A 52,500-nucleotide genomic window follows, 5' to 3' on the forward strand; every position below is an offset into this window, starting at 1 on the left:
ATACGTTCCCGGGTCTTGTACACACCGCCCGTCACACCACGAGAGTTTACAACACCCGAAGTCGGTGGGGTAACCGCAAGGAGCCAGCCGCCGAAGGTGGGGTAGATGATTGGGGTGAAGTCGTAACAAGGTAGCCGTATCGGAAGGTGCGGCTGGATCACCTCCTTTCTATGGAGAATCGTCTTCTGCGATGAAGACATTCAAATAAGCAGCTCAGCTGCACACTTACTCACTCGTTGCTCAGTTTTGAGAGTTCAAACTCTCAAACACATGCTCGTAACTTTCGACCGACACATTCCGTGAACGGCCCGAAAGCAAACGAGATTGTTCCTTGAAAACTGGATATCGAAACGAAAAATGCGAATTAGAACATTCCTTTTAGCTGAACTTGTGTCAAACAAGTTTCAATAAAACGGTAGATTGCATCTTACTCTTTATGAGTAACATGGTTAAGCTACTAAGAGCACACGGAGGATGCCTAGGCGCTAGGAGCCGATGAAGGACGTGGCGAACAACGATACTGCCTCGGGGAGCTGTAAGCAAGCTTTGATCCGGGGATGTCCGAATGGGGAAACCCAGCTGGCGTAATACCCAGTTACTCTTGTCTGAATACATAGGGCAGGAGAGGCATACCAGGGGAACTGAAACATCTAAGTACCCTGAGGAAGAGAAAACAATAGTGATTCCGTCAGTAGCGGCGAGCGAACGCGGAACAGCCCAAACCAGGGAGCTTGCTCTCTGGGGTTGTGGGACGTCTCACATGGAGTTACAAAGGAGCCGGTTAAACGAAGAGGTCTGGAAAGGCCCGCCATAGAAGGTAAAAGCCCTGTAATTGAAAGTCTGCTCCCTCCGAGACGGATCCCGAGTAGTGCGGGGCACGTGAAACCCCGTATGAATCCGGCAGGACCATCTGCCAAGGCTAAATACTTCCTAGCGACCGATAGTGAAGCAGTACCGTGAGGGAAAGGTGAAAAGCACCCCGGAAGGGGAGTGAAATAGAACCTGAAACCGTGTGCTTACAAGAAGTCAGAGCCCGATCTATGGGTGATGGCGTGCCTTTTGTAGAATGAACCGGCGAGTTACGTTCCCGTGCAAGGTTAAGGTGAGAAGCCGGAGCCGCAGCGAAAGCGAGTCTGAATAGGGCGACATAGTACGTGGACGTAGACCCGAAACCGGGTGATCTACCCCTGTCCAGGGTGAAGGTGCGGTAACACGCACTGGAGGCCCGAACCCACGCACGTTGAAAAGTGCGGGGATGAGGTGGGGGTAGCGGAGAAATTCCAATCGAACTCGGAGATAGCTGGTTCTCCCCGAAATAGCTTTAGGGCTAGCCTCGGAAAACAGAGTCGTGGAGGTAGAGCACTGATTGGGTGCGGGGCCCGCAAGGGTTACCAAGCTCAGTCAAACTCCGAATGCCATAGACTTACTTCCGGGAGTCAGACAGTGAGTGCTAAGATCCATTGTCAAAAGGGAAACAGCCCAGACCATCAGCTAAGGTCCCCAAGTGTGTGTTAAGTGGGAAAGGATGTGGAGTTGCACAGACAACCAGGATGTTGGCTTAGAAGCAGCCATCATTTAAAGAGTGCGTAATAGCTCACTGGTCGAGTGACTCTGCGCCGAAAATGTAACGGGGCTAAACACACCACCGAAGCTATGGCTTGATCTTATGATCAGGGGTAGGGGAGCGTTGTATAAGGGTTGAAGGTGTACCGTAAGGAGCGCTGGACATTATACAAGTGAGAATGCCGGTATGAGTAACGAAAAGATCAGTGAGAATCTGATCCGCCGAAAGCCTAAGGGTTCCTGAGGAAGGTTCGTCCGCTCAGGGTAAGTCGGGACCTAAGGCGAGGCCGAAAGGCGTAGTCGAAGGACAACAGGTCGAAATTCCTGTACCACCGTAAATCGTTACGAGCGATGGGGGGACGCAGTAGGGTAGTGACGCAGGCTGATGGATGCCTGTCCAAGCAGTGAGGCTGGTTAGTAGGCAAATCCGCTAACCGCAAGGCTGAGCTGTGATGGGGAGTGAAAATTACAGTAGCGAAGGTCATGATCTCACACTGCCAAGAAAAGCCTCTAGCCAGATGAAGGTGCCCGTACCGCAAACCGACACAGGTAGGCGAGAAGAGAATTCTAAGGCGCGCGGAAGAACTCTCGTTAAGGAACTCGGCAAAATGACCCCGTAACTTCGGGAGAAGGGGTGCCCCGGTAGTGTGAATAGCACGAGGGGGCCGCAGTGAAAAGGCCCAAGCGACTGTTTAGCAAAAACACAGGTCTGTGCGAAGCCGTAAGGCGAAGTATACGGGCTGACGCCTGCCCGGTGCTGGAAGGTTAAGGGGAGCGGTTAGGGAGTAATCCCGAAGCTGTGAACCGAAGCCCCAGTAAACGGCGGCCGTAACTATAACGGTCCTAAGGTAGCGAAATTCCTTGTCAGGTAAATTCTGACCCGCACGAATGGCGTAACGACTTGGGCGCTGTCTCAACGAGAGATCCGGTGAAATTTTAATACCTGTGAAGATGCAGGTTACCCGCGACAAGACGGAAAGACCCCATGGAGCTTTACTGCAGCTTGATATTGAATTTGGGTACGATCTGTACAGGATAGGTGGGAGCCTGAGAAGCATGAGCGCCAGCTTGTGTGGAGGCACCGTTGGGATACCACCCTGATCGTATCTAGGTTCTAACCTGGTGCCCTGATCGGGTACGGGGACAGTGTCAGGTGGGCAGTTTGACTGGGGCGGTCGCCTCCTAAAGAGTAACGGAGGCGCCCAAAGGTTCCCTCAGAATGGTTGGAAATCATTCGAAGAGTGCAAAGGCATAAGGGAGCTTGACTGCGAGACCTACAAGTCGAGCAGGGACGAAAGTCGGGCTTAGTGATCCGGTGGTACCGCATGGAAGGGCCATCGCTCAACGGATAAAAGCTACCCTGGGGATAACAGGCTTATCTCCCCCAAGAGTCCACATCGACGGGGAGGTTTGGCACCTCGATGTCGGCTCATCGCATCCTGGGGCTGAAGTAGGTCCCAAGGGTTGGGCTGTTCGCCCATTAAAGCGGTACGCGAGCTGGGTTCAGAACGTCGTGAGACAGTTCGGTCCCTATCTGTCGTGGGCGTAGGAAATTTGAGAGGAGCTGTCCTTAGTACGAGAGGACCGGGATGGACGTACCGCTGGTGTACCAGTTGTTCCGCCAGGAGCACCGCTGGGTAGCTATGTACGGACGGGATAAGCGCTGAAAGCATCTAAGCGTGAAGCCCCCCTCAAGATGAGATTTCCCAGTATGTAAGACCCCTTGAAGACGACGAGGTAGATAGGCTGGGGGTGGAAGTGCAGCAATGCATGGAGCTGACCAGTACTAATCGGTCGAGGGCTTATCCAAGAAATGCAGGTTCTAAGATCGCAAGTTTCGTTTCGAACCCAGTTTTCAGAGAGCAATCTCTGAGTGAAAAACGGGTACATCACTTGATGTACGGATCGTTTTTCAATCCAAAGCAAAATCGTTTGGTGGCGATGGCGGAGGGGTTCCACACGTTCCCATCCCGAACACGACCGTTAAGCCCTCTAGCGCCGATGGTACTTGGACCGCAGGGTCCTGGGAGAGTAGGAAGCCGCCAAGCGAAGAACCACTGCCGATGTAATCGGCGGTGGTTTTTATTTTTTTATAGATATATTTAGTGAATTTATGCATCAAAAAAAGGCCTTATTATATAGTACATTTTGACAAGCAAACCATTTCAAACGGAAAGAGTGATTTGTCTTATCTTTCCATTTGTCCTCAGTGTACATACATATGTGTTCAACAGACGGTACACCCTATAGAAGAGGGCGGTTTTCCTTGACAGTCTAAATAGCGCTTTGCTATCATGGCAATAATAAATTTTTAAGTAACGTACTTTTTAGGAACATACAGCCTGGAATCAACAGATTTTGGACCGTAAAGCAGAGCACATATTAAGGAGGAACACCCGCGTGTGGGAAGACAAATTTGGTAAGGAAGGCTTGACCTTCGACGATGTTTTGCTGGTGCCACGGAAATCCGAGACACTGCCTAAGGAAGTAGACGTATCCGTTCGTTTGAGCGATAACGTGAAATTGAACATCCCTTTGATCAGTGCCGGGATGGATACCGTTACAGAAGCAACAATGGCAATTGCCATCGCTCGGGAAGGCGGCATTGGTATCATCCATAAAAACATGTCCGTCGAACAACAGGCTGAAGAAGTGGACCGTGTTAAACGTTCCGAGAGTGGCGTCATCACCAATCCGTTCTCTCTCACTGCCGATCACCTGGTATCCGATGCCGAAGCGGTTATGGCTAAATACCGGATTTCCGGTGTGCCGATCGTGGATGCCGATCAAAAGCTGGTCGGTATTTTGACAAATCGCGATTTGCGTTTCATTCACGATTACGGAATCAAAATCAATGATGTAATGACTCGTGAAAACCTGGTAACTGCTCCTGTCGGCACAACGCTGCAAGAAGCCGAGGGGATTCTGCAGAAGCATAAGATCGAGAAGCTTCCTTTGGTGGACGAGACGAACACCCTTAAAGGGCTCATCACCATTAAAGATATCGAAAAAGCAATTCAATTCCCGAACGCAGCCAAAGATGCTCAAGGACGCCTGCTCGTCGGCGCAGCGATCGGCATTTCCAAAGATACGTTCGAACGTGCCGAAGCATTGGTACAAGCCGGCGTGGACCTGATTACGGTTGATTCCGCTCATGGCCATCACATTAATATCCTAGATGCGGTTCGCCAACTGCGTGAACGTTTCCCGAACCTGACCATTGTTGCAGGCAACGTTGCAACGGGTGATGCAACACGCGACTTGATCGAGGCAGGTGCTTCGGTAGTCAAAGTGGGTATCGGCCCGGGTTCGATCTGTACAACCCGTGTTATCGCTGGAATCGGCGTTCCGCAAGTAACGGCCGTATACGATTGCGCAACGGTTGCACGCGAATACGGTGTACCGATCATCGCCGACGGCGGGATCAAATATTCCGGCGAGATTACAAAAGCTCTTGCTGCCGGGGCTCATGCAGTTATGCTGGGAAGCCTGTTTGCAGGTACGGAAGAAAGCCCGGGCGAGTCGGAGATTTATCAAGGACGCCGCTTTAAAGTATATCGCGGAATGGGTTCCCTCGCTGCCATGAAACAAGGCAGTAAGGACCGTTACTTCCAAGATGACGACAAAAAGCTCGTTCCTGAAGGGATCGAAGGCCGCGTTGCTTACAAAGGGCCGATCTCGGATACGATTCACCAGTTGATCGGAGGTCTGCGTTCCGGTATGGGATACTGCGGGACAAGCAACCTGGAGCAGCTGCGCAACGATACGGCGTTTATCCGCATTACCGGAGCAGGGCTTCGCGAAAGCCATCCGCATGATGTACAAATTACAAAAGAGGCACCTAACTACTCCTTGTAATCAGAAGGGTGTCATTTATTCCCAAGGCAGGCTCGGCGATTTTCGCCGGGCTTGTCTTTTTTTGCGGATACCCCTGTGATAGAATAGTAAGGGTGGTTACGGACCATGGGCAAACGAGGGCGAAGCGACATTGTTGTTAAAATTGCCCGGACAAGCCTGTGGCGTTTTTATGAAGGGTTTCTCGTTTATTGAAGTCCTTCCTGCATGGGCCTTATCAAGAGGCACCGATGCAGTTTCTGTTTTATCATTATGAAGCGCATATGTCCTTCTACATAAGCATGTAGATATGCTGATTAAGTGACGATCGATCTTGTACTTTCAGAGCGACGGCATCGCTCTTTCGATACAGCGCATATACAAAGAAAAAGATTCACACCAACATCTGCACGGTTCAGGGCAAAAAAATATCACAGTTCAAGCTGTTCCACAGCTTCGGATGTGAAGGGAGAATTCACTACATTGAAAGCTAAACGAACGAATAAAAATAAACGCCAATTGCTCAAAAAAAGCGTAGCGTCGATGATGCTGGTCAACATGCTCTGCATGTCCGCGGTCATGCCGGTCATGGCGGCAGCGAATAATTCGGGTCAGGTTCTTACTGCGGCAGCTACCAAAACACAAACGGCAAAAGCAGCACAGATTCCATCCGTGGATTCCCTCGGGCTGAAGGTTAAATCGGCGATTCTCATGGAGGCCTCCACAGGGGAAGTTCTTCTGAATGTGAATGCGAATGAAGCTATGCCACCTGCGAGCATGACCAAAATGATGACGGAATATATCGTGGCTGAACAGGTCAAGCAAGGAAAATTCAGCTGGGATGACGTCGTTGAGGTTAAGGATAACGCAGCAAAAAGTATCGGTTCCCGCATTTTTCTGGCCAAAGGGGACAAGCATACAGTTAAGGAGCTGTACATCGCGATGGCTGTAGGCTCGGCAAATGATGCTACGGTTGCGCTGGCGGAATATGTCGCTGGCTCTGAAGCCGAGTTCGTAAAAATGATGAACGAAGAAGCACAGCGTATGGGCATGAAAGATACGTATTTTATTAACTCTACAGGTCTTGACCGTGCTGACATGCCGGAGGATTACCGTCCTGCCGAAGACAAGGAAACGGTGATGTCGGCGTATGATGCGGCGATCCTATGCAGATACATCATTAAAGACCATCCGGACTATAAGGATTTTACGACGATTCAATCCTACAAATTCCGTCCAAACGACAAGGCGCCAATCATTAACTACAACTGGATGCTGGAAGCAAATAAAGATATCACCAACTTCAAAAGCTTTGCTTACGAAGGTTTGGACGGCATGAAGACAGGTCACACTACGAAAGCAGGCAACAATTTCACGGGAACTGCTGAGCGTAATGGATTGCGTTACATCAGCGTAGTAATGGGCACCACTTCTGAAGCAGCACGCTTTACGGAAACACGGAAGGTACTGGATTATGGATTTAACAATTTTGAGGTCAAGCAGGCAGTTGCTGCAAAAACAAAGGTAACCGGTCTGGAATCCGTTCCTCTTAAAAAGGGGAGTGAAACAACAGTTCCTGTCGTGACCGATAATGCGGTAAGCTTTGTCGTTCCGAAGGGTACGCAGAACCTGGATGTTACGTTCAAGACGAACGTATCGAACGATAACGAACTGGTGGCCCCAATCAAAGCAGGAACCAAGGTTGGAACGGTAACCTACACCTATAAAGCGGACGGCATGGAGCCTCAGGAGAAAACGGTAAACCTGATCACGGCAGAAGACGCGGAAAAAGGCGGATGGTTCCGGTTGTTCTTCCGTGCCATTAAAGATTTCTTCGTTGATCTGTTCGACGGAATCAAGAACCTCTTCTAACGAGCAGGGCCGATCCGAACCATCCATGAATATTACGCAAAGGTGGCAGCAGAGGATAAGCCTTCAGCCGTTTGCGTGTTATTCGATCGGATGGATTGTAACTTGGTTGGTTTTCCGGTAAAATATCAAGTTAGGATTCTACGTATAATCTGATGATTTTCCAGCTTAAACACAGTAATGAAATCTCCAAACTTGCCCCTTCCGAGCGCATGCAGGATCGTGGCATGTAAGGGAAGGAAAATGCGAAAATGAAGATTGGCGTTTTGGCACTTCAAGGTGCGGTAACCGAACATATACGCAGCATCGAACTTGCCGGGGCAGAGGGCGTACCTGTCAAGCAGGTTGAACAATTGGCTGAATTGGACGGCCTGATCCTTCCTGGCGGAGAGAGTACGACGATAGGCAAGCTTATGCGCAAATACGGCTTTATGGAGGCCATTCGTTCTTTTGCAGCTGAAGGAAAGCCTGTTTTCGGCACATGCGCGGGATTGATTGTTATGGCAGAGCGTATAGCTGGACAGGAAGAGGCTCACCTGGGCCTTATGGACATGACGGTATCCCGGAATGCGTTTGGTCGTCAGAGGGAGAGCTTTGAAACGGATCTGCCTGTCAAAGGCATTGAAGGACCGGTAAGGGCCGTATTTATACGCGCGCCTTTGATCGAAAGCGTAGGGGAAGGGGTAAATGTGCTTTCCACCTATAACGACGAAATCGTCACAGCTCGTCAGGGGAACTTGCTGGCATGTTCCTATCATCCGGAGCTTACGGACGATTATCGTCTGCATGCTTATTTTGTAGACATGGCTCGTTCCGCTAAGAATGCTGTACCTAACCATGAATAAATAATGCACAACCTATGATCTCCCGATATCGATCACCCCTGTGATGGTTATGCCATTGCTCAGGAATTGTATGTGATCAGATGCCTGATGTTGCCCGTATCTGCTTGATGAGACAAAGCGGGGATCGCAGCGTGGGGTATCTTGTCACCGGGAGATAAAGGTTGTTTTTTTGGTTCCATGAAAAGCGAAGTTATAAGGGCTCCCTAATAATGCCGATAAAAGAGTAAGGGGCTTATTACGCGGAGGATTTAGGAGGGGTAGTAGTGCTTGATGTAAGAATTTTGCGAAATGAATTGAATCGAGTGGAAGAAGCGCTTAACAACCGCGGCAAGTCGTTGGACCTGATCTCGGGGTTCACCGAGTTGGATACCAAGCGCCGCGAGCTTCTGCAGGAGAGCGAAGCGTTGAAAAACCAGCGAAACACCGTTTCCGCCGAGGTGGCCAAACGCAAAAAAAACCGTGAGAATGCGGATGAACTCATCGTTGAAATGCGTGAGGTTTCTGATCGGATCAAAGCAATGGATGAAGAGGTTCGCGAACTGGAAGCCCAAATCAATGACCTGACCATGGCTATTCCCAACATTCCAAACGAGAGCGTGCCGGTGGGCGCATCCGAAGAGGATAATGTGGAAATTCGCCGCTGGTCCGAACCGAAAAGCTTTTCTTTTACACCAAAAGCACATTGGGAAATTGCGCAGGAGCTGAACATCCTTGATTTTGAAGCGGCTGCGAAAGTTACAGGTTCCCGGTTTACTTTCTACAAAGGGCTTGGAGCACGTTTGGAGCGTGCACTGATCAATTTCATGATGGATCTGCACAGCGATCAGCATGGATACGAAGAAATCTTGCCTCCTTATATCGTCAACCGAGATAGCTTGTTTGGTACAGGCCAGTTGCCAAAGTTCGAAGAAGATTTGTTCAAACTGAAGGATACCGAATATTATCTGATTCCGACAGCGGAAGTTCCCGTCACGAACTATCATCGCGAAGAAATTTTGAACGTGGAAGATCTGCCGAAGCATTTCGTGGCGTACAGCTCTTGCTTCCGTTCCGAGGCCGGCTCCGCCGGTCGAGATACACGCGGTTTGATTCGCCAGCACCAGTTCAACAAGGTGGAGCTGCTCAAACTCGCGACGCCAGAAACCTCGTATGAGGAATTGGAGAAAATGACCCAAAATGCGGAGCGCGTGCTTCAATTGCTTGAGCTCCCTTACCGTGTTTTGACGTTGTGCACAGGGGATATGGGCTTTACATCTGCCAAAACGTACGATCTAGAGGTATGGTTGCCGGAGAGCAATACGTACCGTGAAATTTCTTCTTGCTCCAATTGCGAGGATTTTCAGGCACGCCGTGCCAACATCCGCTTCCGCAGGGAGGCTAAAGCGAAGCCGGAATTCGTACATACCTTGAATGGTTCCGGTCTGGCGGTTGGCCGTACCCTTGCAGCAATCCTGGAAAACTACCAGCAAGAGGATGGTTCGGTTGTGATCCCTGAGGTTCTTCGCCCTTATATGGGAGGCATTAGCGTAATCACCCGCCGTTCGTAGGCAATAAAAACCAAGTGGGGATCCGGCGTAACATTTCGTAATAAAACGCCGGATTTTAATCCCACATGGAGCAAAGTAAAAGGGTTGCTTCCGCATATAATGATGTGGTATGATAAGTTTCGTGGCAACTTTATAGTTCTTTATAACCTGGAGAGATACCGAAGCGGTCATAACGGGGCGGTCTTGAAAACCGTTAGAGTGCAAGCTCACGTGGGTTCGAATCCCACTCTCTCCGCCAACTTATAATAATGACAAGGATTTGGGCGTATATGCCTGAATCCTTTTTTGATTTTCTTGGCTTTATAACGCTAACGGCAGCCTTCCATTCGCGTTCGAAGCAGATGCATAAAAACATGCTCAACGCCGCAACTTATAGGGGTGGAGGTGGTCAATAATGAACCGCGAGTTGAACATGGATCAAAATGAGCTTGTGGACGCTTGGCAGGAAGTGCTGCCCCAGGTCTTGAATGTAGGCGATCAGGCACAGGTAATGGCCGATGAAGCCGATCAGCAAGCGATACGCATACACATCGAGACGGCAGGGCATCAGATGTATTCCTTCGACTTTAAATGTGCTTACGTGGACTCGCGTGAAGTCGAGGTCCAGCTCGTGGACGTTGAACGGGATGGCAGAACTACCGATGAGCGCACCGAATCCATACAAGAACTAGCTTACGACTATAAACGTCACATCCATGAATGTGCCCAGTCTTTGCAGTCGAAAACGAACCGATAACTTGTGATCCAAAGGAGTGAGGAACTTGAGCAAAGCCAAAGCAGGCGTGGACAAAAATTTGCAAAACGTTGCCGCCGATCTGGAGCAGACTGTCGTCAATAGCCATCATGCCCAACAGATACAGCAGGATACCAACGACCGTCGCCATCAGGATTCCTTGAATCATGATAAAACGGAAGACATGGACCCATCCCATTCCTAATCTCTTGTACTGGAGGTAACCATATGAGCAAACCAAAGGCTGTGCCCGTACCCGAAGCTCAAGATTCCGGACAAAATCATCGGGATTCACGCAAGGATTCGACCATGCAAGAGCCATTGTCCGGGTCGAAAAAAGTAAAAAACCGGAACCATGTGGGTCACTTGAATCCTGAAGGCTAGGCAGAATAGCAGAATCAAAATATAACGGATTTTATATATTTAGCAAGACATAAAACTCTGGTTACCTAACCAGAGTTTTTGCGTATTAATACATATACCTTGGGATGGTAACGGTGCGCGCCTAAACCTAACATAGGTCTTTCTAGCTATTTTTCCGTGTTGGGACACAAATTTCCCAAAATGTGTTTCCGTTTTTCAATTTATGGTTTATCATTGAACTTGAATTGCTTTTTTGGGGGCAGACACACGAGAGGAGAGAAACAAATCAATGACAAAACGTATGGGGGCGCTTCTTCTTACATTGCTGTTGACGGTATCTTTGGCATTAACCGCATGCAGCAGCAAACAAGAACCGAAAGAAGCGTTAAAAACAGCAGCAGCGAACGCATCTAAACTGACTTCGTATGAGATGAAATCCAACTTTACCATTAACGAACTGAGCTATAAACCACAGGACCAATCGACGCAGGATCCGACCGTAACTCAATTCATGAGCATGCTGAAGGATGCCCAGCTGAATATTACGGGTGTATACCAAGCTGAGCCAATGCAAACCGAAATGACTTTAGGCATCGAGCTTAAAGGCGACATGGGCATGACGTTCAACATCCCGATGGTCTTAACTGCGGAGAAAATGTATGTTAAGGTTCCAAGCATTCCGTTCTTGCCGATTCCGGAAACGTTGGTAAACAAATTTGTCGAGATTGACCTGAAACAGCTTGCTGAACAGGAAGGTACCGAATGGAACCCAAGCGCGATGGATGCGGCCAAAACGCAAAAGCTGAGCAACGAATTGATGGATGCCGTACTTAGCGAGTATGACCAAAACAAGTTTTTCAAAAACCTCGACACCAAGGATGCAAAACTGCCTGAAGGCGTAGATGCAAAACAAGTGGTTCAATTCACGGTAAACAATGACAACGTGAAGGAAGCCGTTACCGTATTGGTAACCAAAGCTTTGCCTAAAGTGATCGACATTATTTCCAAAGACGAATATCGCGAAGTGCTGCAACTGACGCAAGAAGATATCGATCAAGCTAAATCGGATTTGAAACTGACCGAGGAAGATAAAGCGGAGATGGAAAAGGATCTGGATAAACTGAAAGATGTACTGACCATCAATGCGTTCAACATCGATTTTGCCCTGGATAAACAAGACTTCCCGGTATACCAAAAAATGAATGCAGACGTTCTGATCAAAGATCCGGATACGAAGGATGAAATCAAACTTGCATTTACCGCATCGAATACGTATACGAAAATCAATGAAAAACCAGCATTCCAAATTAACATCCCTTCTGGCGATGACGTCATCAAAATGGATGAGTTGGAAGAACTGATGAATAGTTCTTACGGCTACTAAGCCTATCTGAAATAAAAACAAACCGTCTTTTCGTAAAATGAAGGAGTGCTCCTTCATTTGAACGGAGGCGGTTTTTTTCTATACAAATGGGAAAGGCGAGAGATAAACTAAATAAAAACAATATTACGCAACGAAACAGGAAGGAGAAGGCAAGCATGACCCTTGGAGATGAACAGCTTGCGCTGGAATTCGCCCGGCATCCTGTTCGTGTTTACGGTGTTTATCGCACGTTACTGGAAGCAGAAAAATACTATGATGGCCACAAAGAAAAGCGAACCGAGAAATGCGCATTGCTCTTGGTGCTTAATGGTCGGGCGGAATTTCGTTTTACGGATATTCAGGGCCAACTGTGCAGGCTTTCACTACAGCCCGGGAATTCCTTTATTGGTGGTTTGAATATGAATTTGGAAATTCAGGTTGGGGAAGAAGACTTCGAATATGTACTAATTCATTATATGCCAGTATCCTTAATGGAGGGAGGGGGTTATCCGGCCCATACGCATATGATCCAGGAAATCAATATGGATCAGAACGACTCTGAGGTGAGACTGCAGGCAGAGCTGATGCTGGCCCTTCTTGAAGTAGCTGCGAAGCCGGGGCATATGGAACAGTTGGAGAAACAGACATTGTTCTATCGTTTGCTCGAATCGGTGCTGCGCGCATCAAGGAACACCCGGAATCGGGAGAGCGGCAGAATAATGAATGCGGCGCAGGAGTTTATTCATCGTCAATACATGGAGCCGTTGACACTGGAAGGCTTGGCGGCGAGGTTCGGGATGAGATCCAAATATTTTTCTCACAGATTTCAACAGTATTCGGGAATGGGTCCGATGCGCTACCTTTCTAAATATCGCTTGAATCGGGCACGGGAACTACTTGAAGTAGGCAACTATAGCGTAAAGGAGGTTGCGGCCAAGGTAGGTTATGCAGACCCGTATTACTTCAGCAGGGTTTTCAAATTGCATATGGGCTTGGCGCCTTCTGAGATAAAAAAGAAGGGTAGGGAAGGGAAAAATCCATCCTGAATCGGACGATATCCATTGTATAAACAAGCTTCATCCGTATAATTGATAATGATAATTGTTATCATATTCGAGTGCGATACACACTGGAGGAATAATACGGATGTACAGAAAAAAGTATAAAAATAGAGGATTATTAGCTGCTCTCATCGTTTTGGTCTTCATGCTGGCGGCTTGCTCGGGACAATCGGAATCGGGTCAAACGCAAACAGATACACGACAGAGCGCTAACGAGAAGGCCGAAAACTCGAAAACCTCGGTGGATCCGGAATCGACGGAAGAGGCAAACGTAACTTATCCACGTACGATTCAGGATGCTCGTGGAAGCGTAACGTTGGAACAGCAGCCGAAAAGGGTAGCTCTCGCTCATTGGGGATTGAGTGATGATCTGTTGGTTTTTGAGCTGGATTCGATCGCCATCACGCTTCCATTTACGAAGAACCAATCTTTGTTGGATAGCGATTTTTATAAACCATATGTCGAAGGAAAGAAACAGATCGAAGTGGTAGGTGAAAATACGCAGGTTAACCTGGAAGCACTGCTCGCCTATGATCCCGATTTGATCATTGCCGGAAGCGAGACCAACAAGGATATTATCGAGCAGCTTGACCAGATCGCTCCGACCATTGTTATAGATGAGACCAAAAGCGATGTTTTCAAGGAGTGGCGTGCCACCATTAACGAGTTCGGTAACATTTTGGGACAAGAAGAGACAGCGCAGAAATACATCAGTGATTTTGACGGCAAGCTGGCCGAGGGCAAGAACAAGTTGGCATCGATGGATGGCACGGTTGCCTTTCTGCAAATTCGGGAGAAACAAGCTTACCTGCAAGGGAAAGACTATATTACCGAGTATTATGAAGGTCTGGGATTGACACCGCCATCGACCGAGGCTGGAGAGTTAACGCTGGAGGGGCTGGCTGAGCTCGATCCGGATTATCTCTTCCTGGGATACTTCAATATGGAAGACCCGTCATTGCCGGCAGTTTCCGATGAGTGGGAAAAAAGTGCTGTCTGGAAGGGGCTCAAAGCCGTCCGAAATGGACATGTGTATAAAATAAACGGACAGATTGCATTCGGATTTGGTCCTATTAGCAAAAATTACGGAGTAGAAGCGATCGTCCATGCGGCTCAGGCCGAATAACGTCATAAAAAAACTGCACTGCCAACATTTCTGTGTTGAGGGTGCAGTTTTTTATGTCCTCACCAGATCATTCGTGTTCTTCGGGCAGATCCTCAGCAACAATGGCATAAATCCGGTGATCCTGATATTTGCCGTTGATTTTGAGATATTTACGGGCGATGCCTTCGGCCTGAAAGCCGTTCTTCTCCAGTACGCGCTGCGACCCCATGTTGGAAGGCAAAATGGCAGCCTGAACACGATTCAGCTTTAATGCCCGGAAGGCATACGCTACAGCCAGCTTGACAGCCGCAGTCATTCGTCCGCCGCCTTGATAGTCGGGGTGAATAAAGTAACCCAAATCCGCATAGTTGGCAACGCCATGAACGACGTTGTTAAGACTCACCTGACCGATGAGGGCATCGTCGCCCAATGAAAAAATCCCGAATTGATACCCCGTTCCTTGTTCGGCCGCGTTCATTCGATCTGCAAGACGCCTGGTCTGGGCATCCAATGTGTAAAACTCGTCGTCTCGGATCGGTTCCACAGCTTGGTAGGGGACACGAGTAACCCGGATCATGTTCAAATAGGGCTCAGCATCCAAAGTGGTAAGCAAACGCATGCGGATCCCGTTAGGGGTATCATAAAGGGTCAAAGGCATATACAGCACGTCCTTTCATAAATAAACCAGAGTTATTTTTTTCGTAATCGCCTGAAAAACTCAGTTAAAAGCGAGGCACATTCCGGCTGCAAAATGTTCGCGATGACTTCGGTTTGATGGTTAAAACGAGGCTCCTGCAACAAATTCATCAACGTTCCAGCGCAACCGGCCTTGGGATCGGCAGTACCGAAAATTACGCGCGGCACCCGTGATTGCACAATAGCTCCCGCACACATTGGACAAGGCTCCAGCGTAACGTACAGGCTGCAGTCCAATAGGCGCCAAGCACCAATCGTTTCGCTGGCTTGCCGAATGGCTACCATCTCTGCATGAGCGGTTGAATCGAGAGTGGTTTCCCGCAGGTTGTAACCGCGTCCAACAATACGATCGTTTTGAACGATGACGGCACCGATCGGAACTTCCCCCAGCGATTCGGCTTGGCGTGCTTCGGCAATGGCTTCCCGCATCCAGAATTGATGCCGCTCCTCCTCGGAATAGGATGAGAAGTCAGTAGGGATAGAATGATCAAACATGCTTTAGTCAAACTCCTTCCAGAAGAGAACAATGTAAGAGAACAAACATTCGTTTGTTAACATGTTGTGTATAAGTCTGTGGATAACATAGTAGTTGCTCACATAGTTATAAACAGGATATCCACAAGCCTGTGGATTTGTGTATAAAATCATGATTGATTTTATTGTAGATGCGAAAATGACAAAAAACAATGAATTTCGACCTGATGACCCAAACGGTAACTTTTGGACTGTGGTCAATTCTCCTTTTCAAATACCCATTCAACCGTTATGATGGATATAGTATTTGCCATATATCGCCAAAGGTACAAGCCAAGAGGTGAACAAAAAATTTGTCTATCAAAACGAAGTTATCCATAATCATGTCGTGCTCGGTGTTTGTCATACTCGTTTTGAACATCGCGCTAAATTATTATACTACGGAAGAAAACCTGCGACAGGACAGTGAAATGAAAATGGTGCTCACGGCCAAGCAGATTGCAATCGCTGTCGAACAGAACCAGTACAGTTCGAATTATGTCACACGGCAAATCGGCAACAATTTGTGGCTTGCATCCATCATAGCTGCCGAAGAGCTGGACCCGGATATTAATAATATCACAAATGAAGAACTGGTTCGCCTGAGCCAAAAGGTCGGCGTTTCCCATATTTCGCTGTTGGAGCAAACCCCGGACGATATTGTCGTCACCCGTTCCTCTGATCCAAGGGAGATTGGATTGTCCACCAAATCAATGAGTTATTGGTATGAAGCATTCAAGCAGTTGTTCGATAAACATCAAGTTACGATTCCGCAAGGTCAAACGAAGGACCATTTCTGGTCAGACGGTTTCGAGTACTCCACTTCAAGCCCGTCGGATGTAGATATATGGGGCTATTATCATGATGGCAAGAGAAACTACATAATCAATCCCTTCTATAATAACGCCGAAGTTGATGACTATGTGAAGATCTCTAGCCCGAATGAGATACTGAACAAAATCAGAGAGGTCAATCCTTCCATTCTTGAAATTACCGGAATCAACCCTCTGACCTTCGGGAGTCCAACCATGAACGTGGACGGGAGAGACGAGAAGTTCAACAAGCTCAATAATAAACCCATCCGTTTCGGCACGTACCAGTACGGCACTGCTGAAGAAGATCATCGAGCCGTAGTCAAAGCCGTACGCACAGGCCAGAACGTCACCTTCGTGAGCCAAGCGCGTGGTCAAAAAGTGCTCAAAAGCTTTATTCCGATCTTTGCGCCGAATCAGTCCTCATACGTTATCAGCATCGTCACGGACTATAGGCAGATCTCTTCCATGATTTCCGAACAGTTGGTCAGCCATGCCTCAATCTCCCTGGTTCTGCTGGAGATTGTGATCTTTGGCAGTTATTTGCTGGCAGGGTATATTACGCGTCCGATTCAATCCATTCTGGACAAGGTGAACGATGTTGCCGACGGGCATTTCGACTTCCGCCTCAAAATTCGAAGGAGAGACGAACTGGGACAGTTGGCCAACCGGATCAATGCCATGATTCGCAATCTCGGACATTACACGAATCGCCTCAAGCAGATGTATGAGGAAAACAGGGCCGTAAAGGAACACCTCGAATCCGTCATCAATCAGACGGCGGATGCCATACACATTACCGATCTGGAAGGTAATGTGCTTAGGGTCAATCGGGCCTTCGAACAGTTATACGGATGGAAGAGCCGGGAGGTAGAGGGACGTAAGCTCAGAATCATTCCTCCGGATGCGGAGGAAGAGATGTTGGAGCAGCATGCCCAACTCGTTGAGGGATTATCCATTACGTCCAATGAGACGGTGTGGATGAAGAAGGATGGAAGCCGGGTTGAAGTTAGCGTCAGTACAGCTCCGGTGAGAGACGAGGAAGGGGAAATTACGGCGCTCATCAGTGTATCGCGAGATATTACCAACCGAAATCGCATGGAAGAGCTCCTAAGACGCTCGGAGAAGCTGACGACCGTTGGCCAGCTCGCCGCAGGTGTGGCGCATGAAATTCGCAACCCGTTAACAACGCTGCGCGGATTTTTGCAGCTCCAACAACAGACGAACAAGTTGAACCATCGCCATTTGGACCTGATGTTATCCGAATTGGACCGAATCAACTTGATTGTGGGCGAGTTCTTGATTCTTGCCAAACCCCAGGCTGTGCATTTTCAGGACCGCGATATTCGCTTCATTCTGGGAGACGTGATCTCGTTGCTCGACAGCCAGGCGCATTTGCACGGCGTTGAATTTATATTGAATGCCTCGTCCGAATCGGCTATGGTACACTGTGAAGAGAACCAACTGAAGCAGGTATTTATTAACGTGCTCAAAAATGGCATGGAGGCCATGCCTGAAGGTGGGGCGATTCGGATCAAGCTGAAGTATATGGAGGAACAGCAGCGGGTGCGAATCGAAATCAAGGATGAGGGCATCGGTATTCCTGAAGAGATTATGCCCAAGCTGGGTGAGCCGTTCTTTACGAACAAGGAGACCGGCACGGGTCTTGGTCTAATGGTCAGCCAGCGCATCATTCAATCCCATAAGGGCATGATGGATATTAAAAGCGTCATGAACAAAGGGACTACCGTAATCATTGAGCTTCCTTCTTCCGGGCTGCAACAGCAAGAGGAGAAACATCAGGAAGAAGATGAGGAAGAGCAGCCTCCTTTGGCAGACAAAGAGAATTAGATGGGGTGAGATGAGCTTTTGCGTATTAACAAGTTTATTAGTGAAACCGGCTATTGCTCCAGACGTGAAGCCGATAAGTTGGTGGAAAGCGGAAAAGTGACCATCAATGGAGTGAAGGCGGAGCTCGGAAGTCAGGCAGAAGAGGGCGATGATGTCCGGATTAATGGCCAGCCCATTCGGGAGAAACGGAAGCATGTGTACATTGCCCTGAACAAACCGGTAGGCATTACGAGTACGACCGAGCGGCATATACGCGGCAACATTGTTGATTTCGTGGGTCATAAAGAGCGCATTTTTCCGATCGGCCGCTTGGACAAGGATTCGGAGGGTCTGATTCTAATGACCAACGATGGGGATATCGTTAACCGGATCCTGAGATCGGAGGGCCGCCATGAAAAGGAGTATATCGTGACGGTCGATCGTCCAGTGACGACGAGTTTTTTGAAAGGTATGAGCACGGGCGTGCGCATTTTGGGAGAAATGACGTTGCCCTGCAAAGTAACCCGAATATCGGAGCGAGTATTCCGCATTATTTTAACCGAAGGGAAGAATCGCCAAATACGCCGGATGTGCAGTGCCTTTGGTTATGAGGTTAAACGCCTTAAACGCGTCCGCATCATGAACATTCATTTGGGCGAACAAGCTACAGGGGTATGGAGAGAGCTGAGTGCCGATGAGAAAGAGGAACTGGGCCGCATGCTCGACTATCACCTGGAGTGACGTAGCCGGAAATCCGTACGAGCCCTGTTGTCTAAAGATGACAGGGTTTTTTATAAACGGCGAATGTATGCGCTCCCATGGATGCGGGGCAATAAAAAAACCGTCCTCCGCTAGGGAGGACGGTCCAAAAATCAATGGGTCAGCGACCTTAGTTGTTATTCTGATTCACAGACTGCGTGGCGGTGTTTCCGCTCTGGTATTTACGAATAATCGAGACCTCTACACGCCGGTTTTGGGCTCTTCCAGCCGAAGTATCGTTACTGGCAACCGGATGATATTCTCCATACCCGCTAGGCGTGAATTTGCTGGGGTCGAGAGACGCATTCAACAACAATATTTTGAGGAAATTCAGGGCACGATCCGCACTTAAGTCCCAGTTATCCTTATATTGGCTGTTGGAAATGGGAACATTATCAGTATGGCCGGATACAACCACCTCGTACTCAGGGAATTCAACCAGCATGCTGGCAATGGCTTTGGCCAATGCGCGCGATTCCGGTTTGACAGTGGCTTGTCCCGAGGCGAACAGCGCGTTGTCGCTGATCGTGATTTTGAGCTCGGATTGGTTCAGCTTGGTGTTTAACTGGTCCGAAAGACCGTTTTGTTTAATATACTGATCCAACCGTTTTTTGAGCTTCTCCAGATCTTCCTGCTCTTTCTGGGCCATCTGCGCATCGGTGATCTGATTGGTTTTATTTTTAGTCACTTCCTGAGGTTCCTGTTTCATTTTGCCCAGATCCGTGCTGGAGTCTGTCGGGTTCATGGACGTGTGGTCCAAAACCCCTGATCCTCCATTCAATGCGCTGCTTAGCGCACTGGCCATCTGCTCGAATTTGGCTGCATCGAGCGAGCTCATGGAGAACAGTGTAATAAACAGGGCCAGGAGCAAGGTCATCAAGTCAGAATACGGAAGCAGCCAGCTCTCGTCGATATGCTCTTCGTGCGCCTCGTGTTTCTTAGCCTTTTTCACCTGAAGCTCCCTCCTTCTCCTCCAGCTGTTTACGTTCGGAAGGCGTCAGGAATACAGACAATTTTTGATTAATGGCGATGGTGGACACACCGGATTGAATGGATAACAATCCTTCAACCATCATAAGCTTGATTTCGATCTCCTGCTTGGATAACCGCTTCAGCTTATTGGACATCGGGTGCCATAACACGTAACCGGTAAAAATACCGAGCAATGTGGCAATAAATGCAGCCGCGATCGCATGGGACAATTTTTCCATGTCACTGAGATCGGCAAGCGCCGCGATCAAACCGACGACCGCCCCGAGTACCCCGAGCGTAGGAGCGTACATACCCGCCTGGGAGAAAATCAATGCACCGGCGCGGTGACGCTCTTCCGTTGCGTGAATATCCTCCATCAGGACATCGCTGACGAATTCCTGATCGTTGCCGTCAATAATCATGCGCATGCCGCCGCGCAGAAACTGGTCGTCGATCTCTTCGACTTTCGATTCAAGCGCCAGCAGACCTTCCCGACGGGTGGTGGAAGCCCAGTCCATAAACGTGCCAATCAGGGAAACGCGGTCGATCAGCTGTTGCTTTTTGAACAAAATTCCGAATAACTTGGGAATCTTTTTGACATCCGACATGGGAAATGCCATAAAAATACTTGCTGCCGTACCTACAAAAATGATCATGTAAGCTGCCGGGTTGTTTACCAGGTTGATGATGGGAGCACCCTTTAGTATCATGCCGACTACAAGGGAAACAAGTCCCAAAACGAGTCCGATAATCGTTGAAATTTCCATTATACACCTCATCCATGAGATAAAATTGAATCCTTTCGAGCGGCTTCATTCGGGCTTCCGGACGAACGTAACGCCGCATTCCGCCTAACCGGGAGGTCTCGGGAACTACCCAATAGTTAAAACGGTCATGTATAGTATTTATCGACCAAGGGGCCTTTTTTTTTAAGGTTTATTTTCAGGTATAATAGGATTAAATCCGCTCCGCAGGGGCCGAACAGGAGTGAAAAGCCAATGGGCGTAAAGCATGGACGGGATTATGAAGGAATATTGACAGATTTGACAGGGGCGATCGGCCGGATACCGGACCGGTATGTTTTTTTCGAAATGGACGAAGAGGACTGGACCCGTTTGGGTGCTCCAGAGCAACTGGAGGTCGATGAAGCTTTGGCGGAGGATCTGTTCTATGCGCTCGGCACACAGCCCGTCATACCGGTGGGGAGCGGCGTCGTCATGCACGACAAGGACCTGCACCGAATTAACGTGTTGATCGGAGAAGAGGAACTGACCTTTGTTCCGTTGATCTGACCATGGGATATTTATCTTTGTTGTGGTGAACACAAAAGGTGATGCTTTCGAATCCGAGCCGGCATCGCTGCGAAACCGCGTCCTGGTTGGATTAAAGGCTTCGCCGTGGTAAGATAATAGTCATGGAAATGCGAGCGGGAGTACGGAAGGATGCCTATAATTTCCGTCCAAAGGGGAGGAAGATGACACATGGTTTTTTCGCAAGAGGAGATCGAAGCGTATTTGGAAAGGCTGGAAGGCTGGGAGCTGGAAGAGGGACGCTGGATTGTACGCAAGTTCGTTTTTTCCAGTTACATGAAGGGGATTGCGTTTGTGGATGAAGTAGCCGCGATCTCGGAGGCGTTCAATCACCATCCTTTCATTACGATCGACTATACGACCGTGACACTGCGATTGACGTCATGGGACGAAGGCGGCATTACTTCGGTCGATATCAAGGAAGCGGAACAGTATAATGAAGCTTTCGAGAAAATGAGCTCGGAATAACTGAAACGGTTATTGCATAACGGCTGGAAATGAGTGAAGCATACATGTCAGAACAGAATCAGATGAGGCCTCTTATTGCTGTCGTGGGCAGTTTGAACATGGATCTGGTCGTGAAATCGGATATCATTCCGGAAGAAGGCGAGACCGTGACCGGAGAGGAGCTCCATTACCTGGCCGGGGGCAAAGGAGCGAACCAGGCTGTGGCAGCCGCGCGTCTTGGCGCCGAGACAACGATCATCGGCGCCATCGGCGACGACAGTTTCGGCCAGAGATTGATGGACAGCTTGACCGAAAGCGGGGTAGACGTTGCTCAGGTACGCATACTGGATGAAATCGGGACCGGTACAGCCTCGATCTGGCTGTCAGGTGGAGATAACCGAATTATCGTCGTTCCTGGGGCGAACGGGAGCGTTGTGCCGGAAATGATGGATGAGGCTGATGCGGCAAAAAGCCTGAAGGAAGCGGCAGCCGTGCTGCTTCAGCTGGAGATTCCGCTGCCTGCGGTGACCCGCGCGGCTCAGCTCGCGGCCGAAGGCAGCGCTCTGGTGGTGCTCAACCCGGCTCCCGCAGTGCCGGGTCTGCCTGAGGAGCTCCTGCGGTGCGTCGACGTGATTACGCCGAACCGCAGCGAGCTCGCCGTGCTTACCGGCCGGGACCACCTCCGGCCGGAAGACGTCGATGCGGCAGTCGCAGAGCTCGCCGCATCCCTCGGGGCCGCCGTCGTCACGACGCTCGGCCCCGAGGGGGCTGCCTACGCGGCTGCGCCAGGCGGCCGCGTACAGGCAGGGCAAGCCGGCGCATGCCGTGCGCCCGGCTATGCCGTGAGCGCCGTCGACACGACCGGCGCCGGCGATTGCTTCAACGGCGCGCTGGCGGTAGCCCTGGCGCGCGGCGAAACGCTGGACGCGGCCGTAGGCTTCGCCATGGGCGCGGCAGCGTTGTCGGTGACCAAGCTCGGCGCCCAGTCCGGGATGCCGACGGCACGCGAGGTAGAGGCATTCCTCGCGGAGCGAACGTCCAAATAGCCTTCTACAAGGCTTGGCGCTGCAGCAGCCGTGCTGCCTATGGTTTGCAATGGAAAAAGGCTCACGATCCTTCAATAGAGGGCCGTGAGCCTTTCTGCATGTGCACCCCATGCGAAGGGCCATGCTTGCGTATTATTTCTTCTCCGACAACCACATCGCAATGTTGGCGATTTCCTCTTCTTTCAGCTTGCCTTTGAAGGAAGGCATGCCGCCTTTGCCCTTGAGAATGACGGAGTAGATTTTGTCCACGTCGTCCTGGCTTCCGATCTTTTGCAGATTGGGGCCAACGGCGCCTTGAAGCTGATCTCCATGACAGGAGATACAGTTGGCTTTGACGGTCGCCTCCGCTTGGGCAGCGTCCATCGTGACTTCCGGCATGGTGGGTTTGGCCTCCTCAGCCACCTCCTCTTTCCCTGGAAGCGTAAACATTAACACGATTGCCAACGCGCATGCTGCAAAAAATATTCCGCTCATGATCCATTTGTGCATCCCTTAAGTCCCCCTCCAGAATGAAAGATCATCTTACTCCAACTGTCCATCTCATTATACCGGAACCGGGTGGGACAGCATAGCATTTTGTGGAAATTATCATAACCAATTACACCTTTGCAGGATTTGCGATGCTGGTTCACATATCATCAATTCAACCGACTAATAGAGAGGCGGCCGTCCGGTAGAATTAAAAGCCTTCATAAACCATGCAGTGAAAAAGCTTCATTCCTTCCGGCGTCATTCGTTCATAGGTGTCGTGAATCGCAAATCCTGCCCTTTGATACACCCGAATGGCCCGATGATTCCAGGTCAGCACCTCCAGATCGATTTCATTTTCAGGATTGCGGCGCCGGGCCTCCTGGACGATGGCTGCCACGAACTCCATGCCCTGGCCCTGTCCGCAGCGCTCCGGCCTCATCCCGAGACCAATGCGCGTTACGCCTTCCAGCGGAAAGTATTGCGCGAATCCCGCTAATTCGCCATGCTCCGTGAGGACGGCGACATATTGTTCTCGTCTTAGCCGATCATCCCCAAATTCGATCTCAAGCGCCTTCATCTGTTCCCAAGGAAGGAACCCATAGATGTTGTACGGGGGATCATATGCCCAACTGCAGATCTGTTCGCCGTGTTCTTCCTGCATCGGAATAACGTTGAATGTGGTTGAACCTTCGTACACCACCGTGCCTCCTTTCCTGATGCGAAACAGGACAAGCTTTGAAAAAAGTGAAACAAAAGTCCTGTCTATTCCGTTATATATATTCATAATACGCCATTCGCCGTTTATATTATAACAGGATGGGTAAAATCATCATAAGGGCACGGACGCATGCAAAAAACCGCTGGGATCATTCCTGCGGAGAATGATGCCAACGGTTTTTGTTCAAGCTTCGTTACAGTATGACGTTGCCTAGCTTGTCCTTAGTCGAGTGCAAGCGTCTCATATGCGTCCGTGCTCATAATGCGTTTGGCGCCGATATAACGGTCAGCCCAATAGTTTTCGCTCAGGGAACTGATAGTTACACCTTTTGATGAAGAAGAATGTGCGAATTTGCCTTCGCCGACAAAGATGCCAACGTGGGAAACGCCTTTACCTGTCGTGTTAAAGAATACCAGATCGCCTGGTCTCATTTCCATGCGGGATACCGAATCGCCCATTTCGTATTGAGCGCTTGATTGACGTGCCAAATCAATGCCCAGCTTGTCGAATACATAACGCGTGAACCCTGAGCAATCGAAACCGCTAAGGGTTGTTCCACCGCTTTTATATGTAGTTCCCATTGCCGAATCAATGACTTCATCCATTTTAGAATCTGCGAATGCGCTTCCTGCCCCAAGCGATAGTGCGAATGTTAGGCTGAGTACAGCTGCGGTGATTTTCTTCTTAAACAAAAGATTTTTCCCCTTCCAACGCCTGCGAGGTTAGCTTAAGGATTCGGTTGAAGGTCCCCTATGATCCCTCTGTAGCAAGATCAATTCACCCATAACTGGTTCCCCCGCTTCCCAGGTGCCAGGAATTTGGCTTATCATGATGTGCACCTGTGAAATCAATATGACAATTTTAAGTAGTTACAATTATGAAGTTAAAGATTACAAAGTTGTTACTAAAAGATCACTGGGAATATTGTAACAGAGGTGTACCTGTTTGGCAACGTTTAACAGCAAATTTAGCAAAAAAATCCCCGACCTTAGACGGGGAAAGGTCGGGGATTGCTGATTTTAAAGCGTTTTTATAAATAAAAGTTAACATGGAGATGGTAACAAATTTGCTCGCCAACCCCTGACTTAATGTTTGGCGAGCTTGGATTGCCAAAGACGAAAATGAGCGCATATTTTCCACAGGCTGAGGATGCAGCGTGCAAGCGGATAGGTTTGCTGCAGGATCAGTCCGGCAAGACCGGTCAACCACCAGGAGAACGAGGTGAATGCGCCGAAGAGGAGCAGGTGGAAAACACCGAGAATAAGGGCAATTCCCGTCACGGTCATAATGCTCCGGAGCGCGATCCACAGCGCGTGGAACGCGCTTTTTATCGGTTCATGGCTTTCTGGAGCCGAGACCCCGAACTGCATGTACAACAAGGCATGATGCACGATCCAGCCATAGACGATCCAGCCGGCGATATAAGGAATCCCGGGCATCAGCAGGGCGAGTGAATGGAACCCGTCCATCAGAATGGCATACAGCTTTGGCAGAAGCCAGTAGCCGGGCAACAAGATGAGCAAGGTTCGGATCGTTTGCAGGAGCAGGATCGGCTTCCAAAGCTGGCGAATGCCTTTCACAAACGGGATACGTTCATCCGTTTGCTCGAAATGCTGCAGCGAGTACATCAGGCCGGCATGGATCAGGGGGCTGATTAGCATCCGCAAGAGCAGCATGGCCCCCAGAATCCAAAGGTATCGATGTACTTCCGGATGGGCAGACAGGCTGAGCTGGCTTTCCATTTTGAACAATAATGTGCTGAGTTCGCCCGCTTCAGGCTCGGGATAGCGCCGCAGGAGCGGCACGACTGCCGACTGTACCATCCGGAACAGGAAGTAACCCCAGACCAATTGATACAAGAATAAAAGCGCGGCAATGAACATGTGCTGGCGGACGAGAAACCAGCCTTCGCGTATTTTAGCTTTCACTGTTTCCACCTCACCATGTCAGACCTCCGAAAATGGCTTCTATTAGTTTGGTTGCGCCCAGGCTCCAGCGGAATTGGACGGGCTCATCCAGGCCGGCTTTTAAAAAATTGTTCATATGCCGGTTCTCCAGCACCATGCTGTACAGCGGGTCGGTCATGGCCCAGGAGACGGGAGAAGAATAAGTGAGACGGTAAGTAATCCGCTCTTCCCGTCCATCCCATTGCTTGTTCACGACGTGGCCGTCTTCAAACACGATCCGAACGGGCACGCCCTTGTAATCACTGCCTTTTTTCTGGACCGTGATAGACGATTCATACCAGGTGTTACCTTCCTTTTGCACGGGTTTCACCGAGATTTTTTCAACCGCGAAGTCGGCCATGCCGCTGCCGTATACGTACTGGTTGAAATATTCGGACCACGAGGCTCGCGTGACCTGTTCCACCACCCTCTGAAAATCCGTGGAGGAAGGATGTTTGAACCGGTACTTTTTGACGTAGGTCGAAAGAATGCGTTCCATCGTTTTGGCGCCGACCTGCTGTTCGATGCCGAGAAGCACGAGTTTGCCGCGCGTATACACGTTGGAGGCGTAGTCATTCTGCGAATCGAACTTCCACGACTCTTGCGTAAGCGGTGCAGGGGAGGTAATGAGACCAGCTTGTACAGGCAGGTTGGGAATAAGGCCGTATTCCAGTTCCATCACCTTATCCTCGGCATAGGAGGTGAAGCCCTCATCCAACCAAGCCTCCTCGAATTCGTTGCTTGCGACCATACCGTAAAAATACTGATGCCCAATCTCGTGCACAACGGTGCGTTCCAGATCATAACCCGGGGACGTATCGTCCGCGCCAAACGCTGTAACGAGCGTTGGATACTCCATGCCGCCGGCACCGTTACCGGCTTTCGGAGGAACCACGATGGATAATGTGGAGTAAGGGTAACGCCCGAACCATTTGCTGTAATTAGTCAATGCGGCTTTGGCTGCATAGAAATAACGTTCTTTCAAGTCCTCATGGGCAGGATCCAAATATAGCTTGATGCGCACGCCAGGCACGTTGGGTGCGGAGAAGGGCTCTTCGGCATAGACGAAGTCCGGTGAGGCGGCCCAGGCAAAATCATGCACGTCGTCGGCATAGAATTGATAGATTTTTTCTCCGTTTTTTACGACAGAGGGTCTGGTTGGGAAACCTGTGGCTGCCACCTTGTATTTCTCCGGTACCCGAATGCGTACGCTATAGATGCCAAAATCCGAATAAAATTCCGAGTTGCCGTGGTACTGGTGCAGGTTCCACCCTTCAACGGCACGGTCTCTACGGCCTGCAGGCTCGTAGACGCTCAGTTTGGGAAACCACTGGCCTGCCATGACGAAATTGCCCGCGGTGCCCATTCGGGTAAAGATTTGGGGGAGCTTGACCTCAAATCGGGTATGCAGCGTGATGGTTTCTCCGCCTTTGACCGGTTTAGGCAAACGAACCTTGATTAATGTACGATCCTTGATATTACCGTCGTCCGGTTGGACATACTGCATGCGATGCATTAGGGAGAGCCCGTCCTCCGTTTTCATCTCAGTGATCGTCATGGAACCGTAACCGTTCGCCGGCATGACGTCACCTCGCAGTTTTCCGCCCGATTCTTGCATGAATGTTGTGTTTTGGGAGGAAAAGGCGTTGGGGTACAGATGAAAGTAAAGCTCGTTGACCGTCTTTTTGCCCGGATGGGTCCAAGTGAGGGTCTGCGTTCCTTGAAGGACGTTATCATCCGCCAGCTTCACGTCGATGTGATATTCCACCACGCGATCACTGAGCACTTCTGCAGTGGGTGTCTGCACGCTCTCAGGGGAGTTCGGGAGCTGTGCGGGTGCCACAGGCTTGCCCGATTCCGGAGCGAACGCGGGCAATTCGGATATTGTGGCTTGGGGTTTACCCAGAATGAACCATGCCGCTCCGGCTAGAAGAAAAAGGACAAGACATGCAGTGAGCCGGATCTTGGCGCGTCGTGAAATCATCATTCAATACCTCCCGTTGACAAGCATCTAAAGCATGTATATGTTTGCAACCGGACGATTATTAGTTAAAATATTGGTATCAACCCTTGGAGGCTAGAACATGGATCAGAACGAGCAAAACGGCAAGAAACAGATTGCCTTGAATATCGTAAGTTCAAAAAGCAAACATAAAGGTTTTGGAGCAGGATCCATCGACCTGAACAACCTTTCCCCAGTCATCATCGACCAAGGGGAGGCCAAAATCGATATTGGTGCAATGCATGCCAAAAGCAAGGTGGAGCGAGGCATCAAATTTTCAACAAATCGGGAAGACGTACCGAACGGACGCCAGGTTTGGCTGGTATGGGTAGCCGTGGATCGCAACGAGAACGGGCAGCTGTATGGTGGAGCTACCGCGTGCGAGATGTGGATCGATACAGAGGCAAAACGAGGCTGGAAATTGCTTGCAGATCACGTCAATCGTATGGACTACGCACTGAAACGCCGCATTATGCTGGATGAGCTTGGACCCGCGGAACGTGCGGCGCTCAAGAATTTGCTGATTTCCCACAATGAAGATTGGTGGAACGCTTCCCCGGATGAGTTGAAAGAAGCGTTGGCATAACAACGAAGCATTGGCGTAACTGCCGCTTGCATCATCAGGGTTTAACCTGATTGAACGAACGTCAAAAGAGCCCTGCAGCCTGATTCATTCGGCTTGCAGGGCTTTTGCGTTATGCCGCATTGGCTGCAGCGGTATTATTCGTCATTTGGATAATTCGGAAAGGGTGGGGTCAATAGCGCTATTCCACCCACCAGCGTTTAAAGTCCTTCCACCAGGAATGCTTTTCCTCCTGCAGCGCTTGTTCGCTCTGTTGATCAGGCTTACTGTGGTCTGCAGCATCTTTAGGATCCGAATCGGCACCCCGGCATACATCGGTTGGTTCCGTTCCCGCCATAAACACTTCGAGCCGCTTCTCTGCGCAACCGTTGCCTGCCAATTGTCCGGTTTCCGGATTGATGTACACGCTCACGACGTTATCCGGTACCGGGAATATTTTGGGCGGCACGCTCGCCAGCGCCTGTTCGGTAAATTGGGCAAAGATGGGGGCAGCCCGTCTTCCGTCCGAGGTGGTTATGGATTTTCCTTGATCATAACCCACCCATACGGCAGTGGACAGCTCGGGCGTGAAGCCGACAAGCCAGGCATCGGTGTTGGTTGTGCCGGTTTTGCCTGCCACGGGGCGCTTCATCGTTGCCGATACCCGGTTGCCGGTTCCGCCACTCTCGAACACACTCTCCATTAAACGTGTCAGAACATACGCTGCAGAGGGCTCAACGACCGTTTCTGCCTTGGTTTGCGGCGCTTCATACAGCACTCTTCCGGCTGCATCCGTTATCTGGAGAATTGCGACGGGCGGGGTACGCTGCCCGCCTGCGGCGATAACGGAAAACGCCGAGGCCATCTCGAGCGGGCTGACTGGCGAAGTCCCGAGCGCAAGGGAAGGCACCGGGCTGAGGTTGCTTGTAATCCCCAACGTATGAGCCATGTCCACGACCTTTTCCGGTCCGATCTTCATGATCGTATTGACCGCATAGATATTGTCCGAAGCTGCTATGGCTTGCCTCAAATCAATTTCGCCCAAATACTTGTCTCCAAAATTGCCGGGCTTATAGGTTTTGCGGTCGTTATCATAATGAAACAAGGTAGGTTCACTATTAAAGATGGAGGCACTCGTGAGCTGTTTGGACTCCAGTGCCGCCAAATACATGATCGGTTTGAAAGCCGAGCCTGGCTGGCGGGTCGTTGCCAGCACATGATTGATCTGGCTGGTGCGATAATTTTTGCCGCCGACCATCGCTTTGATATACCCGGTTCGCGGGTCAATGGAAATCAGGGCCGTTTCCAGCTCGCTTTTGGGATCCATGCCTTTAGCTACAGCGTCCTCGGCTGCTTTTTGCATGCGCAGGTCAAGGGTGGTATAGATATTCAGTCCTCCATGGTCCAGCATGGCTTCACTGATGCCCAGCTCGTTGATCGCCAGGCTGCGGATATAGTCACGGAAATAAGGTGCCTGCTCCACCGTTTTGCGCTCGCTTTCCGGCTTGAAGGAGAGTATTTCCTCATAGGCCTTATCCGCCTCGGATTGCGTGATTTTTCCGGTTTCCGCCATGGAATTCAGTACGATGCGCTGGCGGTCTTTGGCGTTTTTCATATGATTATATGGAGAGTAATAGGTCGGACCCTTCGGGATGCCGGCGAGCATGGCGCTTTCCGCCAAGTCGAGCTGATTGGCCGATTTGCCGAAATACATTCTTGCGGCTGATTCGATTCCATACGCTCCATGACCGTAATAAATCTCGTTTAGATACATCTGCAGAATTTCATTCTTGCTGTACTTCATCTCCAATTGAGCGGTATAGATGGCTTCCTTGGCTTTTCGGGTCCACGTCTTTTCATGGGACAGATACAGGTTGCGTGCAAGCTGCTGGGTGAGCGTGCTGGCCCCCTGGGACATTTGCATATGCTGCAGATTGACCAATACGGCCCGTCCCAGTCCGCGAATGTCGAAACCGTGGTGGTCATAAAACTTGCGGTCTTCAACAGCCAACGTCGCGTTGATCAGGTCAGGAGAAATGGCATCAAGCTGCACGGGAACCGAATCTTTGCCTCCGGCAGAAAACGTGGCGATGACCTCGCCCTGGCTGTCCAGCAGCCTTGAATTCCGGTCAGAATCGGCTAAAGGCAGACTGGTTGCATATAAATAGACAAGTCCCGCAGCTGCAGCGATGAGGCTGAGCATGAGGAGCAGGGACAGGCCTTTGATCCACTTCCATAGGCGGAACCCGCGTTTGCGGGCCTTCTGGGCAGGTTGTTTCATGGGACGGGCTCCTTTCTTTTATTTCCAGTATGGGATTCTGTTGTAAGGTATATTCAGTTTAGCCGGAGTCCTTGTAAATTGTAGCATTTTCACGGAAAAAAACCGTTTTGCAGATGAAACATCTATCGCGTATAATGCAAAAGGGTAATGAAAAGGTACTGTTCAGCACAACATACAGAAGGCACGATCCATTGATCGGTATAACGCTGTGTAGTTTGGTTGAATGGTACGATACGGCTTATCATCTGATCCGGTTTGTCTCCTGTCGTAAATGAAATGAGTGCGGACTTCCCGCTGGCCTCAGCGAGTTCCGTTGCCAAGGCCGAATTGTTGGACGAGTTCGGATGTTCCTGATGGCGAAGCTTTCGGGACGCCCTGAGCATCAACTATACGGAAAGAAGGTAGGATCATGGAATTGTGGTTTACGGAGAAGCAGACTCCCACATTCGGGATCACTGCGAAGATCAAACAGACCTATGTTCATGAGCAAACGGAATTTCAGGATTTGGCGATGATTGAGACAGAAGAGTTCGGCAACATGCTGGTGTTGGACGGAATGGTGATGACCACGGTAAAAGATGAGTTCGTGTACCATGAAATGGCGGCTCATCCTGCCCTGAATACACATCCGAAACCGAAAAGGGTTCTGGTCGTGGGAGGCGGCGACGGCGGCGTGATTCGTGAGGTCATCAAGCATGATGCCGTAGAAAAAGCCGTTTTGGTTGAAATCGACGGCAAAGTCATCGAGTATTCCAAAACATATTTGCCCGAAATAGCCGGCAAACTGAACGAGCCTAACGTTGAAGTGCTCGTGAATGACGGCTATATGCACATTATTGAACATAAAGACGAATACGATGTCATCATCGTTGATTCGACGGAACCCGTAGGTCCTGCGGCGCCTTTGTTTGAACGCGGTTTCTACCAAGGCATATACGAAGCGTTGAAGGAAGACGGCATCTTTGTGGCCCAGACAGATAACCCCTGGTTCAAGGCGGATCTGATCCAAAAGGTCAACAAGGATGTTAAAGAGATTTTCCCGATCGTGCGCGTATACGGGTGCAATATTCCGACATACCCGAGCGGCCTTTGGACGTTCACGATGGGCAGCAAGACGCATGACCCGCTCAGCGTCGACGAGACTCGAATTCCCGAATTGGATACCAGGTATTATTCCTCGCGATTGCATAAGGCAGCCTTTGTGCTCCCCAAATTCGTGGAGGACCTGACGAAATAAGGAGGACATTATTCATGAAATTGGATCAAGCCTATTCCGGCAACGTATTTATTTGCAGCTCCGAAGATTACGAAAACTCCAAAGCGGTGATTTACGGCATGCCGATGGACTATACCGTCAGCTTCCGTCCCGGCTCTCGTTTCGGCCCGTCCCATATCCGCCAGGCATCGGTTGGTCTGGAAGAGTACAGCCCATACCTGGATAAAAGCATTGTGGATATGACGTACTTTGATGCAGGCGATCTGCTTCTGCCTTTCGGCAATGCCGGACGCAGCCTTGACGTCATTAGCGAATACATCGGCGGCCTGCTGGCGGATGACAAATTTCCGATCGGTCTTGGCGGGGAACATCTCGTCACTTGGCCAGTTATTCAGCAAATGCACAAAAAGTATCCGGACCTGATCCTGATTCATATCGATGCGCATGCTGACCTGCGCGAGCAATACGAAGGCGAACCGCTGTCCCACTCTACGCCGGTACGCAAAGCTGCCGAGCTGATGGGCGGCAAAAACATTTATCAATTCGGTATTCGTTCCGGTTCCCGCGAAGAGTTCCAATATGGCCGCGAAAACATCAACTTTTATCCGTTCGAAGTAGCCGCCCCGCTGAAGGAAGCTCTGCCAAGCATGGGCAACCGTCCGGTATACGTGACGATCGACATCGACGTGCTTGACCCGTCGGCTGCGCCAGGCACAGGTACCGCCGAAGCGGGAGGCATTACGTCCAAAGAGCTGCTTGAAGCGGTACACTTGATTGCAGGTTCCGGCGTGAACGTTGTGGGCTGCGACCTGGTCGAGGTGGCTCCGATCTACGATCCGACGCAACAGACGCAAATCGTTGCAGCAAAACTGATTCGCGAAATGCTGCTTGGATTCGTGAAGTAACCGAGAATAACGACGTCCTTTCTCTTCGTCAGGTTATGGCCTGCGTGGAAGGGGACGTTTTTTTTATGGCCGTATGGTTTGTTGTAACGAGCGCTGATACCTTTGCCATGGATCAGACACGGACGGTGGAACGATGTGGAAGCAGCGGTTGTCCTGGGATCGAACCACTACGATATACGCTCTGACTTTTGGCTAAACACGAAATGGATATGAATTAATAATTTTGTTATTTCATATATCGAACCACAATTTGAAGGTACAGTGTGATTTGCAGCCCCGTTGGTGTTTCCGAGAGGATCTTCCTTGCTGTGATAAGCTGGAAAGTCTTTTTTTGTACGGTGATAATAACGGTTGAAACCTATGCCAAAAAATAGTATTGTAAGCGATAACAATATAATTTGGGGAGGTAGGAATTATGGTTGATGTTATTTTAAATTCAAATTCCGATAAAGGATTAATAAATCGCAATATTTATGGTCACTTTTCGGAGCACTTGGGACGGTGCATCTATGAGGGATTATGGGTGGGGGAGGACTCGCCCATTCCGAATACGGACGGCATTCGCAATGACGTGTTGACAGCGCTGCAGAAGCTGAATATTCCGGTACTGCGGTGGCCGGGCGGATGCTTCGCCGATGAATATCACTGGAAAGATGGCGTCGGCCCCAAAAGCGAACGCGCGCGCATGATCAACAACAACTGGGGCGGGGTGGAAGAAAACAACCATTTTGGCACGCATGAATTCCTCCGTTTGTGCGAATTGCTCGGCACAGAGCCTTACATTAGCGGGAATCTGGGGAGCGGAACCGTTCAAGAAATGCAGCAATGGGTCGAATACATCACGTTTGACGGCGAATCCCCGATGGCGAACTGGCGCAAATCCAACGGGCGTGAAAAGCCCTGGAAGCTGACCTATTTCGGGGTGGGGAACGAAAACTGGGGCTGCGGCGGAAACATGAGACCCGAGTATTACGCCGATGAATATCGCCGTTACTCCACATATGTGCGCAATTATTCCGACAACCGCATTTTCAAAATCGCCTGCGGTCCCAATGAGGACAACTATGAATGGACGGAAGTGCTGATGCGCGAAGCAGCACGTTTCATGGACGGATTAAGTCTGCACTATTACACGCTCCCGACAGGGAACTGGCAGGATAAAGGGGAAGCGACCGGATTTGACGAAGCAGCCTGGTTCCGCACTTTGAAACGCACACTTCATATGGAAGAATTGATCGTGAAGCATTCGGAGATTATGGACAAATACGATCCGGAGAACAAGGTTGCGCTGATCATCGATGAGTGGGGGACGTGGTACAACGTGGAGCCGGGAACCAACCCGGGTTTCCTGTACCAGCAAAACACGATGCGGGATGCGCTTGTGGCGGGAATTAACCTGAACTTGTTCAACAATTACAATAAACGGGTGCAAATGGCCAATTTGGCGCAGATCGTCAATGTGCTGCAAGCTCTTGTGCTGACCGAGGGCGAACGTATGCTGCTTACTCCGACGTATCACGTCTTTGACATGTATCAGGTGCATATGGACGCGCAGCGATTGGAATTGAACTATGAGAGTCCGGCATACACTTTCGGGGATGAGACCATTCCTCAGCTTAGCTTGTCCGCGTCCCGCAATACGGAGGGAGTCGTTCATGTAACGGCGTGCAATCTGAGCCACACGGATGAATTGGAAGTGGTTTGCCGTCTGGACTCCTTCCAAACTTCCGATGCGGCATCGGTATCGGGGCGAATCCTCCACCATGACGACTTCGGGGCATACAATACATTTGAAGAACCGAACCGGGTTCAATTGGCGGATTGGAGCGATCTATCGCTAGAAAACAACGAATTGCGCTTCACGCTCCCTCCCGCATCCGTCGGCGTGATTGCGTTGAAGGCATGACGGCGCCAATGTCCCAAACGGATGAACGCACGAATCGGCAGGGACGCTGTAAAGGATGCAGCGAGGAGCACGGCGTGCAGATCAGCGAGGCCAAACTGGCCAAACTCGTGGAGCTGGCTTCTCGGGCTCGCGCGGTTGTGACGGATGAGCGATACGCTAATCGGCTATCCATCTGTTCAAGTTGTCCGGGTTTGCAGTACGGGACCACCTGCCGTTACTGCGGCTGCATTGTTCATGTGCGCGCCAAACTGGCCGATTCGGTCTGTCCGTACCCTTATGAGCCGAGATGGAATTGAACGCTTGCGAATAATGAACGAATTTTGATGGAGCTGTACACAATAAGTGCAGCTCTTTTTTGTCGCGGCTGGGCAAAAACTCTGAATTTGGATTTGAATTGAACGGTTGAACTGGATATAGTTATACAGTAGAGATTTTGAATGTATGGGAATCGAATGAGACATACGCAAAGAAATGCGCGGGAGGCCGAGCGTTTTCCGTATACTGAATGCGTATAGCGGTCGTGACGGGGGATGGGTTGTTCTCACCAGCCGCCCCGCTTTGTGCCGTCTTCGAATATATTGGAGGTTGTAACATTCATGTCGAACATGCGACCGGTTCGGATCCGGCTGCACAGCCGTTATGATGGTGAAAATGTAGTGCAGGATCTTCAGGGGGAAGCGACGCTAAAAGGAAAGGCATTATACGTGCGTTACGTAGAGCCTGAAGCGGGCCCGCAGGGCGGCATCACCCGCACGACCCTGAAGCTCAGTGCACAATCCATCAAGATCATGCGCCACGGCGAGGTGGAGTCGGAGCAGACGTTTGAGCTTGGGCGCAAGCTGCCCGGGTTTTATCGTTCGCCTTACATGTCGTTTGCGCTGTCCACGCACACCCGGAAAATGGAGCTTTCCATGGACGGGTTAAATGCAAAAGCGGCGTGGAGCTACGAATTTTACCGATTTGATGAAGCATCCGGACATTTTGCGATTAGTTTGCATATACAGGAGGAACCAATTTCATGACACGTAATCCACTCGATACGATTAACGAACGGGTAAGCACGGCTGTTGGCAATGCCATCGTGGCTGCAGGCATTGTTTCGCAGGAAGAGCTGCCTGTCATCACGCTTGAAGTGCCACGCGACAAAGCACACGGCGATCTGGCTACGAATGCTGCGATGCAGCTGACCAAAATTGCGAAGCGCAATCCTCGCCAAATTGCGGAAGAGATCATAAACCATCTGAATCTGGCGGAAGCCGGCATCGAAAAGGCCGACATTGCCGGACCAGGTTTCATCAACTTCAAGCTCGACAAGAGTTATCTGTACCCTGTGCTGGCGCTCGTGCAAGAGCAAGGCGAAAATTATGGCCGCATCAATGCGGGTGAAGGCCGCAAGGTCCAAGTGGAGTTTGTCAGCGCCAATCCGACAGGAAGCCTGCATTTGGGACATGCTCGCGGTGCGGCTGTCGGCGATGCGCTGTGCAACGTTCTCGATTTTGCGGGATATCAGGTTACCCGCGAGTACTATATTAACGATGCCGGCAACCAGGTATTCAACCTGGCTCGTTCCATCGAAGCCCGTTATTTGCAGGAGCTCGGCCAGGATGCCGAAATGCCGGAAGACGGATACCATGGAGAGGACATTATCGGTTTCGCGAAGGAACTCGTGGCGGAGAAGGGCGAAGAGCTGTTGTCCATGAGCCCTGGGGACCGTGCGGCGTATTTCCGCGACTATGGCCTGGAAAAGGAATTGGACAAAATCAAGCGTGACTTGGGACGCTTCCGCGTGCCATTCGACAATTGGTTCAGCGAAACATCGCTTTACGACAACGGTGAGGTGCTGCGCGTTCTTGACGAGCTGCGCGATCGCAACGAAATTTACGAGCAAGACGGGGCGACTTGGCTGAAAACGATGCAATACGGCGACGACAAAGAGCGTGTATTGATTAAAAACGACGGAACGTATACCTACCTCACGCCGGACATTGCCTATCACCGCGACAAGTATGCTCGTGGTTACGATATCATGATCAACATTTGGGGAGCGGACCATCATGGTTACATTCCGCGGATGAAAGCGGCCATGCAGGCACTCGGAAACGATCCTGCCAAATTGGTCGTGTTGATCGCACAAATGGTCAGCTTGTTCCAGAACGGCGAGAAAGTGAAGATGTCAAAACGTACGGGCAAAGCGGTAACGATGGAGGACTTGATGGACGAAGTCGGCGTGGATGCCATCCGTTATTTCTTCACGATGCGCAGCATGGACTCCCATCTGGATTTCGACATGGACCTCGCCATTTCTACCTCGAATGAGAATCCGGTGTTTTACGTGCAGTATGCGCATGCTCGCGTATGTAGCGTATTCCGCCAAGCGGAAGAGCAGGGCATTCAATTGCTGCCGATCTCCGAGATCGACCTTTCGAAGTTGAACACGGAGCATGAGTATGATTTGCTGCGCAAAATCGGGGAACTTCCAGAGGAAATCGCTGCTGCGGCAGCCGGTTATGCCCCTCATCGCATGATTCGATACGTGTATGAGCTGGCATCCCTGTTCCACAGTTATTATCGCGCTGAACGCGTCATCACCGAAGACGCTGCTCAAACCCAGGCGCGTCTGGCGCTGATTGGTGCCGTTCGTACCGTGATCGCGACAACGCTCCGTCTGGTCGGCGTGTCCGCACCGGACAAAATGTAATTACATGACAGGCGCTCTGGCGCGCCTGCGCTGAGAAGCCTCCATGCATGCTGCGGGTTACGCCTGGTCTCATGTATGGAGGCTTCTTTTTCCTGCCTGCGCGGGCAGACCGTTCCGCCCTACTCACGTTTCTCCTGCATCAGCTTGAGAGCATCGATCTCTCCGCCTCGAACTTTGGGCTTGGCGGTCGATGGTTTGCGGGCTCGCAACGGCACGGTTGCGCGTTTGACCAACGTTTTGATTTCGCCCGGCGACAAGCCGGGGTACTTGGCGAGCAGCAGGGCAATGGCTCCGCTGACATGAGAGGTGGCCATGGATGTGCCGCTCATCTCATGATGTTTTCCGTGGACCCAGGAGGAGACGATTTTGTCGCCTGGAGCATAAACATCCACGTAGGTGCCGCGATTGCTGAATGGCGCAATGCGCCGATTTTTGTCGGTGGCCCCAACGGATATTGTCTGCGGATAACGTGCCGGATAATCGATGCTGCGTCGTTTCCCGTCATTTCCTGACGATGCAACGATAACGATTCCAGCCTGGTAAGCGCGATTGACCACGTCGAGCAGGGCTTTGCTGCGCGTTTTCATGCCGAAGCTCATATTGATGATGTCGACCCGGTTGCGCACGCACCAATCAATGCCAAGGACGATATCGGATACGTATGCGGAACCGTTATGGTCGAATGCCTTTACGGGATAGATCAGGGAACGCGGGGCAACGCCGATCATGCCTGCCGTGCTGTTGGCTGCGGCGATGGTTCCTGCAATGTGGGTCCCGTGACCGTTGTCGTCGTGCGGAAGCAGGCTTCGATTGAGGAGATTGATCCCTTGGGCGAGTGAGTAGCGCAAATCGGGATGGTGGAAGTCTGCCCCGGTATCAATCACGCCGATTTTGACCCGATGTCCGGTGGAAACAGACCAAACCTTGGGTGCCCGAATCTGCTTGACGCCCCAAGGGATGCCTTGAACGCTGCTTGGTTTGTTGTAAAGGGCTGCGGTATGGATCGTGACTTTCTGATCCTTCTCCACGGTCAGATCATTTCCGAAACGAACCAATTCCTCAGGGCATGGCAGTGGAGCGATAATGGAACGGGCCAACCGGGAAGAGCGAACGGTTCCCAGGCCGGCGATCTCGTTTCGCATCCGGGATAATTGCATCAGACAAGCTTCATATTGCCCGGGTCTGGCGAACCGAATCAGATACCGTTCACTCTGCTCTGGTTCAAGGCGTTGCATTCCTTCCGCCAAATGATGCAATAAGCCGGTATAGTCCATATTGGGAGCCCCCTTCGGGATGAACATGCTGAAGTATTCTATGAATGCGTTCATCCCGGCGCATGGGGAACTTGCCCTTTTTTTGCGAAAACCCACTCCCTCCGTGTCAAAACGGGGACAGAAACATATGATGGATAGAGGGTTGGAGGGCTCTTGCGGGGACCCAGGGCGAGGAACAATCCTTTAAGGGCATACAGTCAGAAAGGCGGAGGAAACTCCGTCTTTTTCCCATTTGATTTATTTTCCGAAAAAAGGCGTGTAGGGTGCGGGGGACCTGGCGTTTGACAATATAAAAAATGGCTGGATAAAAACTTGCTTTTTGACGCTAAATAGGTTTTACTTAGGTTTGTTAATGGATATGTTATGCGTAACGGTCCATCTTGCAGGGATATAACGTGTTTGCGAATTATGTGTGAGAGGAAGTGTCAGTCAGTGAGTACCTCACTCAATTTGAAAATTGATAAAGAAAAAGTTAAGGAAATTCCTTTGGTCGATCTTGCGTTCATGGTACTTAAAGCGGCCAACACGCCGTACTACTACCTTGATTTGATGAACGAGGTTGCGAAACAACGCGGCATGACGGATGAAGAGATCAACGAATATATTGCCCAGCTGTACACCGAAATCAATATCGATGGTCGATTTGCATGTGTAGGTACAAGTCTCTGGGGGCTGAAGCGTTGGTATCCGGTTGGCGGGAACGAAGATGCCGTTTCGGGGACCAATCGTCCACGCATCATTAATGATGACGACGATGACCTGGAAGACGAGGACTTCGGCGAAGAGGAAGACAACTACAACGTGGATGATGACTTCAACGATTCCAACGATGATCAGGATGAGGATGAAGACGACGATATCTTTGACGAAGACGACAGCGACGAAGAAGTCTTGGTTGAAGACGACGACCTCGAAGAAGAAGACATTGAGGATGAAGAAGAAGAAGAGTTTGACGACGAAGAGGATTACAACGACGAAAAGGATCGCTAATCATCCGGCGTCAATATTTTGCCCTTTTTTCCCGGGAGAGTCAGCCTTGACACAGACTTGGGTAACGGGTAAACTATTGCATGGGCTTATGAATGAGCGATTGTATATTTATGATTTTTATAAAAAGTGCCCCGTCCTGCGGGAGTGCTTTTTTTTTGTGTTTTTAAGGCTGAATTCGTTAAAAAGTATTCTTTTTCCATGCTCCCGGCCAACGAATCTTGGTCCATTTAGGTTATAAAAAAACCTTGTGCGCAAAGTTATTCTTGGAATGCATTGCCGCTCTGGACGAGGGTAGGCTTTACGGAAAAACGGTACGTTGACTTCGCCTGAAAACTTTATGCAACTGGCTTCGTGAAGGAGAGCGGCTTGCAGGTCGTGGCATTTGTTGCCAACTCCTTTTGACGATGATTACCTGGGAAACGGGTTACGATAACACCATATATCGCCTGAATTTTCGTACTTATATTAGGAGGGTTAAGAAAGTGACAAAGTATATTTTCGTGACGGGCGGCGTTGTGTCCTCCCTGGGCAAAGGGATTACGGCAGCTTCGCTGGGCAGATTGCTGAAAAATCGTGGGTTGAAGGTGACCATTCAAAAATTTGATCCGTACATCAACATCGACCCGGGTACCATGAGTCCGTATCAGCATGGTGAAGTGTTCGTAACCGATGACGGCGCGGAAACAGACCTGGATTTGGGTCATTACGAGCGCTTCATCGATATTAACCTTTCCAAAAACAGCAACGTCACGACTGGTAAAGTATACTCCTCCGTCATCAGCAAAGAGCGGCGCGGGGAATATCTGGGCGGCACGGTGCAAGTCATTCCGCATATCACGAACGAGATTAAAGAACGCGTATTCCGCGCAGGCCGCGAAGCGGGCTCGGATGTTGTTATCACGGAAATCGGCGGAACCGTCGGCGATATCGAGAGCTTGCCTTTCCTGGAAGCAATCCGTCAAATCAAGAGCGACGTGGGCCGCGACAATGTCATGTATATCCACGTAACGCTGATTCCTTATATCAAGGCTGCGGGAGAAGTGAAAACAAAGCCGACACAGCATAGCGTAAAAGAACTGCGCAGCATCGGCATTCAGCCGAACGTCATCGTTTGCCGCACAGAATATGAACTGTCCACAGACATGAAAGCCAAAATCGCCTTGTTCTGCGATATTGATGCCAACGCCGTTGTGGAATGCCGCGACGCCAGCACGTTGTATGAAGTTCCGCTGAACCTGCGCGAAGAAGGTTTGGACGAAATTGTCGTGAACCATCTGAAATTGACCACTCCTGCACCGGATATGAGCGAGTGGGAAGGATTGGTTGAGCGGATCAGCAAGCTGGAGCGTACGGTTGAAATCGCGATCGTGGGTAAATACGTGGCGCTTCACGATGCGTATTTGAGCGTTGTGGAATCCTTGTCCCATGCAGGTTTTGCGGCCAATGCGGACGTGAAGCTTCGCTGGATTCAATCCGAGGACGTGACCGAAGAGAACGTGGACGAGTTGCTGGGCGGCGTAGGCGGCATTCTGGTGCCCGGCGGCTTTGGCGATCGCGGAATCGAGGGCAAGGTAACGGCGATTCGATATGCACGCGAGAAACAAATTCCGTTCTTCGGTATCTGTCTTGGCATGCAGGTTTCCGTGATCGAGTATGCACGTTCGATCGTGGGCATGAACGGCGCGAACAGCTCCGAGATCAACCCTACCACCGAATTCCCAGTGATCGACCTGCTGCCTGAGCAGAAGGATATCGAAAACTTGGGTGGAACGATGCGCCTCGGGCTGTATCCGTGCAAGCTGCAGGAAGGTTCCCTGGCTGCGGCATGCTACGACGACGAATTGGTATACGAGAGACACCGCCATCGGTACGAGTTCAACAACGAGTATCGCGAAGAGATTGAAAAGGCAGGTCTGGTCATCTCCGGTACGTCCCCTGACGGGCGTTTGGTGGAAATCGTTGAGCTTCCGAACCATCCTTGGTTCCTGGCGGTTCAATTCCATCCGGAGTTCACGTCCCGTCCGAACCGTCCGCAGCCGTTGTTCCGCGAGTTTGTGAAAGCGTCCTTGCTAAACGCTGAAAGCAAATAAGCCATAGCGATTCATCTATAAATGTGAAATCCGACAAAGGGTCGGATGCAGCGAAATGGAATCTCCCGCACACTGAAGTGAATTCAGTCGTGCGGGAGATTTTTTTGAGTCAGATAAACGTTTGATTTATATATGTACGTATAAAATTTGGAGTTAGTGCATGAAGAAAAACAATTCCGGTTCGTTTAACAAAGGTTAATTGAGGTAGAGGCAGTACCTGGGGGGGCGGGGTTACTTTTCTACAGCCCAAGATTTTTCCATCAGGCAGGATTTCGTTGCACGAAGTAGAATACTTATCATGTCGACTATGGGATAGTTATCCAGTTCTCGATTGCGTACATGCTTTTCCTAATTGTAGGAGGTTTAATCCGTGGAAAACAAAAAAGTCTTAATTGTTGATGACCAAAATGGGATTCGAATTCTGTTAATGGAAGTGTTCAGCAGCGAGGGATATAACACCTTTCAGGCACCGAACGGCAAAGTCGCTTTGGAGATTGTCAAAAATGACAAACCTGATCTGGTGTTGCTTGATATGAAGATTCCGGGCATGGACGGGCTGGAGATTTTAAAACACATCAAGGAGATCGATTCGAGCATCAAGGTGATTATGATGACTGCTTACGGGGAATTGGATATGATCAAGGAAGCGACCGATCTGGGGGCATTGATGCATTTTACGAAACCGTTTGACATTGATGAAATGCGGGTGGCGGTCAATATGCAGCTCCGCAGCGATACGGCTGGTAAATGCAGTTGAGTCCTGTGTCCAGCAGGATTTTTTTGTCATGCTTTCGGTTGTTGGAGGCGGCTTGATACAGGCAGGTCGTAAAAGGGGTATTGCGAACAGATGGCAGGGGAATATTGGATATGGGGAGCCCGTTATGCGTTGTCTATGAAAACTGTGCTGCATAGCACAGCATTTTTGCAAATGCTTGTTTAGTATTTGACACGGGATGTGGTATAATAAGCCCGTATGTGATTCGGCTAAAAACCATAGACACAACCCAAACCCCTAGGAGGATTGAAACCATGCCATTAGTTTCTATGACAAACATGTTGAACAAAGCACTCGAAGGAAAGTATGCTGTTGGTCAATACAACATCAACAACCTGGAGTGGACGCAAGCGATTCTCGCAGCTGCAGAAGAAGAAAAATCTCCTGTAATTCTCGGTGTATCCGAAGGTGCAGCGCGTCACATGGGCGGCTTCTACACTGTAGTGAAAATGGTAGAAGGACTCATTCACGATATGAAAATCACGGTTGAAGTTGCTATTCATCTGGACCACGGTTCCAGCTTTGATAAATGTAAAGAAGCAATCGATGCCGGCTTCACTTCCGTTATGATCGATGGTTCCCATCACCCAATCGACGAAAACATCGAAATGACGAAAAAAGTCGTTGAATATGCACACGCTAAAGGCGTTTCCGTTGAAGCTGAAGTAGGTACTGTGGGCGGACAAGAAGATGACGTAATCGGCGGCATCCAATATGCTGACCTGAACGAATGTATCCGTATCGTCAAAGAAACAGGCATCGACACTTTGGCTCCGGCTCTGGGTTCCGTTCACGGTCCATACCAAGGCGAACCAAACCTGGGCTTCAAAGAGATGGAAGAAATCTGTAATGCTGTTAAACTGCCGCTCGTTCTGCATGGCGGTACTGGTATCCCTAAACATGATATCGACAAAGCGATTTCCTTGGGTACTTCCAAAATCAACGTAAACACTGAAAACCAAATTGCATTCACTAAAGCGGTTCGCGAAGTGCTTGCAGCGAAGCCGGATGCTTACGATCCGCGCAAATACATCGTTCCAGGTCGCGACGCGATCAAAGCAACGGTTATTGGCAAAATCCGTGAGTTTGGTTCCAACAACAAAGCTTAATTTGCTTTTTTGCAGCTCCATATGGGTACAAGTGGAAAGAACACCGCCTAGCCGGTGTCTTTCCATTTTAACGCCCGTTTCACACCGAAAGCCGTCAGCATGAATTGCCGTTCATCGGCCGCAAAACACGTAGGGGGACTTTAAGCTTTATGGAAAAATTGATGATTAGTGGCGGACGCCCGTTGCAGGGGACTGTGACTATTAGTGGCGCCAAGAACAGCGCCATTGCGCTTATTCCTGCAGCATTGCTTGCCGAGTCGGAAGTCGTGCTGGACAACCTGCCGCTTTTGAGCGATGTGGCAGTTTATGCGGAAATTTTGGAGGAACTTGGGGCACGTGTATCTTGGGAAGGCAATCAGATGAAGATCGATCCTTCCGATATTAAATCCATCCCCATGCCTAACGGTCCCGTGAAAAAGCTTCGAGCTTCTTATTATATGATGGGAGCGCTGCTTGGGCGTTTTAAAGAGGCAACCATCGGTTTGCCTGGAGGCTGTAATTTCGAGCCTCGTCCGATTGATCAACATATCAAAGGTTTTGAAGCGTTGGGAGCGACTGTGACCAACGAGCATGGCTCCATCCATCTGCACGCCAAAGAACTGCGCGGTGCAAAGATTTACCTCGACGTAAGCAGTGTTGGCGCAACCATTAACATTATGTTGGCAGCCACTCGTGCCAAAGGTTCCACAATTATTGAAAATGCGGCCAAAGAGCCTGAGATTATAGATGTAGCAACACTTTTGAATTCCATGGGTGCCAGCATAAAAGGCGCTGGAACCGAGACGATTCGCATAGAAGGCGTTCCATCCCTGAGAGGGTGCCGCCATTCCATTATTCCCGACCGCATTCAGGCAGGAACCTATATGATTGCTGCTGCAGCAACGCGTGGGGACGTACTGATCGATAATGTTATTCCCAAACATTTGGAGGCTTTAACGGCCAAATTGCTGGAAATGGGTGTGAGCATCGAGGAAATGGATGAGAGCATTCGTGTCATCGGGCGCCCGTCCTATAGTCATGTTGACGTGAAGGCGTTGGTGTACCCCGGTTTTCCGACGGATCTGCAATCTCCAATGACAAGTGTGCTTACCCAAGCCAGCGGCGTAAGCGTGCTTAGCGATTTCGTTTACAGCAATCGCTTCAAGCATGTTCCCGAGCTGGTTCGTATGGGAGCCAAAATTCGAGTGGAGGGACGTTCGGCCATTATTGAAGGCGGGGAACTGAACGCTGCCAAGGTCAAGGCGGCCGACCTCCGCGCCGGAGCTGCTCTGGTTATCGCTGGACTTACCGTTAAGGAAGGTGTAACCGAGGTGACGGGCGTAGAGTTGATTGATCGGGGTTACGATCACCTTGTAACCAATCTGCGGATGTTGGGCGCTGACGTATGGCGTGAAACGATTTGATTCGACTCCTGATTGGCAAGGGAAACAGCCTGCTCAATGTCGGCATGTCTCTTTTTGTGATGGAATCTTGTCGACAAAGTGTTTTTTCTCGTTTAACTGCATATCTTTTAGACAACTGGGTTAACCTATACTAATAGAGTTCTCAGTCTCTCCGGAGTAAGTGGATATGGTTTGGTCTCCTTATCCGGAGGGTCTTTTTTTGAGCTGAACTTCAGTTTGCTCATTCCAACAGCTTGTATTCCATTCCCCGTACCCCGGTTTGTTTGAACTTCACTTCATCGCTGGTCACCCGGATCAATCGCCTCATGAATTTGTTCACTCACTACCGACAGCGGAATCTTGAATACCCCGCTCGGAAAACTTACATTCTAGGACAACGATTTGCAATATAACGGTTACATTCCGTACAATGGACAGAAGAGAGTGCAGCAGGAGAGAGTGCTGGGCTCGCTTGCCGGAATATCAAGAAAAACTATCCATTTCACGGACTTATTAATTGAATAGGTGGTTATTATATGGATCTACAGATCTCCGATTTGGAAGAAATGAAGCTTACGGATCTTTACAAACTGGCCAAAAAATATCAAATTCCATACTACGGCCAACTTAAAAAGAAGGAACTGATTTTTGCGATTTTGCGCGCACAGGCGGAACAGAGCGGATTAATGTTCATGGAAGGCGTGCTGGAGATTCTCCCGGAAGGTTACGGGTTCCTTAGACCGATCAATTACCTGCCGAGCACAGAAGACATCTATATCTCCGCTTCGCAGATTCGCAAGTTTGACCTGAGAACCGGCGATCTTGTATCCGGAAAATGCAGAACGCCCAAGGAAAACGAACGTTATTTCGGATTGCTGCAAGTGAACGCCGTCAATGGCGAGAACCCCTCGGCTGCTGCGGAAAGACTTCATTTCCCGGCGCTAACCCCATTGTATCCGCAAAAAAAGCTGGTTCTCGAAACATCCCCCAACCATTTGTCTACCCGAATCATGGATTTGCTAGCGCCAGTAGGTCTGGGACAGCGCGGATTGATCGTGGCACCTCCCAAAGCGGGTAAAACACTTCTGCTCAAAGAGATCGCGAATAGCATTTCAACCAATAATCCCGACATTGAACTCTTTGTGCTATTGATTGACGAACGCCCGGAGGAAGTGACGGATATGTCCCGTTCTGTCAAAGGTGAGGTTGTGGCTTCTACGTTTGACGAATTGCCGGAGAACCATATCAAGGTTGCGGAATTGGTGCTTGAACGGGCCCTGCGCTTGGTTGAGGCGAAAAAGGATGTGGTTATCCTTTTGGACAGTATCACGCGTCTAGCGCGTGCGTACAACCTGGTTATTCCGCCTTCCGGACGAACGCTTTCCGGTGGTATCGACCCCGCTGCATTCCATCGTCCGAAGCGTTTCTTCGGTTCAGCGCGGAATGTGGAGGAGGGCGGCAGCTTGACCATTCTGGCTACGGCCCTCATCGATACCGGTTCGCGTATGGATGACATCATTTATGAAGAATTTAAAGGTACGGGGAACATGGAGCTGCATCTGGATCGCCGTTTGGCGGAACGCCGCATTTTCCCGGCCATCGACATTCGCAGATCGGGAACGCGCCGCGAAGAAGTGCTGCTGACCAAAGAAGAACTCGATACAATCTGGTCGATCCGCAAAAACATGAACGACTCTCATGATTTTGTTGAAAGCTTCCTGAAAAAGTTGCGCAATAGTAAAACGAACACCGAGTTTTTGGCCGCTTTCGATACGGCGGGAAGCAGCCCGACGAGCAACTCGGGAACGACGACAACTCGCCGGTCTACAAGACAGGCCGCAACCTCTGCGACAACAACCTAGTTTTGCCAGCCATCAGCATTGGCCCGGCTGCGGGCCATCTTTCTTCGGACGTTGACCCCGACGCGAGGATTAACCCATTAGATGTAAGGAGAACATCATGTATTTAGTGTACGCAGATGAACAAGGTAATGTTTTTGATCATCCTTCGTTGTTCGGGCTCGCCCGCAGCGGAGATATGATCGTGGAAATTATGGAGGACGAGTTGATTCCGTTGCCCGAGGGCGCGACGCTTGTGGGATTGCCAAGCACTCGTCCGATCGGGATGGATCCGGAGACTGGAGAAATGCTGCCGTTGCCGAAGGACACCCAGGCCGTAGGCGCGCTTCTGCCACAAGGCTTTACGCGTCTCTGTCTGCCTGGTTATGTGAAGACGGATAAGGAATACAAGCTGCCGCTGTTTGGATATTCGGCGGTTGTATGGAAAGAAGATGGTTTCTACGTGACGGCCCGGATGTCCGACCAGCCGGACCAGTGGAATCCGCTGAACTGTGATCGCGATGATGTACGAAGCGGCGTGAAGCGCCTGACCGAGAAGTATCCCGAAAACCGGCTGTATACGCATTTGTCCAATTGTGCCCTCGGTTATGAGTGTCTGACATCATCCAATACGTTTTTGAATCGTTGGGAAGGTGGGGTACCTGTTTCGTATTCCTGTAATGCGGGTTGTTTCGGGTGTATTTCCGAGCAGCCGGATGACAGCGGTTTTGTATCCCCTCAGACACGCATGAATTTCCGCCCGCGCGTGGAAGAAATCGTTGAGGTCATGCTGGAACATCTCAAGACGCCGGAATCGATCATCAGTTTTGGACAGGGGTGTGAGGGAGAGCCTTCCACTCAAGCCAAATTGATCATTGAGGCGATTCGCGAGGTTCGATCCATTACGGATATGGGCTACATTAACATCAACACCAATGCTGGTTTGAGCGACCATATCCGCGGCATTGTTGATGCCGGGCTTGATTTGATGCGAGTAAGCACGATCAGTGCGCTGGATGATCATTATAATGCATATTACAAACCGCGCGGGTACACGCTGGCCAATGTGGAAAAATCGCTAAAATATGCGTCTGACCAAGGAGTGTATACGTCGATTAACTATCTCATCTTCCCGGGAGTAACAGACCGCGAGGAAGAGATTGAGGCGATGATCGAATTCGCCCGCAGAACAAATCTGCGCCTGATCCAGATGCGTAACCTGAACATTGATCCTGAAAGTTACCTGGAACTGATCCCGCCCGCTCAAGGAGATATCCTTGGCATGAAACAGGCGCTTGAGATCTTTGAACAGGAGCTTCCGGACGTCGTCATCGGATCTTATACGCATGTTCCGCCGGTGGGCATGGCGCGGCCGAAGCGGTTGATTACCCCCTTGTAATAACAATTGCAAGTCGGAATGTCCCGTGTTATAATCGTCAAAGTTGTTTCATTTACTCTGGGTCCGCTTGAGGCTCAGGGCGGAAAGAGGTGAAAGGAAATGAAAGCAGCAATTCATCCTAAATACACTGTAGTAAACGTAACTTGCGCTTGCGGTAACACTTTTGAAGCAGGCTCTGTTAAAGACGAACTGCGTGTAGAGATTTGCTCCGCGTGCCATCCGCACTTCACTGGTAAACAGAAGTTTATCGATGCAGGCGGCCGTGTGGATCGTTTCAAGAAAAAATACGGCATCTAATTCAGCCATTCGTTATGAACGGTCTGAGCATTGCTTTGCAAAACACCTCTGCCCTAGCGGCAGGGGTTTTTTTGTTGTAATGGCTTGTGTGCACGAGAGATGGTGACACTTCCCATTGCAGATTGGTTGCATTTTCGATGAGGTTACGCTATACTATTTCTTACCGTGCTAGATGGGGAGGTAGCGGTGCCCTGTTACTCGCAATCCGCTATAGCGAGGTTGAATTCCTGTTAGAGGTATTGTCGATGTGAGGTTTGGTCCCTGAATGGGGCGTTGACGGTTGGGTCCTTCGCAATGAGTACTCATGAACCTGGTCAGGTCCGGAAGGAAGCAGCCATAAGTGAGACCACTCTTGTGCCGAAGGGTTGCCTAGCCTGAGCTTTCGTTCAGGGGTGCCACTTGGATCGCAATTATCAATAACAGGTGCACGGCTTACGATGATATTTCAGAGATCTTTGCAGATATGACATGCAGAGGTCTTTTTATTTTACCAAAAAAGGATGCGAGATTGAGTCAGATGGAGTTTGGATTCACCCCGGAATATAGTATAATGGGGGAACGACAAGAGACTCGAATGCGAAGTGGAAGGAAGGTAACGCATCATGGAGCATATCGCGTTATATCGGGCGTGGCGCCCCCAGTCGTTTCAGGATATGGTGGGACAACAGCATATTATTCAGACCCTGCAGAACGCGATTCGTGAGCAGCGGACTTCCCATGCTTATTTGTTTAGTGGGCCCCGGGGAACCGGTAAAACGAGTGCCGCCAAAATTATGGCGAAGGCTGTAAACTGCGAACGCGGCCCTGCGCCCGAGCCTTGCAACGAGTGCGAGGCCTGCCGCAGAATTACTTCCGGCTCAGTTATGGACGTGCAGGAGATTGATGCTGCGTCCAACCGCGGCGTTGAGGAAATTCGCGATCTGAGGGAGAAGGTTAAATATGCTCCGACCGAGGTTCGCCAGAAGGTCTATATTATTGATGAAGTGCACATGTTGACGACAGAAGCTTTCAATGCTTTGTTGAAAACATTGGAGGAGCCGCCTCCGCATGTGATGTTTATTTTGGCTACAACCGAGCCGCATCGCCTTCCTGCGACGATCATATCGCGTTGTCAGCGATTCGATTTTCGCAGGGTGTCGCTGGATGAGCAGACTGACCGGCTTGAGCTGATCTGTGAACAGGAAGGCATGCAAGCCGACAGGGATGCCCTCCAGTATATTGCTCGACTTTCTGATGGCGGGATGAGGGATGCACTTAGCGTGCTCGACCAGATCTCTTCCTTCACCGACGGCAAGGTGACTTATCAGAAGGTTATGGATATGACCGGCGGAATTCCCTCGGAACAGTTTGCCAAACTTGCAGCTTCTTTGCTCAAGGGCGATGTCGGTCATATTTTACAGATGATCGAGGGCTTCATGCATGAGGGTAAAAGTGCCGATAAATGCATGGAGAACCTGCTGTATTATTTCCGCGACTTGCTTATGATCAAAATGGTACCGGATGCCGACAAGCTGACGGATCGCGTGCTTCACCCGGAGTCGTTCCGGGAAATGGCCGAAGCCTTTACCAAAGGGCAACTGTTTCAGATGATTGATACGCTTAACCGCTATCAGAGCGAGATGAAGTACGCTGTTCAACCGCAAACGTTATTCGAGGTGGCTTTGTTGAAGCTGTGCAGCATTCCTGGTCAACAAGGGTCGGATGGCGAAGCGGCGGCGGGCGTTTCTGCGCAATCTGCTTCCATGCCTGGCGATCATGGGGAAATCCAGCGTTTGAAACAGCAGGTATCGGAGCTTGAGAAGAAACTTGATCGAGCGCTTAAAGCCGGGTTGAGTGGAGGCGAGGCTGCTTCTAGTGGTCCTTCGCGTCCTGCGACGCGTGCTCCTGTGTCCAGAGGCAACGCACCTGCCAAACTTCCGTCGCATCTGGATCAGTATGTGGCACGGAAAGGGTCGCCGGAATTTGCGGATGTCAGCAAGCGTTGGGGGCAAATATTGCAGCGAGTGAAGGAAGAAAAGGTTACCGTTCATGCCTGGTTTATGGATGGCGAGCCGGTGTCAGTGCTGGAAGACAACGTTCTGGTTGCGTTTAAAAACAACATTCACCGGGAAACGACCGAGAAACAGGCGAATCGCGAAGTGATTGAACGGGTGCTTGCGGAACAAATAGGACGTCCGATGCGTCTCGTAACCATGATGCTGAAGGATTGGAATGGCGTCATAGAGGGAGCTGTTGAGTCCCCGAAGGAGGAATTTAAGCTCGAACCCGAACATGAGGATGGAGGCTCGGGAGGCAAGCAGCCGTGGATTGACGAGGCTATTCAGCTCTTTGGGGAAGACTTGGTCATTATTAAGGAATAATGTCGCAATGTCTTGTTGTCAATGCAATATCATTTTATTAAGGAGATGATTACAGATGAATAACATGAACCAAATGATGAAGCAAGTGAAGAAAATGCAGGAACAAATGCTGAAAGCGCAGGAAGAACTGGGCGACAAAACGGTTCAAGGTACTTCCGGAGGCGGCGTGGTTACGGCAGAAGTGAACGGACACAAAAAATTGCTCTCTGTTACGATCAAACCTGAAGCGGTAGATCCGGACGACGTCGAAATGCTGCAAGATCTCGTGATGACGGCTGTGAACGATGCACTGAGCAAAGCTGACGAACTTGCCAACCAGGATATGGGCAAATTCACTGGCGGCATGAAAATTCCGGGATTGTTTTAATTGAAATTGATCCTGCCAAAGGAGACTCGCGCGATTGTATTATCCCGAACCGATATCGAAGCTGATTGATGCCTTTACCCGATTGCCGGGGATTGGCCCCAAAACGGCTGCTCGATTAGCATTTCATGTGTTGAACATGAAGGAAGACGATGTTATTGATTTTGCTAAAGCGTTGGTCAGTGTGAAGCGCAATCTTCACTACTGTTCCGTGTGTTGCAATATTACGGATACAGATCCGTGCCGGATATGCCAGGACAAATCCAGGGATGGATCGGTCATCTGTGTGGTTCAGGATTCCAAGGATCTCGTGGCCATGGAGCGGACGAAGGAATTTGACGGATATTATCATGTGCTGCAGGGGGCCATATCGCCGATGGAGGGGGTTGGGCCTGACGACATTCGGTTAAAGGAACTTTTGGTCCGTCTTAGCGATGAACGGGTCAAGGAGCTTATACTGGCTACGAACCCGAACATTGAAGGAGAAGCGACGGCGATGTATATTTCCCGTCTTGTTCGCCCGTTCGAGATCACCGTCACCCGTATAGCTCATGGGTTACCTGTGGGGGGAGACCTGGAATACGCGGACGAGGTTACACTGTCCAAGGCGTTGGAAGGAAGAAGAGAGATTCGGTAAGCCCCCCTTGGTTGCTTTAGCTTGGGGTTAATCCGGGTTTGAAGGCGTTTCACAAGGAATAACAGCCCTGTGTCTGATTATGGGGGTGGAGAGAGCCGCAAGGCTCTCTTTTTTGTTTAGTAAAATATTAGAAAGGGTCATTAAGAATGCTCAAATCGGTTCTAAGTTTGTCCATCTGCTGATATGTATGAATGTATCAAGGTAGATCAGGAGGAGAGGCTTATGAGATGGTTTGGGAAAAAGGGTTCAACCGGCGAGAAACATGAATATCTCAAAAGAGAAGAAGAGGCGGCAAGGATCTATCTGGATATTGAACGGGCTAAAGCGGAATGGGAACGTGCGGTAAGACAGTTCGAGGAAGCGCAGGGGGAAGATGAGATTGATTATGCGATCTTTGTTCTTGAGGCTGCGGAGCGGAAATACCAGATCCACTTAAAGAGGGCTAAACAAGCCGGGGTCAATGGACCTTTAAGAGTGGATAGGGAAATGAGCGTCTGAATAAATCAGGATTTAATCCGGATGGGGGGGATTTGTATGAAGACGATGATATTGGGCAGCATATTGGTGTTATCGCTGCTTGCGCTCTTCGTTATTTTATTAAAGAAGAAATTA

General features: G+C 50.1%; 46 protein-coding genes, 1 tRNA gene, 3 rRNA genes, 1 other RNA gene and 1 riboswitch (2 of these 52 only partly in view). Of the genes, 40 read left to right on the plus strand and 11 right to left on the minus strand.

Translation table 11 applies throughout. The features are described from left to right. From MKY59_RS00400 to MKY59_RS00465, 14 genes are all read left to right on the plus strand, one after another. Window positions 1–168: ribosomal RNA gene (locus MKY59_RS00400) — 16S ribosomal RNA — on the plus strand; it begins 1,384 nt to the left of the window's first position. 279 nt (window positions 169–447) lie between these two features. Further along, a 23S ribosomal RNA gene (locus tag MKY59_RS00405) occupies window positions 448–3,373 on the plus strand. Window positions 3,374–3,494: 121 nt separating this feature from the next. Then, window positions 3,495–3,611: ribosomal RNA gene (gene rrf / locus MKY59_RS00410) — 5S ribosomal RNA — on the plus strand. Together the 16S, 23S and 5S rRNA genes form the textbook arrangement of a ribosomal RNA operon. Before the next feature lie 352 nt (window positions 3,612–3,963). Next, window positions 3,964–5,421 (plus strand): IMP dehydrogenase, encoded by a 1,458-nt coding sequence (gene guaB, locus MKY59_RS00415; RefSeq protein WP_236421473.1) that lies wholly within the window; start codon window positions 3,964–3,966, stop codon window positions 5,419–5,421. 519 nt (window positions 5,422–5,940) lie between these two features. After that, entirely contained in the window at window positions 5,941–7,269 is a 1,329-nt protein-coding gene (locus MKY59_RS00420; RefSeq protein ID WP_339278294.1) for a D-alanyl-D-alanine carboxypeptidase family protein, read from the plus strand. 248 nt (window positions 7,270–7,517) lie between these two features. Continuing rightward, window positions 7,518–8,111 carry a pyridoxal 5'-phosphate synthase glutaminase subunit PdxT gene (gene pdxT / locus MKY59_RS00425; RefSeq protein ID WP_236421474.1) on the plus strand — a complete coding sequence of 198 codons (594 nt, stop codon included), beginning with the start codon at window positions 7,518–7,520 and terminating at the stop codon, window positions 8,109–8,111. 263 nt (window positions 8,112–8,374) lie between these two features. Continuing rightward, window positions 8,375–9,658, plus strand: a complete 1,284-nt coding sequence (serS, locus tag MKY59_RS00430; RefSeq protein WP_236421475.1) for a serine--tRNA ligase — start codon at window positions 8,375–8,377, stop codon at window positions 9,656–9,658. 149 nt (window positions 9,659–9,807) lie between these two features. After that, a tRNA-Ser gene (locus tag MKY59_RS00435) sits at window positions 9,808–9,896 on the plus strand. 156 nt (window positions 9,897–10,052) lie between these two features. After that, entirely contained in the window at window positions 10,053–10,394 is a 342-nt protein-coding gene (locus MKY59_RS00440; protein ID WP_236421476.1) for a hypothetical protein, read from the plus strand. 25 nt (window positions 10,395–10,419) lie between these two features. After that, entirely contained in the window at window positions 10,420–10,596 is a 177-nt protein-coding gene (locus MKY59_RS00445; RefSeq protein ID WP_236421477.1) for a hypothetical protein, read from the plus strand. A gap of 23 nt (window positions 10,597–10,619) precedes the next feature. After that, window positions 10,620–10,775 carry a small acid-soluble spore protein P gene (locus MKY59_RS00450; RefSeq protein ID WP_236421478.1) on the plus strand — a complete coding sequence of 52 codons (156 nt, stop codon included), beginning with the start codon at window positions 10,620–10,622 and terminating at the stop codon, window positions 10,773–10,775. Between the two features lie 268 nt (window positions 10,776–11,043). Then, entirely contained in the window at window positions 11,044–12,138 is a 1,095-nt protein-coding gene (locus MKY59_RS00455) for a hypothetical protein (protein WP_236421479.1), read from the plus strand. Between the two features lie 155 nt (window positions 12,139–12,293). Continuing rightward, window positions 12,294–13,163 (plus strand): AraC family transcriptional regulator, encoded by an 870-nt coding sequence (locus MKY59_RS00460; RefSeq protein ID WP_339275493.1) that lies wholly within the window; start codon window positions 12,294–12,296, stop codon window positions 13,161–13,163. A 100-nt stretch (window positions 13,164–13,263) separates the two neighbouring features. Continuing rightward, a complete protein-coding gene (locus tag MKY59_RS00465; protein WP_339275494.1) occupies window positions 13,264–14,304 on the plus strand; it encodes an ABC transporter substrate-binding protein in 1,041 nt (346 codons plus the stop codon). Between the two features lie 67 nt (window positions 14,305–14,371). Here the strand turns inward: MKY59_RS00465 and MKY59_RS00470 are convergent, their stop codons facing one another. Continuing rightward, window positions 14,372–14,941: a GNAT family protein gene (locus MKY59_RS00470; RefSeq protein ID WP_339275495.1), complete on the minus strand. Its 570-nt coding sequence runs from the start codon at window positions 14,939–14,941 to the stop codon at window positions 14,372–14,374. 32 nt (window positions 14,942–14,973) lie between these two features. Next, window positions 14,974–15,474 carry a tRNA adenosine(34) deaminase TadA gene (gene tadA / locus MKY59_RS00475; protein ID WP_339275496.1) on the minus strand — a complete coding sequence of 167 codons (501 nt, stop codon included), beginning with the start codon at window positions 15,472–15,474 and terminating at the stop codon, window positions 14,974–14,976. A gap of 332 nt (window positions 15,475–15,806) precedes the next feature. On the opposite strand from tadA, the gene MKY59_RS00480 reads away from it, so the two are divergent. Beyond that, window positions 15,807–18,155: a PAS domain S-box protein gene (locus MKY59_RS00480; RefSeq protein WP_339275498.1), complete on the plus strand. Its 2,349-nt coding sequence runs from the start codon at window positions 15,807–15,809 to the stop codon at window positions 18,153–18,155. 18 nt (window positions 18,156–18,173) lie between these two features. Continuing rightward, entirely contained in the window at window positions 18,174–18,875 is a 702-nt protein-coding gene (gene rluF, locus MKY59_RS00485; protein ID WP_339275499.1) for a 23S rRNA pseudouridine(2604) synthase RluF, read from the plus strand. A 148-nt stretch (window positions 18,876–19,023) separates the two neighbouring features. Here the strand turns inward: rluF and motB are convergent, their stop codons facing one another. Continuing rightward, window positions 19,024–19,845, minus strand: a complete 822-nt coding sequence (motB, locus tag MKY59_RS00490) for a flagellar motor protein MotB (RefSeq protein WP_339275500.1) — start codon at window positions 19,843–19,845, stop codon at window positions 19,024–19,026. Beyond that, entirely contained in the window at window positions 19,832–20,632 is an 801-nt protein-coding gene (gene motA, locus MKY59_RS00495) for a flagellar motor stator protein MotA (protein WP_236421487.1), read from the minus strand. The genes motB and motA overlap by 14 nt, the downstream gene beginning before the upstream one ends. Before the next feature lie 231 nt (window positions 20,633–20,863). On the opposite strand from motA, the gene MKY59_RS00500 reads away from it, so the two are divergent. The 3 genes from MKY59_RS00500 to rbsK all read left to right on the plus strand — a co-directional run bounded on the left by MKY59_RS00500 (window position 20,864) and on the right by rbsK (window position 22,668). Continuing rightward, window positions 20,864–21,157, plus strand: coding sequence for a hypothetical protein (locus tag MKY59_RS00500; RefSeq protein ID WP_339275501.1), 294 nt, complete (start codon window positions 20,864–20,866; stop codon window positions 21,155–21,157). A gap of 189 nt (window positions 21,158–21,346) precedes the next feature. Continuing rightward, window positions 21,347–21,643 carry a 4a-hydroxytetrahydrobiopterin dehydratase gene (locus tag MKY59_RS00505; RefSeq protein ID WP_236421489.1) on the plus strand — a complete coding sequence of 99 codons (297 nt, stop codon included), beginning with the start codon at window positions 21,347–21,349 and terminating at the stop codon, window positions 21,641–21,643. A gap of 44 nt (window positions 21,644–21,687) precedes the next feature. Beyond that, window positions 21,688–22,668 (plus strand): ribokinase, encoded by a 981-nt coding sequence (gene rbsK / locus MKY59_RS00510; RefSeq protein WP_339275503.1) that lies wholly within the window; start codon window positions 21,688–21,690, stop codon window positions 22,666–22,668. A 132-nt stretch (window positions 22,669–22,800) separates the two neighbouring features. On the opposite strand, the gene MKY59_RS00515 is transcribed toward rbsK, so the two are convergent. From MKY59_RS00515 to MKY59_RS00535, 5 genes are all read right to left on the minus strand, one after another. Beyond that, window positions 22,801–23,157: a cytochrome c gene (locus MKY59_RS00515; protein WP_236421491.1), complete on the minus strand. Its 357-nt coding sequence runs from the start codon at window positions 23,155–23,157 to the stop codon at window positions 22,801–22,803. Window positions 23,158–23,347: 190 nt separating this feature from the next. After that, window positions 23,348–23,800, minus strand: a complete 453-nt coding sequence (locus MKY59_RS00520; RefSeq protein ID WP_236421515.1) for a GNAT family N-acetyltransferase — start codon at window positions 23,798–23,800, stop codon at window positions 23,348–23,350. A 278-nt stretch (window positions 23,801–24,078) separates the two neighbouring features. Further along, the gene (locus MKY59_RS00525) at window positions 24,079–24,534 is read right to left on the minus strand and encodes a C40 family peptidase (RefSeq protein ID WP_236421516.1); all 456 of its coding nucleotides are present in this window, start codon (window positions 24,532–24,534) and stop codon (window positions 24,079–24,081) included. Between the two features lie 19 nt (window positions 24,535–24,553). After that, window positions 24,554–24,691, minus strand: a riboswitch (cyclic di-AMP (ydaO/yuaA leader). A gap of 251 nt (window positions 24,692–24,942) precedes the next feature. Further along, on the minus strand, window positions 24,943–25,785 hold the full coding sequence (locus MKY59_RS00530) for a hypothetical protein (RefSeq protein ID WP_339275504.1): 843 nt from the start codon (window positions 25,783–25,785) through the stop codon (window positions 24,943–24,945). A gap of 10 nt (window positions 25,786–25,795) precedes the next feature. After that, the gene (locus MKY59_RS00535) at window positions 25,796–27,787 is read right to left on the minus strand and encodes a M1 family metallopeptidase (protein WP_339278295.1); all 1,992 of its coding nucleotides are present in this window, start codon (window positions 27,785–27,787) and stop codon (window positions 25,796–25,798) included. Window positions 27,788–27,887: 100 nt separating this feature from the next. Here MKY59_RS00535 and MKY59_RS00540 point away from each other — a divergent pair, with 100 nt between their 5' ends. Then, entirely contained in the window at window positions 27,888–28,391 is a 504-nt protein-coding gene (locus MKY59_RS00540; RefSeq protein ID WP_236421493.1) for a YwhD family protein, read from the plus strand. A 178-nt stretch (window positions 28,392–28,569) separates the two neighbouring features. On the opposite strand, the gene MKY59_RS00545 is transcribed toward MKY59_RS00540, so the two are convergent. Then, complete coding sequence (locus MKY59_RS00545) at window positions 28,570–30,648, minus strand: PBP1A family penicillin-binding protein (protein ID WP_339275506.1); 2,079 nt, start codon at window positions 30,646–30,648, stop codon at window positions 28,570–28,572. Window positions 30,649–31,057: 409 nt separating this feature from the next. On the opposite strand from MKY59_RS00545, the gene speE reads away from it, so the two are divergent. The 6 genes from speE (at window position 31,058) to argS (ending at window position 37,373) form a co-directional block, all read left to right on the plus strand. Further along, window positions 31,058–31,885, plus strand: a complete 828-nt coding sequence (gene speE / locus MKY59_RS00550) for a polyamine aminopropyltransferase (protein WP_339275507.1) — start codon at window positions 31,058–31,060, stop codon at window positions 31,883–31,885. A gap of 14 nt (window positions 31,886–31,899) precedes the next feature. Continuing rightward, window positions 31,900–32,769: an agmatinase gene (gene speB, locus MKY59_RS00555; protein WP_236421496.1), complete on the plus strand. Its 870-nt coding sequence runs from the start codon at window positions 31,900–31,902 to the stop codon at window positions 32,767–32,769. Between the two features lie 415 nt (window positions 32,770–33,184). After that, window positions 33,185–34,675 (plus strand): alpha-N-arabinofuranosidase, encoded by a 1,491-nt coding sequence (locus MKY59_RS00560; protein ID WP_339275508.1) that lies wholly within the window; start codon window positions 33,185–33,187, stop codon window positions 34,673–34,675. Window positions 34,676–34,683: 8 nt separating this feature from the next. Beyond that, a complete protein-coding gene (locus tag MKY59_RS00565; RefSeq protein WP_236421498.1) occupies window positions 34,684–34,971 on the plus strand; it encodes a DUF6171 family protein in 288 nt (95 codons plus the stop codon). A gap of 300 nt (window positions 34,972–35,271) precedes the next feature. Next, window positions 35,272–35,697 (plus strand): DUF1934 domain-containing protein, encoded by a 426-nt coding sequence (locus MKY59_RS00570; protein ID WP_236421499.1) that lies wholly within the window; start codon window positions 35,272–35,274, stop codon window positions 35,695–35,697. Further along, a complete protein-coding gene (gene argS / locus MKY59_RS00575) occupies window positions 35,694–37,373 on the plus strand; it encodes an arginine--tRNA ligase (RefSeq protein ID WP_236421500.1) in 1,680 nt (559 codons plus the stop codon). Before MKY59_RS00570 ends, argS begins: the two co-directional genes overlap by 4 nt. 119 nt (window positions 37,374–37,492) lie before the next feature. Here the strand turns inward: argS and MKY59_RS00580 are convergent, their stop codons facing one another. After that, window positions 37,493–38,647, minus strand: a complete 1,155-nt coding sequence (locus MKY59_RS00580; RefSeq protein ID WP_339275509.1) for a S8 family peptidase — start codon at window positions 38,645–38,647, stop codon at window positions 37,493–37,495. Between the two features lie 432 nt (window positions 38,648–39,079). Between MKY59_RS00580 and rpoE the strand changes: the two genes are divergently transcribed. From rpoE to MKY59_RS00650, 14 genes are all read left to right on the plus strand, one after another. After that, window positions 39,080–39,637, plus strand: a complete 558-nt coding sequence (gene rpoE / locus MKY59_RS00585; protein ID WP_236421502.1) for a DNA-directed RNA polymerase subunit delta — start codon at window positions 39,080–39,082, stop codon at window positions 39,635–39,637. Window positions 39,638–40,119: 482 nt separating this feature from the next. Further along, window positions 40,120–41,727, plus strand: coding sequence for a CTP synthase (locus tag MKY59_RS00590; protein WP_236421503.1), 1,608 nt, complete (start codon window positions 40,120–40,122; stop codon window positions 41,725–41,727). A 370-nt stretch (window positions 41,728–42,097) separates the two neighbouring features. Next, window positions 42,098–42,484 (plus strand): response regulator, encoded by a 387-nt coding sequence (locus tag MKY59_RS00595; RefSeq protein WP_290371514.1) that lies wholly within the window; start codon window positions 42,098–42,100, stop codon window positions 42,482–42,484. 272 nt (window positions 42,485–42,756) lie between these two features. Continuing rightward, window positions 42,757–43,611 carry a class II fructose-1,6-bisphosphate aldolase gene (gene fba, locus MKY59_RS00600; RefSeq protein ID WP_236421504.1) on the plus strand — a complete coding sequence of 285 codons (855 nt, stop codon included), beginning with the start codon at window positions 42,757–42,759 and terminating at the stop codon, window positions 43,609–43,611. A 149-nt stretch (window positions 43,612–43,760) separates the two neighbouring features. Further along, complete coding sequence (locus tag MKY59_RS00605; RefSeq protein ID WP_236421505.1) at window positions 43,761–45,014, plus strand: UDP-N-acetylglucosamine 1-carboxyvinyltransferase; 1,254 nt, start codon at window positions 43,761–43,763, stop codon at window positions 45,012–45,014. Window positions 45,015–45,529: 515 nt separating this feature from the next. Next, window positions 45,530–46,855: a transcription termination factor Rho gene (gene rho / locus MKY59_RS00610; RefSeq protein ID WP_236421506.1), complete on the plus strand. Its 1,326-nt coding sequence runs from the start codon at window positions 45,530–45,532 to the stop codon at window positions 46,853–46,855. Window positions 46,856–46,952: 97 nt separating this feature from the next. After that, window positions 46,953–48,230, plus strand: coding sequence for a radical SAM protein (locus tag MKY59_RS00615; RefSeq protein WP_339275510.1), 1,278 nt, complete (start codon window positions 46,953–46,955; stop codon window positions 48,228–48,230). A 99-nt stretch (window positions 48,231–48,329) separates the two neighbouring features. Beyond that, complete coding sequence (gene rpmE / locus MKY59_RS00620; RefSeq protein ID WP_236421508.1) at window positions 48,330–48,527, plus strand: 50S ribosomal protein L31; 198 nt, start codon at window positions 48,330–48,332, stop codon at window positions 48,525–48,527. 163 nt (window positions 48,528–48,690) lie between these two features. After that, window positions 48,691–48,958: signal recognition particle sRNA large type (ffs, locus tag MKY59_RS00625), an RNA gene on the plus strand. A gap of 171 nt (window positions 48,959–49,129) precedes the next feature. After that, entirely contained in the window at window positions 49,130–50,887 is a 1,758-nt protein-coding gene (gene dnaX, locus MKY59_RS00630; protein ID WP_236421509.1) for a DNA polymerase III subunit gamma/tau, read from the plus strand. A 55-nt stretch (window positions 50,888–50,942) separates the two neighbouring features. Beyond that, window positions 50,943–51,254, plus strand: a complete 312-nt coding sequence (locus MKY59_RS00635; RefSeq protein ID WP_236421510.1) for a YbaB/EbfC family nucleoid-associated protein — start codon at window positions 50,943–50,945, stop codon at window positions 51,252–51,254. Between the two features lie 34 nt (window positions 51,255–51,288). Further along, window positions 51,289–51,888, plus strand: a complete 600-nt coding sequence (gene recR / locus MKY59_RS00640; protein WP_236421511.1) for a recombination mediator RecR — start codon at window positions 51,289–51,291, stop codon at window positions 51,886–51,888. A 222-nt stretch (window positions 51,889–52,110) separates the two neighbouring features. Continuing rightward, complete coding sequence (locus MKY59_RS00645) at window positions 52,111–52,386, plus strand: DUF2508 family protein (protein WP_236421512.1); 276 nt, start codon at window positions 52,111–52,113, stop codon at window positions 52,384–52,386. A gap of 36 nt (window positions 52,387–52,422) precedes the next feature. Next, on the plus strand, window positions 52,423–52,500 hold the beginning of the coding sequence (locus MKY59_RS00650) for a pro-sigmaK processing inhibitor BofA family protein (protein ID WP_236421513.1). It continues 192 nt past the right edge of the window; only the first 78 of its 270 coding nucleotides appear in the window; its start codon is at window positions 52,423–52,425; its stop codon lies beyond the right edge, outside the window.

The organism is Paenibacillus sp. FSL W8-0426 (assembly GCF_037969725.1).
In the GTDB taxonomy this organism is placed as follows: domain Bacteria; phylum Bacillota; class Bacilli; order Paenibacillales; family Paenibacillaceae; genus Paenibacillus; species Paenibacillus hubeiensis.

Excerpts from the sequence above, each read along its gene's own strand:
- speE (WP_339275507.1), top strand. The coding sequence starts at position 31,058 with ATGGAATTGTGGTTTACGGAGAAGCAGACTCCCACATTCGGGATCACT.
- MKY59_RS00455 (WP_236421479.1), top strand. The coding sequence starts at position 11,044 with ATGACAAAACGTATGGGGGCGCTTCTTCTTACATTGCTGTTGACGGTA.
- MKY59_RS00535 (WP_339278295.1), bottom strand. The coding sequence starts at position 27,787 with ATGATTTCACGACGCGCCAAGATCCGGCTCACTGCATGTCTTGTCCTT.
- MKY59_RS00540 (WP_236421493.1), top strand. The coding sequence starts at position 27,888 with ATGGATCAGAACGAGCAAAACGGCAAGAAACAGATTGCCTTGAATATC.
- MKY59_RS00500 (WP_339275501.1), top strand. The coding sequence starts at position 20,864 with ATGGGCGTAAAGCATGGACGGGATTATGAAGGAATATTGACAGATTTG.
- MKY59_RS00440 (WP_236421476.1), top strand. The coding sequence starts at position 10,053 with ATGAACCGCGAGTTGAACATGGATCAAAATGAGCTTGTGGACGCTTGG.
- MKY59_RS00420 (WP_339278294.1), top strand. The coding sequence starts at position 5,941 with ATGATGCTGGTCAACATGCTCTGCATGTCCGCGGTCATGCCGGTCATG.
- MKY59_RS00605 (WP_236421505.1), top strand. The coding sequence starts at position 43,761 with ATGGAAAAATTGATGATTAGTGGCGGACGCCCGTTGCAGGGGACTGTG.
- dnaX (WP_236421509.1), top strand. The coding sequence starts at position 49,130 with ATGGAGCATATCGCGTTATATCGGGCGTGGCGCCCCCAGTCGTTTCAG.
- motA (WP_236421487.1), bottom strand. The coding sequence starts at position 20,632 with ATGGAAATTTCAACGATTATCGGACTCGTTTTGGGACTTGTTTCCCTT.
- MKY59_RS00460 (WP_339275493.1), top strand. The coding sequence starts at position 12,294 with ATGACCCTTGGAGATGAACAGCTTGCGCTGGAATTCGCCCGGCATCCT.
- MKY59_RS00465 (WP_339275494.1), top strand. The coding sequence starts at position 13,264 with ATGTACAGAAAAAAGTATAAAAATAGAGGATTATTAGCTGCTCTCATC.
- argS (WP_236421500.1), top strand. The coding sequence starts at position 35,694 with ATGACACGTAATCCACTCGATACGATTAACGAACGGGTAAGCACGGCT.
- MKY59_RS00645 (WP_236421512.1), top strand. The coding sequence starts at position 52,111 with ATGAGATGGTTTGGGAAAAAGGGTTCAACCGGCGAGAAACATGAATAT.
- MKY59_RS00450 (WP_236421478.1), top strand. The coding sequence starts at position 10,620 with ATGAGCAAACCAAAGGCTGTGCCCGTACCCGAAGCTCAAGATTCCGGA.
- MKY59_RS00580 (WP_339275509.1), bottom strand. The coding sequence starts at position 38,647 with ATGGACTATACCGGCTTATTGCATCATTTGGCGGAAGGAATGCAACGC.
- MKY59_RS00545 (WP_339275506.1), bottom strand. The coding sequence starts at position 30,648 with ATGAAACAACCTGCCCAGAAGGCCCGCAAACGCGGGTTCCGCCTATGG.
- MKY59_RS00505 (WP_236421489.1), top strand. The coding sequence starts at position 21,347 with ATGGTTTTTTCGCAAGAGGAGATCGAAGCGTATTTGGAAAGGCTGGAA.
- MKY59_RS00470 (WP_339275495.1), bottom strand. The coding sequence starts at position 14,941 with ATGCCTTTGACCCTTTATGATACCCCTAACGGGATCCGCATGCGTTTG.
- MKY59_RS00615 (WP_339275510.1), top strand. The coding sequence starts at position 46,953 with ATGTATTTAGTGTACGCAGATGAACAAGGTAATGTTTTTGATCATCCT.
- MKY59_RS00515 (WP_236421491.1), bottom strand. The coding sequence starts at position 23,157 with ATGCACAAATGGATCATGAGCGGAATATTTTTTGCAGCATGCGCGTTG.
- MKY59_RS00570 (WP_236421499.1), top strand. The coding sequence starts at position 35,272 with ATGTCGAACATGCGACCGGTTCGGATCCGGCTGCACAGCCGTTATGAT.
- fba (WP_236421504.1), top strand. The coding sequence starts at position 42,757 with ATGCCATTAGTTTCTATGACAAACATGTTGAACAAAGCACTCGAAGGA.
- rpmE (WP_236421508.1), top strand. The coding sequence starts at position 48,330 with ATGAAAGCAGCAATTCATCCTAAATACACTGTAGTAAACGTAACTTGC.
- speB (WP_236421496.1), top strand. The coding sequence starts at position 31,900 with ATGAAATTGGATCAAGCCTATTCCGGCAACGTATTTATTTGCAGCTCC.
- rho (WP_236421506.1), top strand. The coding sequence starts at position 45,530 with ATGGATCTACAGATCTCCGATTTGGAAGAAATGAAGCTTACGGATCTT.
- rbsK (WP_339275503.1), top strand. The coding sequence starts at position 21,688 with ATGTCAGAACAGAATCAGATGAGGCCTCTTATTGCTGTCGTGGGCAGT.
- MKY59_RS00560 (WP_339275508.1), top strand. The coding sequence starts at position 33,185 with ATGGTTGATGTTATTTTAAATTCAAATTCCGATAAAGGATTAATAAAT.
- pdxT (WP_236421474.1), top strand. The coding sequence starts at position 7,518 with ATGAAGATTGGCGTTTTGGCACTTCAAGGTGCGGTAACCGAACATATA.
- MKY59_RS00520 (WP_236421515.1), bottom strand. The coding sequence starts at position 23,800 with ATGCAGGAAGAACACGGCGAACAGATCTGCAGTTGGGCATATGATCCC.
- MKY59_RS00565 (WP_236421498.1), top strand. The coding sequence starts at position 34,684 with ATGTCCCAAACGGATGAACGCACGAATCGGCAGGGACGCTGTAAAGGA.
- tadA (WP_339275496.1), bottom strand. The coding sequence starts at position 15,474 with ATGTTTGATCATTCTATCCCTACTGACTTCTCATCCTATTCCGAGGAG.
- MKY59_RS00635 (WP_236421510.1), top strand. The coding sequence starts at position 50,943 with ATGAATAACATGAACCAAATGATGAAGCAAGTGAAGAAAATGCAGGAA.